This is a genomic window from Kribbella aluminosa (genome assembly GCF_017876295.1).
GTDB classification, from domain to species: Bacteria; Actinomycetota; Actinomycetes; order Propionibacteriales; family Kribbellaceae; genus Kribbella; species Kribbella aluminosa.
Genome location: NZ_JAGINT010000002.1, coordinates 1,816,193 through 1,872,690 on the forward strand (window position 1 = coordinate 1,816,193; position 56,498 = coordinate 1,872,690).

Below are 56,498 nucleotides of genomic sequence, written 5' to 3' on the forward strand. Positions count from 1 at the left end.
CTCGACCTGTGGTCGATCTCGTCGGCGAGCAAGCATCCCGAGGACGCGGCCAAGCTGATCGGGTTCCTGCTGAACGACGAGAAGGCGATCAAGGCGATCGGCATCCTGCTCGGCGTACCGCCGTCGAAGAAGGCGCGGGACCTGGTCGCCGCCGACGCCGGATCTGCCGGTGCCCGGGCGATCAAGTACGTCGAGGACATCCAGGCCTTGGTCGGCCCGTCGCCGAAGCCGTGGCCGAAGGGGTACGGCGAACTGCTCACCGGGTTCGGCCGGATCGCGGAGAACATCGGTTTCGGAAAGAGCGATCCGGCCAAGGGCGCGCAGGAGTTCGTCGACCTGGCCGGGAAGACCCTGGGCCAGTGATCGCTCGTCTCCGGCAGAGCATCCCGGCGTACCTGTTCCTGCTGCCCTGGCTGATCGGCATCATCGGGCTGACCATCGGCCCGATGCTGCTGTCGCTGTACTACTCGTTCACCGACTACGCGCTGCTCAACACCCCCGAGTGGCAGGGCCTGCACAACTACACGGCGCTCTTCCACGACTCGCGGTACCTGCAGTCGCTGAAGGTCACGTTCATCTACGTCGGGGTCTCGGTCCCGCTCGAGATGGCGTTCGCGCTCGCGGTCGCCGTACTCCTGAACCGCGGGCTCAAGGGTCTGGCCGTCTACCGCGCGCTGTACTACGTGCCGAGCCTGCTCGGCGGCAGCGTCGCGATCGCCCTGCTCTGGCAGCAGATCTTCGGCAGCGACGGCCTGCTCAACGACGTCCTCGGCCTGTTCGGGATCCACGGCCGCGGCTGGATCTCCGAGCCCGGTACGGCGTTGTGGACGCTGATCGTGCTCCGGGTCTGGCAGTTCGGCGCGCCGATGGTGATCTTCCTGGCCGGGTTGCGGCAGATCCCGGACGAGGTGCTGGAGGCCGCCGAGGTCGACGGTGCGGGCCGTTGGCAACGATTCTGGCGGGTCACGCTGCCACTGCTCTCGCCGGTGGTGTTCTTCAACCTGGTGCTGCAGATCATCGGCGCGTTCCAGGCGTTCACGCCGGCGTTCGTGATCAGTGGCGGCAAGGGCGGCCCGTCGGACTCGACGCTGTTCTACACGCTGTACCTGTACCAGCAGGCGTTCGGCAACTTCAAGATGGGGTACGCCGCCGCGATGGCCTGGGTGCTGCTGCTGATCGTCGCGGTCTTCACCGGACTGAACTTCGTCCTCGGTCGCGCCTGGGTGTTCTACGGAGACGAAGGGGTACGCCGATGAAACGCGTGCTGGCCCACGTCGGCCTGACCGCCGGCGCGCTGATCATGCTGTACCCGCTGCTCTGGATGATCAGCGCCTCACTGCGCAAGAACACCGACATCTTCGAGCATCCGGGCCTGATCCCGGAGCACCCGACGCTCGGGAACTACGCGCTCGGCTGGACCTCGACCGGGACGAGCTTCGGCGTGTACATGTTGAACTCGCTCATCATCTGCGCGGCGGTGGTGATCGGCAACCTGCTGACCTGCTCGCTGACCGCGTACGCGTTCGCGCGGATGACGTTCGTCGGGCGGAAAACGTTGTTCGGGCTGATGCTCGCGACGCTGATGCTGCCCGCCCACGTGACGCTGATCGCGCAGTACTCGATCTTCCGGAAGCTGGACTGGATCGACACGTTCTGGCCGATGATCGTGCCGAGCTTCCTGGCCACCGACGCGTTCTTCGTGTTCCTGATGGTGCAGTTCATCCGGTCGATCCCGGTCGAGCTGGACGACGCGGCCCGGATCGACGGCTGCGGCTACTGGGGCATCTACCGGCGGATCATCCTGCCGTTGCTCTCCCCGGCGCTGGTGACGACCGCGATCTTCTCGTTCATCTGGACCTGGAACAACTTCTTCAGCCAGCTGATCTACCTGTCCACCAGGACCAAGCTGACGGTACCGGTCGCGCTGCGCGGTTTCCTGGACGCGACCGGCAGCTCGGAGTGGGGCGCGCTGTTCGCGATGAGCGTCGTGACGCTGGTGCCGGTGGTCGCGGTGTTCGTGATCTTCCAGCGGCGGATCCTGGCCGGAATGGCTCATACGGGCCTCAAATGAGGCTGTACTTTTGGCCGGGCCTTCGGCGCCGGCGTGGTCATGGGGCCTTGGCTCCCGGTCTTCCCTCGTCGCTCCGGTCGCTGCGCTCCCTGCGCTCCTCAGTCCAGACCGGAGGCCCCATGACCTTGGGCCGCACGCTTCTCGGCACATGACATGCTTACCCTCATGAGGCCGCGCCTGACCGATGTCGCCGAGGCGGCCGGGGTGTCGATGAAGACGGTGTCGAACGTCGTCAACGGCGCCGAGCACGTCCGCGAGGAGACCCGGCAGAAGGTGCTCGCGGCAATCGACAAGCTCGGCTACCGGCCGAACATCGCGGCCCGCAACCTCGCCCAGGGCCGCAGCGGCGTGATCGCGTTCGCCGTACCGCACCTGGACCGGCCGTACTTCGCGTCGCTGGCGGCGCGGATGCTCGACGAGGCCGAGGCGTTCGGCTGGATCGTGCAGTTCCACCAGACCGGCGGGCGCCGGGAGACCGAGCTGGCGCTGCTGAACGACCGGCATCCGGCCCGGCTGGACGGGATCGTGATGAGCCCGCTCGGCCTCACGCCCGAGGACGTGCAGGAACGTGCTCCGGGGCTGCCGCTCGTACTGCTCGGGGAGAAGGCCGGCACCGAGCACCACGCCGACCACGTCGGGATCGACAACCGGGAAGCCGGCCGGGTGGCGACCGAGCACCTGCTGTCGCTGGGCCGGCGTCAGGTGATGGCGCTCGCGCCGGGCCCGCGGATGGACGACGAACGGATCAACGGCTACCGCGACGCGCTCGCCGCGGCCGGGCTGCCGGTCGACGAGGACATCGTGCTGCCGACCGGCGGGCTGCGCGGTCAGGACGCCGAGCAGACCCTCGGCAACTGGCTGGATTCGGGCCATCCGGCGCCGGACGCCGTGTTCACCGCCACCGACTGGCTCGCCATGGGCGCGATCCGGGCACTCGTACTGCGGGGGCTCCGGATCCCGCAGGACGTCGCCGTGGTCGGGTTCGACGACATCCCGTACGACCTCGCGACCCTCCCGACGCTGACCACGGTCGCCCCGGACCGGGTCGCGATCGCACGCCTTGCCCTGCAGGCGTTACGCGATCAGCGACCCGGTGCGGAACCCGTACGCTTGCAGGCCCCGTTCAGCCTGGTGGTCCGGGAGAGTACGACCGGGATCAGCTAGCCGGCCAGTTCAGCCCGCGAGGGTCAGCGAGACGGTCGCCTTGTTGAGCGTGGTGCCGAGCAGCTTGCTGTCCCGGGGCGAGCCGGCGGTCGAGATCTCGACGTCGTCGGCGTTCCGGCCGGAGGTCCCGACGTACCGGGTCGCGACCCAGCGGGTGGTGTTGCCGCTGCGGTAGGTGTAGACGACGGTGCTGACCCGCAGCGGGCCCAGGCCCGAGGCCGACTTCATCGTCACCGTCGAGGTGCCGACGATGTGCAGGCCACGGGTGCCCTTGAGCGACTTGATCTTCTGGTTCAGCGCGGTGATCGTGCCGTGGTTGCCGTCGTACGACGTGTTGAACCGGATCATCCGGTTGTGCGCGGTGTCGTCGAAGCGCGCCTGCCACGGGCCGAGCGCGACCGACTTCCAGGTCGCCGGCAGGACGGCGCTCGCGTGGTAGCCCTCGCTGGAGTGGTTGAAGTACCGGACCTTGTAGGTCACGGCGGAGCTGTTGCTCGCCGCAACGGTCTGCGTCGAGGCGTGGCTCGGCAGAGCGCCGCCCAGTGCCACCGCACCCGCACCCGCCAGCGCCACAGCTCCGGTCACGATCCGCTTCATCATCTTGGTGTCCCCCTAGTCGTTGCGCGGCCCCTTGTGAGCAGCGCACCCACTAAGACACCGCGACCCGGCGAAAGGTTGAGTGCGATTTCCGAGTAGTTGACCACGGACAGTGGCAACTACATACTGCTTGCACCGCCGTCGGCGGGCTGTGGGGGCAGCTGGGGATTCATGGGGACCAAGGGGGGCACGCTGTGCATGCCTGGAAGTTGATTCGCGCTGTGCTGATCACGGGAATCGTCGGTACGTCGCTTGCGGTACCGGCGTCGGCGATGGCCGACGATCCGCCGCCGACCAGCGCCGTCGATGTCAGTTCGACGACGCTCAACCCGGGGGACACACTGACCGTCACACAGACGGTCTACAACAAGATCGCGATCCCGATCGAGGGCGGCAAGGCGGCGCTGTACGCCGAGGGCGCCGACCTCACGGGCTCGCTCGACCTGGTCGGTTGTACCGGGGCAACGATCTGCTACGCCTACAACGGGCAGCACTTCCGCGCGGACGTCGGCGACGTACCGCCGGGCGAGAGCCGGACGGTGGTCTGGACGCTCCGGGTGAAGGACAGCCCGGTGCCGGGGCCGTTCGTACTGCGGCACCAGTTCCTCGGCGACAACTACGCGTTCGACGCATACACCGGGCCGACGATCACGATCACGCCGCAGGCGGCCGACGTCGCGGTGGCGCTGACCGCGTCCGTACGGAGCACGCTGACCGCGCGGATCACGTACACGGTCACGATCAAGAACAACGGGCCGGGCGACGCGTCCGGGATCCGGGTCGTGGCTACGTATCCAACGGGCCTGGTCTACGCGGGGTCGACCTGCACCCGCGTCGGTACGACGAGATCGGTCAACTGTGACGTCCCCTCGCTGGCGGCCGGAGCGAGTACGACGCGCACGCTGACCGCCGACAGCACCCTGCTCACGGTCGGCTCGTTGACCGCGACCGCGCAGCGGACGGCGAGCTCGCCGTCAGATCCGGTGCCGGCGAACGACAAGGCCACCCGCACCTGCACCGCGCTGACCGGCCTGATCGTGCACTGCTGACAACTCCACAACCGCACCACTCCGACCGCCGCCCGAGGGACCTGATCCCCCGGCCGGCGGTCGTCCCATGCCCCCAGCGACTTTGAGAAGCCACCAACCGTCTTCGCGCCGACGGAATGACTGGTGGGTTATCAAAGTGGTGCGGGGTCGGCGCTTGCGTCGAGGGGTGGCGGAGGTTTACGGTCCGGGTTAACGTTTAAGTGAGTGTTAGTGAGCACTTCTTCGAAACTTGGAGCAACTATGATCAGTCGGCGACGGTTTTTGCAGGTGACCGGGGCGGCGATCGGCGCCTCGACGCTGGCGGCCTGTGGAGACGGTGGCGCGTCGAGCGGGGGTGCGAAGGCCTCGAGCGAGCTCAAGCTGCCGACGTACAAGCCGTTCGAGGGGCTCCGCCCCGACCTGCCGGGGGCCGAGTCCGGCCTGGAGCCCGGGTTCCTGAAGTTCCCGGCGGACGCGGTCGCGAGTGTGAAGACGCCGCCGCTGAAGAACGCGGTGACCGCGCTCACCGAGACGTTCGCGACGCCGCCGCCCCCGATGGGCAGCAACCCGATGTGGCAGGCGCTGAACCAGGCGCTCGGCGCCGAGCTCAAGCTGACCATCGGCACCGACCCGGGCTACCCGGAGAAGTTCGCCACGCTGCTCGCCAGCGACTCGCTGCCGGACCTGATGTGGCTGCCGCCGAACCAGGGCATCCCGAACATCGGCCCGATGCTCGAGGCGAAGTTCCAGGATCTCACCAAGTACCTGTCCGGTGACGCCGTACTGGAGTACCCGAACCTGGCCGCGCTGAAGCCTGCCTCCTGGCGGACCGCCGTGGTGAACGGGAAGATCTGGGGCGCCCCGATCCCGTCGACGCCGTTCGGCCAGGTGATGATGGGCAACCCGAAGACCTGGGCGAAGGTCGGCGGGCTGCAGTGCTCGACCGCGGACGAGTTCTTTGCCAAGTGCAAGGAGCTGACCAACGGGACGAACTACGCGCTCGAGCCGGCCATCGTCAACATGCTGCACATGTTCGGCGAGTGGTTCGGTGCCCCGAACTCCTGGCGGGTGAACCAGGACCGCTCGCTGACCCACCTGTACGAGACCGACAACTACCGGGCCGCCGTCGAGTACGCCGCCAAGCTGTGGGCGGCGAAGGTGTTCTACCCGGACCTCAACCTGGCCGACGCGACGCCGAAGACCGTGAACGGGCAGATCGCCGCGCAGGTCGTGGTCGGCCCGCGGGCGACCGCGGACTTCCGCAACCTGGACCCGACGCTGTTCGTCGACACGATGATCCCGTTCGGCCACGACGGCAAGGCCAAGCCGACGTACGACATGGGCTACGGCACGGTCGGGTTCACGCCGTTCAAGAAGACCGACGAGGGCCGGATCCGCGAACTGCTGGCGCTGATGGACTACCTGTCGGCGCCGTTCGGCACCAAGGAGTACCTGGTGAAGAACTTCGGCGTCGCGGGGCAGCAGTACCAGCTGGACGCGAACAAGAACCCGGTGCTGACGAAGGCCGGGAACCAGCAGGCGCCGGGTCTGGTCAGTGCGCTGCAGATCATGAACGCGCCGGAGAGCGTGATCTTCAACCCGGCGTTCCCGGACGACACCCACAAGATCTACGCGACCGAGCAGAAGCTCCTCAAGTACGCGATGCGGAACCCGACGGCGGGCACGTACTCCGACACGTCGAGCAAGGTCGGCCCGAAGCTGACCGCGGCGTTCCGGGACACCATCGTCGATATCGTCACCGGCCGGCAGAAGATCGACGCGTACGACGCGGCGCTGAAGCGCTGGAAGTCCGGTGGCGGTGACAAGATGCGCGACGAGTTCGCGGCCGTGCTGCCGGCGAGCGTTCCGGTCACCGGGTCCTGATCGATGCTGAAATCGAACTCCTCGAAGCGGCAGGCCAAGAACGGCCTGCCGCTGAAGGCGAAATGGGCCCGGGACTGGCAGATGGTGCTGCTGATGATCCCCGGCGTGGTCTTCCTGCTGGCGTTCTTCTACCTGCCGGTGCTCGGCAACGTGGTCGCGTTCCAGGACTTCCAGCCGTACCTCGGCATCATGCACAGCGGGTGGAACGGCCTGCAGAACTTCGTCAACCTCTACGACAACCCGGACTTCTGGGACGCGTTGCGGAACACGTTGCTGCTGGCCGGCGTCCAGTTGCTGCTGTTCTTCCCGGTGCCGATCGGGCTGGCGCTGATCGTCGACTCGCTGGTCAGCAACCGTTTTCGGAAATGGTTCCAGACGATTGCCTACCTGCCGCACTTCCTGTCCTGGGTGCTGGTGGTGACGCTGTTTCAGCAGTCGCTGGGCGGCGCCGGGTTCGTCAACAACCTGCTCCGGCAGGCGGGCCTGGACCCGATCCCGTTCATGACCAACCCGGACACCTTCCCGCTGCTCGTCGTCGGGCAGCTGATCTGGAAGGACGCCGGCTGGGCGATGATCATCTTCCTCGCCGCGCTGACCACGGTTGACGTCTCGCTGTACGAGGCGGCCGCGGCAGACGGCGCCGGGCGCTGGCGGCGGATGTGGCACATCACGCTGCCGTCGCTGCGGACGGTCATCGTGCTGCTGCTGATCCTGCGGATCGGTGACATCCTCAGCGTCGGGTTCGAGCAGTTCATCCTGCAACGCGACTCGGTCGGCCCGGGCGCCGCCGAAGTACTGGACACGTTCACGTACTACGCCGGCGTGGTCGGCGGCGACTGGAGCAGCGGGGGCCGCGGCCGGCCTGGCGAAGGGCGTCATCGGCGCGTTGTTGCTGTGGGGCGCGAACACGTTGGCCCACCGCCTCGGCGAGCCGGGCATCTTCCAGAAACGAGGCGTTTCATGAGACCGGTCTGGAAGGAGAAGCCCTCTCCTGGCTACCAGGCGATCAAGGCGGTCATCCTGGGTGGCTTCGCGCTCCTCATCGTGGTCCCGATCCTGGTCGTGATCTCCACGTCGCTGGCGAGCGACCGCGACATCATCAACGCCGGCGGGTACGTGCTGTGGCCGTCGCACCCGACGTTCAAGGCGTACCAAACGCTCTTCAGTGGCGGGTTGATGGGTCGCGCGATCCTCGTCAGCGTGTTCGTTACGGTGGTCGGTACGGCGATCGCGCTGGCGGTGACGATCGCACTCGCCTACGGGACCTCACGGCCCGTGCTGTTCGGGCGGCCGGTGCTGCTGATGGTGCTGTTCACGTTGCTGTTCGCGCCAGGCATCATCCCGATGTTCCTGGTGGTGAAGCAGCTCGGGCTGCTGGACAGCCTGTGGTCGCTGATCCTCCCCGGGGCTCTCGGTGCGTTCAACTTCGTTGTGCTGCGCACCTTCTTCATGAACGTGCCAGGCGAGCTGCTGGAGAGCGCGCGGATCGACGGGGCCAGCGACTTCACGATCCTGCGGCAGATCATCATGCCGCTGTCGAAGGCCGTGATCGCGGTCGTCGGGTTGTTCTACGCGGTCGGGTTCTGGAACGCGTTCTTCAACGCGCTGCTGTACCTGAACGACACGTCGAAGTGGCCGGTGCAGGTGATCCTGCGGACGTACGTCCTGCAGGGCAAGTCGTTGTCGGCGGACCAGCTCGGCGTGACTCCGCTCCCGCAACCGCAGTCCCTCCAGATGGCCGTCGTGGTCGTCGCCCTGGTCCCGATCGCCATGGTGTACCCGTTCCTCCAACGGCACTTCACCAAGGGCGTGATCACGGGTGCGGTCAAGGGCTGATCTGACAGAATCACGACATGTCCTCACCTTTGGCTGAGCGGACGACGCTGCGGATGGTGGCGAAGGAGGCAGGCGTCTCGGTCGCGACCGTGTCGTACGTCCTGTCCGGGCGGCACCGCAGCCACACGATCAAGGACTCCACCGCGGACCGGGTCCGCGAGGCCGCGTCGCGGCTGGGCTACCGGCGCAACGACGCGGCCCGCGCGATCCGGACCGGCAAGTCGGACCTGGTTCTGCTGTCGCTCAGCTACCTCGCGGACCCGTGGTCGCAGGCGGTCGCGGCCACGGTCAGTACGGCGGTGAGCCCACTCGGCAAGACCGCGCTGATCGTCGCGGACGGCGACTGGCGCACCGTCCTGGCGAACCGGACGCCCGACGTGATCTTCATCGACAGCATCAAGCCGGACCCTTCGCAGGTCGAGGAGCTTGCCGCCTTCGCCGCACAGGGCGTGCAGATCGTCGCGTTCAGCGAAACGCTGGAACCGCAGGGTTTCGACGTGATCCGGTCCGGCGCCGAGCCGCGCTGCCACCTCGCGGTGCAGCACCTGCTCGAGCGGCACGACCGGATCGGTGCGTTGACCTCGCGGACGACGGGATTCGCCCGCTTCGACGCGTACCTGAACACTTTGCGCGCCGCCGGCAAGCCGATCCACAGCGACGACATCGAGGTCTTCGAGCAGCACCCGGAGGGCGCGTACCGGGCTGCGATGGCGCTGCTGTCCCGGCCGAACCGTCCGGCCGCGCTGTACTGCACGACCGACTTCGCCGCGATCGCCGCGGTCCGGGCCGCGCATCGGCTACGGATCGACGTACCGCGGGACCTGGCGATCATCGGGGTCGGCAACACTCCCGAAGGCGAGCACCTCGACCCGGCGCTGTCCACCGTCGGTCCGGTCGGCTTCAACGATGCGCTGGCACGGATCATCGTCGGGCGCCTGACCGACCGGGAAGGCGCTCCCGGCGAAGTGTTCGATTTCCCTTGGCAACTGATCGTCCGGGAGTCCTCTTGAGGCCGAACGTCGTACTGATCTGTGTCGACGAGTGGCGGGGCGACGCGCTGTCGTGCGCCGGTCACCCGTACGTCGAGACACCGCACCTGGACGAGCTGGCCCGGAACGGCGTCCGGTTCAGCCGCGGGTACTCCGCGACGCCGACATGCGTGCCGGCCCGGGTCGCGCTGTTCACCGGGCAGTCGCAGGAGCGGCACGGGCGGGTCGGATACACCGACGGCGTACCGTTCGACGTCGCGCATCCGGTGACGGTGCAGGGCGAGTTCAAGCGCGCCGGGTACCACACGCAGGCGATCGGGAAGATGCACGTCTGGCCGGAGCGATCGCGGCTCGGGTTCGACGACGTCGTACTGCATGACGGGTTCCTGCATCATTCGCGGCGGGCGCATCGCCAGCAGTTCGGGTTCTTCGACGACTACGTGCCGTGGTTGCGGCGGCAGCCCGGGGTCTCGCCGGACGCGGAGTACTTCGACCACGGGGTGAACTGCAACTCGGTGGTCGCGCGGCCCTGGGACAAGGCGGAGGAGCTGCACCCGACCTCGTGGGTGGGAACGCAGACGATCGAGTGGCTGTACCGGCGGGATCCCACGAAGCCGTTCTTCCTGTACCTGTCGTTCCATCGGCCGCACCCGCCGTACGACCCGCCGGCGTGGGCGTTCGACCGGTACGACGCGTTGCCGCCGTACCAGCGTGAGCTGGGGGACTGGGAGGGCGACTGGGACGAGTACCGGCGGGACGGGGACTATCAGGCGGCGATCGGTGACCTGCCGGATCGCGTGGTGCATCGGGCGCGGGCCGGGTACTACGGGCTGATGGCGCAGATCGACCTGCAGGTCAACCGGATCCGCGAGGCACTTGTCGACTTCGGGGTGTACGACGACACGATCATCGCGTTCACGTCCGACCACGGCGAGATGATGGGCGACCACCGGATGTTCCGGAAGTCGGTGCCGTACGAGGGGTCCGCGCAGGTGCCGTTCATCGTCGCGGATCGGGCGTCCGCCGGCGGTGCTGTGCGCGGCGGGGTCGTCGAACAGGTGGTGGAGCTGCGGGACGTGATGCCGACGCTGCTGGACCTGGCCGGGGTACCGGTGCCGCAGTCGGTGGACGGGGTGTCGCTGGCGCCGTTCCTGCGCGGGGAGACTGCTGAGGTGCGGGAGTGGTTGCACGGCGAGCACCTGCACTTCGACCAGTCTCTGCACTGGGTGACGGACGGGAAGATCAAGTACGTGTGGGGCTCGGAACGGGGCGTGGAGCAACTGTTCGACCTCGAGACGGATCCTGGCGAGCTGCACAACCTGGTCTCGTCCCGTCCGGAGTTGCTGGGGTTGTGGCGTTCTCGCCTGATCCAGGACCTGAGCGGCCGTGAGGAAGGTTTCGTGGCCGACGGCGAACTGGTCACCGGTCGCCCGGTGACGCCGATCCTCAACCACACAAGGGAAAGACTTGCTCAAGCCGCCGGGTGAAGGCTGGTCCCTCGTCGACACCGGCGAGTCCGACACCACCGTCTACCGCCGCGAGGACGTCTACGCCAAGTGCTGCGACCCGTCCGGCGTCGGTGAGCTGGCGGCCGAACGCGACCGCATCCACTGGCTGTCCGCAACGGAGTTGCCGGGAGCAACAGTCCTCGACTGGCTCGAGTCGCCAGAGTCGCCAGAGTCGCCAGATTCGCTCGAATCGCTCGAGTCGCCAGAGTCGCCAGAGCCCGACGATCCGCTGGCGCCGTCGGAGCGGCGTGCGGCGGGTGGCTTTGGCGGCATCGGGGCCTGTCTGCTCACCTCTGCTGTGCCTGGTGTGCCGGGCGATGCTCTCCCGCCGGCCTCGCACGAGCAGGCCATGCGGAGTCTGGGGCGGGCTCTGCGGGACCTGCATTCGTTGCGGGACTGTCCGTTCGAGCGGCCGTTGGGGGAAGTGATCGCCGCGGCGACGGACGTGGTACGGCGGGGTGCGGTGAATCCGCAGTTTCTGACGGACGAGTGGCGGAAGGTTTCACCGGACGAGCTGCTGCGGGAGGTGGTTGCTGAGCGCACCTATGTGGAGAGTGTGCTGGAGCCGGTGGTCTGTCACGGGGACGCCTGCCTGCCGAACGTGTTCTTCGATCCGGACACGCTCGACGTGACCGGGCTGATCGACCTCGGGCGGCTGGGGATCGCGGACCGGTACTCCGATCTCGCACTCACCACGATCCAGCTCCACGACGAGTGGTCGGCCGACCCGGCGCCGTTCCTCGCGGCGTACGGCGTACCGGACCCGGACCCGCGCCGCCTGCACTTCTTCCGCCTCCTCGACCCGCTGACCTGGGGCTAACACGACCGCCCGGGCGCCGGTGCGGGCAGATGTCGGTGGGATGAACAGGTAATGGTGCCGGAGCACCGGCTATTACCTGTCCAAAGCCACCAGTTCCTGTGCTGAGCCCGCAAACTACTTGCGGCCGAGCTTCCACCACTTCGGTTTGTTCATCTTGATCTCGTCCGGCTCCATCGGCGGCGGCACCGGCGGGCGGGACTCCTCGGTGAGGAAGTTGCCGGACTCGGTGTCGTACGGCGTGACGCCGAGCCTGCGGCTGATCTCCATCACGATCGGGATCGACCGCGGGCCGTCGTTCAGGTAGAAGGTGATGTCGCGGACCTCGACACCCTTGCCGATCGTCATCTCGACGTCGAAGTCCGAACTTCGCAACGCCAGCCAGGACGGCTTGCTGGCGTCGACGTCCGGCACCAGCTCCCGGACCGCGGCCACCACGTCGGTCGAGGTCCCGACCGACGGCGGCTCGTAGTCGACCGGTATGTCGTCAAGGCGCCGTACGCCTCCTGGTCCGCGCATCGCATAAACAGCCCAGCTCATGCCCCCAGCATGCCAGGTGATCAGCGCTTCCGGGCGGCGAGGATCGCGAACGTGAGGTACTGACCGTTGTCGGCCTCGAGCATCTCGACCACTCCGGAGCGGCGCTCGTCCCGGTACTCGGCGACCGCGCGGGACCACCGCAGCCAGTCGGACCACCCGTTCTCCTGGAGCCTGGCCGCGGTGACGTCGACCAGTTCGGTGACCTCCCACTGGAACCGCCACCAGCCCGCGGTATGCCAGCCCAGCGCCTCCCAACCCACCACCTTCCGAATGTGCTCCGGGATGCCTCCGAGCTCGCGAACCTCCTTCGTCATCGCCGGCGTCGCGACCCCCAGCTGTCCGCCCGGCTTGAGGAAGCTCGTGATGTAGGCGAGGTAGTGGTCCGCGGTACCGAAGTACTCCCAGGCGTCGATGCAGACGATCGCGTCGAAGTAGCTCTCGGCGAAGGGTAGCGTGTGCGCCTCGGCCTTGAGCGTGACGACGTCCGGCGACCCGATGGACGCCGCCGCCTCCGTTGGGTCCACCCATAGATCCGCGGCCCACACCTGTACGCCGAACTCCCGCGCGAGGAACACCGACGTGGCGCCCTTGCCGGAGCCGAGGTCGAGCACCCGCATCCCGGGCCGCAGGTCGAGGTCGCGGGCGAGATCCTCCAGCAACCACAGGGGATTCGGGCCCATGTCGCGGGCCAGCAGCCAGTCCGCGTCGTACCCGTTGGAGCGAGGACAGCTGTCGTGCCGCAGATCCATCAGCACAGCGTAGCGGGGTGAAATCGGGATGTGCCCGGGGTTTCCGTGCGGCACAGTGACTGCACGGGCTGAACTTGATCCGGTGATTCGCTCGTTCTATCGGGACCGGTACGTCGAGGACGATCGGCTGGTGGTCAACGGACACGGCCGGCTCGAGTTCGCGCGTACCCAGGAGTTGCTGCTGCCCCCGCGGCCGACGTACTGGATGTCGGCGGCTCGGGCGGCTTCACGGTCGCGTACTTCCACCACACCGACGAGCTCAGCACCGCCGGGCTCGCCGACGTCGACGTACTCGGAGTCGAGGGCCCGGCCGCCAGCATCCTGCAGAACGCGGCGCCGGACCGGATCGACGGCCTGCTCCCGTCAAGGGCGCCGGTGGGAAGAAGGTTGTCCGCGAGGCCGTCCTGTTCGCCCGGCTGGTCGAGTCCGATCCGCGGCTCCAGGCCGCCAGCCAGCACCTCGTCTACGGACGGGTAACCGACTGACTGCGTTCGGTAGCGGCGTCGCGAAACGGTGTCAATAGCTGCAACCCGGTTCTCCGGATGGCGGTCCAGGCCGTAATATCAGCCGGCGGTCGGCTCGGGGGTCTGTGCCGGCCATTCTGATGGGGATCGGCGGCAGCCGGTACTGGGGAGAAGCGGAAACCTATGGCGGACGAGTCGGCGCCCAAGCCCGGGCATTTCCTGCCCGGCGGCGACGGGGACCGGACCACGGCGGACAACCGGACGACACCGGACAACCGGGCGGCGGGCAACCCGGCTGCGGGCGACCCGACTGCGGGCAACCCGACGGCGGACAACCGGGCGGTGGGCAACCGGGCGGTGGGCGGATCGGCGCCGTTGGCGGCACCTACACCACGGCTCGGTAGGGACGACCGGCCGGCGCACCCGCAGCTCAGCGGCAGCCGGATCGACTCCCGGCGGACGACGCTGTCCGGCACCCGGCTCGGGCCGGCGGCCGCCGACGATCGCGCGGCCGCGGCGTACCGCGAGGTGTTCCACCCGGAGCCGATCCCGTTCGTGCCGAAGAAGCGCTCCAAGGGGCTGATCGCGCTGATCGTCGCCGCGGCCCTGCTGGTGCTCGGCGGCGGCGCGACGTTCGCGGTCAAGGTCCTCTCGAACTACGACGGTTTCGTCGCGAACCCGCTGGGTACGCCGTCCGCGACGCCGGGCGACGGTGCGAGCGGCGGCCCGACGACCACCGCGCCGGTCGGCAAGGGTACGCCGGACGCCGACGTCGTCGGCAAGAACGCGATCTACGGCGCCGGGAAACTGCCGGTGGTGAACTGCCCGGAGCCCGCGTTCCGCCCGACGTCCAAGGAGAACGTGCGCTCCTACTACCAGGCGCTGACCGCATGTATGGACAAGGCCTGGAAGCCACTCGTCACCAAGGCGGGCTTCGAGTTCCGGTCGCCGCGGCTGATCGTCTTCGACGACGGCGAGGAGACCGCGTGCGGCGTACAGCAGGATCTCGCGTCGTACTGCCAGGACGACCAGGGCGGCAGCGTGACGATGCCGTGGCAGAAGATCGTCGAGGACTACCCGACGCACCGGGCGGCGACCCGGGCACAGATGGCGCAGGCGTTCGGCTTCGTGTACGGCGTTCACGTCCAGAACCTGACCGGGATGGCCGACGCTACCGGCAACCTCGCGGACGCCGCGGCGAACAAGGCGGCCGAGCTGGAGCAGGACCGGCGCGCGTCGCTGCAGGCGTCCTGCTTCGGTGCGGTGTTCTTCGGCGCCGCGCGGGCGAGCTTCCCGCTGCGCGGCGAGCTGCTGCAGCAGTGGAACGACCAGGTCCGGCGTAGCGGCGACGAGTACAGCAAGGACAAGGTCCGCGACCACGGCTCCAGCAAGAGCTACACGCTGTGGATGAACCAGGGCTTCGCGACAACCAACCCCGCCGCCTGCAACACTTTCGGCGCAGCATCCGCCAAGGTCAGCTGAGCAAGATGGGAACGATCGATGCCTGACTCCGTCCCGAAGCCGGGCCATTTCAGTACCGGCGAGCCCGATCCCGGATCCCAGCCGCTGACCCTGAAGAGCGCGCAGCCCGTAGGCCTCGGGACGGCGCGCCCGGTCGCGTTCGACGACTCGTCCGTACGCCGGAAAGCCCGCCCGCTGCCGACCGAGCCCGGTACCGAGAGCGACTACACCGGCCCACCGACCGCACCGCTCACCGGCACCCCGTACACCCCGCTCACGGGTACCCGCCGCGCCGGCGGCCCCCGGTCCACCGGCTGGCACTCGAACCCGTCCCGCTCCGGCGCCCAGTTCACCGCCGAACCGCCCCCGCTCAAGCCACCACGCCAGCACTCGCGCCCGATCATCGCCGGGCTCTCGGTCGTGGTCGTCGTCATGCTCACCGGCGCGGCCATCGGCGGCTTCAAGCTCGTCGACTCGTACGGTTTCCAGCGTCCCCTGTCACAGCCCTCGATCAAGAAGTCCCAAGCTCCGCTCCCGGTCCCCCCGGACCCCACCGTGACGGTCACCGTCCAGGGCATCCCGGACATGGAGCGGCTGCAGAAGAACAAGATCTACACCTCCGGGAACGTCGTACCGGTGAGCTGCAAGGAACCGGCCATCAAACCGAACTCGCAGTCCTCGATCCTGCGCTACTACCAGGCGCTGCTGCCCTGCCTGAACAACGCCTGGGCACCGATCGTGAAGAAGGCCGGGTACGACTTCCGGTCGCCGAAGGTGAAGCTGCAGACCAGCCAGGTCACCACCGACGAGGACTGCACCGGCGAGTCGGACACGGCGTACTACTGCAGCTCCGACGAGAGCATCAACATCAGCTGGAAAGAGGACCTCAAGTACTACAAGAACGAGCCGCTGGCTGCGCGGGTGTGGATGCTCGACACGATGGCCCACGAGTACGGCCACCACGTCCAGCAGATGACCGAGATGATCACCGCGTCGTTCTCCCGCGAGGGCTGGACGAACTCGAAGGCGATGAAGCTCGAATGGGCCCGCCGCCGGGAGCTCCAGGCGACCTGCTTCGGCGCGGCCTTCCTCGGCGCGAACAAGACGTCCCTCGGCCTGTCCGGCAACAAGCTGAAGCTCTGGCAGTGGGAAGCTTCGCACTCGGGCGACGAGTACAACCCGAAGAAGGTCCGCGACCACGGCTCCCGCGCGAGCAACTGGGCCTGGTCCGACCCCGCCTTCACCTCCGCCAACCCCAAGGACTGCAACACCTTCACCGCCCCTGCCGCCAAGGTCAGTTGAGCCGTGCGCAAAGCGGCGTTGGTGGCGGTGCTCCTGGCGATGGTTGGCGGCTGCGCCGGCCCGCCCACAGCGTCGCCTTCGCCGTCGGGGTGGGTGACGGCGAGCTCCACGCCGCGGACAGCGCCTGCTACCCCGACGTACATGTCGTTGGAAGACACGTACCTGCTGCACAACCAGCTCTACACGGCGGGGCAGGTGCCCGCGACGCCCTGTTACTTGCCGGGCGGGCCGTTGAAGACGCGGAGCGACGTACAGCGGTCCGCGAACGCGATGCTGGTCTGCCTCCAATCCGCCTGGAAACCGGTCGTCGAGCACGCGGACGCCAGCTTCGCCCCGACGACCCTGTACGTCGTGACCGTGGGCGCGCGGACCGCCTGCGGCGGCTTCGACGCCGACTCCGACGCGTTCTACTGCACCGACAACTCCGACATCTACCTCGACTGGACCCAGCATCTCGAGGAAAGCCCCGACGACCGGCAGTACGCGTCGGCCGATCTCCTGTGGGTGATGGCGCACGAGTTCGGGCACCATCTCCAGCAGTTGGCCGGGATCTCGGCGTACTACGACGACCGCCTGGACCGGACCACGGGCGCGGCCCTCCCTCGAACAGACCCGCCGCCTCGAGCTCCAGGCCTCCTGCCTGGCTGCCGCATTCCTCGGGGCGAACCGGGACACGCTCGACCTGTACGACGACCGCATCGACGCCTACCAGGACGAGGCGTACTCCGGCGATGAAGACGCCCCGTCGTCGCCACGAGACCACGGATCGCGCAAGAGCAGCACGGCGTGGTCCAAGGCTGCCTTCACCGCCAAGTCCCCCTCCGCCTGCAACACCTGGTCCGCCCCCGCGAACCGGGTCAGCTGAGCTTGAGTTTGAAGCCTTCGTGGGTGTTGGCGAAGCCCAGGCTGGTGTAGAAGCGGTGGGCGTCGGTGCGGGACTTGTCCGAGGTGAGCTGGACGAGGGCGCAGCCGCGGGTGCGGGACTCCTCGACGGCCCACTGGATCAGGGTGGTGCCGAGGCCGGCGCCGCGGGCCGGGCGGGCTACCCGGACGGCTTCGATCAGGCCGCGGGAGGAGCCGCGGCGGGAGAGGCCGGGGATGATCGTGAGCTGCAGCGTGCCGATCACCTCGTCGTTGCGTTCGGCAACTACGAGGAGTTGGTTGGGGTCGGCATCGATCTGCTCGAACGCGGCCAGGTACGGCGTCAGGTCACCGGTCGACTCGCGGGTGGCGCCGAGCTGGTCGTCGGCGATCATCGTCACGATCGGGGCGACGTCGGCGGCGGTGGCGCGGCGAATCACAAGGTCGTTCATGCGGACAGGATCGCAAACACCTGAAACGGTTCAGTCGGCGGGGTAATGACCGAAGTGCCGCGACGGTGATTGCCTTACGCAAACACTTTTCGTTGCCCGCCTCGCCGGGGAGCACTGTTTGCCTCCGGCATCAGAGGGTACGAGTCATACTGGACACCACTGCATCCGCCCGTGCCGGGGTTGGGGCAGTCATGCGCCGACAGCGGATGCGGGCCAGTCCTGAAAGGTCATCCGATGTCAGCGTTAGCTATCAACTTCACCCAGCCGTTCGAAGATGCCTTCAGCAAACTGCTGTCGTTCATCCCGAACCTGCTGGGCGGCCTGGTCATCCTGGTGATCGGGTACTTCGTCGCCAAGGTGCTCGGCAAACTCGTCGGCAAACTACTCGGCCGGGTCGGTTTCGACAGCTGGATGGAACGGGCCGGCGTCTCCAGTGTGCTGCAACGGTCGGGTACGGGACTGACCGCGTCGGCGATGCTGGGCAAGGTCGTGTTCTGGTTCGTGTTCCTGATCAGCTTCACGATGTTCGCCTCCGCACTCGGCGTACCGGAGATCTCGAACTTCATGAGCGACATGCTCGCCTACATCCCGCGGATCTTCGCCGCGATCGTGATCGTCTGCCTGGCCGCGCTGTTCGCGAACTTCCTGGCCGCGATCATCCGCGGTGCCACCGGCAACGAGACCCTGGCCAAGGTGGCGCGGTACGCCGTCCTGGTGTACGCCGCATTCGCCGCCCTCACCCAGCTCGGTGTCGCGGTCCAGCTCACCGGCAACACGCTGCTGATCGTGCTCGCGGGTGCCGCACTCGCTCTCGGCCTCGCTTTCGGCCTCGGGGGCCGCGAGATGGCCGGCCGCGCACTGGGCAACCTGTTCTCCAAGGACAACCTCCAGAAGCCGGCCGCGGACCCGAACGCGACAGGCTCCAACGGTACGGCGACCTACCCGGCCCAGGGCGACTACCAGGGCAACTACGAGGGCGGCTACCAGCAGCAGCCCGAACAGCACCCCGCAGCCCACAGCACCGGCACCTGGTCCAACGGCACCCCCCAGAACGGCAACTGGCAACAGGGCCAGTAACTACAAGAGGTTCCTCAGGCGGGCGGCAATCCAAACCGGGTTGCCGCCCGTCGACTCGTGGCTGCGGTCAGTCAGTTCGGTCAGTAAGCAGATGGGCGTTGATGTCCTTGACCTGCTCTGCCAGTGACGGCATCTCGACCACCTCCACACCGGCCGCCCCCAGCAGTTCGGCGCCCTCGCAGTCGACGAAGATCGAGGGTTCGCGCCACGCAAGGACGACTCGAGGGATGCCGGCCGCGAGGATGCGCTCGGTGCAGGTCCGGGGGCGAGAGGCTCGTTTGCTGCACGGTTCGAGGCTTGTGTAGATGACAGCGTTGCGGAGGCGAGGATCCCGTGGTGGGAGCTTCGCGAGGGCGACCTCCTCGGCGTGGTCGTGGGGGTCGGTCTCCCGCGAGTAGCCGGTGGCCAGGATCTCTCCGTCGCCAACGATGATTGCACCGACGGAGAATGCTGTGGCCGACGGCGGGCAGGAGCGGGAGAGCTCGATCGCCCGCTCGAGCCAGTAGCGGTCGTCGGTGTCAGGCATCGTCGGCGTGTCCGGGAAGGTAGCGAAGAAGGACCACGTCACCGATTTGCTTCACCTCGGCGAGGTGCATGCGGTTGGCGGGGCTCTGCGGGAACGTGGCCTCGCCGACAAAGCGGGGCGCCGTGCTGTCACCCACGAAGAATGGCGCGACCACCAGGTGGATCTCGTCGGCAAGGCCGGCTGCCAGGAACTGGGTGTGGATCGTGCCGCCGCCCTCGATCATCAGTCGTCGCACGCCACGCCGCCCCAGATCGTCGAGAACGAAGCCGAGGTCGACCTTTTCGCCGGTGCCGACGACGTTGCTCACGGCCCCGACGGCAGCAGTTGCTGTGCCGACCGCAGACGTCGGGACGTAGACGACCTTGTCGACGTCGCCGGCGGAGAAGAACTTCGATGCCGGGTCGAAATCTCCGCCGGCGCTGATCGTCACCTTGATCGGGGACTCGGGCTGACCGGCGTCCACGCGACGCTTGCGGCGGTCGTCGGAACGAACGAGCAGCCGCGGGTTGTCACGGCGGATCGTGTTGGCCCCCACGAGGATCGCATCGACACCCGCCCTGACCTCGTCGACCCGATCGAAGTCCTCGTCGTTCGACAGCAGAAGGCGCTCATCGGTGTTGTCGTCGATGTAGCCGTCGATCGAGGCGGCCACCGACAACAGTACGTACGGGCGCTGGGTCACGAATGGTCTCCTTCATCGGTACCGACAAGGTCATCGATCATGTACACGAAATCATCTGTCATCCGCCGAATCGCGGCCTGCCCCACATCGGATCCGAGCGTCGAACAGCCGTACAGCGTCTCCCGGACGCTGCCCGGCATCCAGTCCGACAGCGCGGGGGTATGGCGCGACTGATGGTAGATCGCCTCGGCCGACCCACCGCTCGCGCCGAGCGGGAGGAGCCGCTTGCCCATCGACGCGGCGATGTCTGCTTCTGCCTGGGTCCCGCTCCCGCCGCCGATGACCACGACGTACTCGGCGTCGAAGACCACGTTTCGGCGTCCGAAGATCGCCACGGCGCCGCGCAGACCCGGCGGTTGGTAGTGATCCGCGATGTGCGTGATCACCTCGATGCCCACCCCGATCGGGCCGTGGTTGACCAACAGCCGCCGTACCATCACCAGCCGAGCCATCGACCGCACAGCGGCGTCTATGACAGGCGAGTTCGTTCCGGCGGATCTGCTCCCACAGATCGCGATGCGGGTGCTCGACGCATCCGATCCGTCAACTCGCGTCCGGGCCGGCTCGGCGACCGACGCCGTGCCTTTGGCCAGTTCCCGCTCGTCTCGGATCGACGAGACCAGGGTGTCGGCGGGTGCCAGGCCCATGAGCATCCGAGCGTCGTCGGGCACCTGAAGGCCCTCCGCGATACGGGTGAGCACGTTGATGTCCGAAACCTGGCCATGCCGCGTTCCACGGATCCAGTTGGACACGTCCGAGCGATCATGCTCGGTCAAGAGGGCCAGTTGTGTCTGCGTGCAGTCGGTGAAATCCGTCAGGTACCTTCGGAACAACTCAGCGACATCGCGCCGCGCCAACGCAACCTGTACGTCGCTGTTCCGCCAGAACGAGGACGGCACGCTGCCCGGATCGAACACCCGTCGACGAGTCACAATCCTCCCAAGACGCGGACCCAGAACTAAGCGTAGCGGTGTGCAACGATCGCGTGGAACGAGTCCACGGGCCGAATCAATTTCCTGCGGCCGCGCAGATCGCCACCATGGGATCGGCGGTGCTTCTCGATCGCGTCAAGCGCGAGAGTCGCAGCGCCCCACCGATCAGTGGGCGGACGTAATGATCCCTGCGTCTGTGTCCGCCCGCTGTTCCCACCGAGCGGAAGGAGCGGGTCGCGATGAGCGATTGGGTATTTGTGAAGAAGAGAACCGCAGCCGACGGCGAGGTGTGGAGATCAGCAGACGGGCTGCTCTACAAGCGAACCGGCGGGACCGATCTGCGGGTTGAGGCGGAGTTCGAACAGGTAGCCGCCGGAATGGGCTATCCCGTTCCCATGATCGTCGACAACGGCGTCGAGGACGGGCGGTACTTCGTCATCGAGCGAGCCATCGGCGACCTGTCGCTGCATGACGAGGCGCTCGCTGATGCGCGGTCCAGCGGCCGGGTCAGCGAGCGGGTCGTTCGTACGGCGGCCGTGGTCTCATCGCAGCTGCTGGAGGCTCAGGCGAGGCATCCGCTCCGCACGGTGTCATGGTTCGAGAAGGCGGCTTTTGCTGCGGATGTCTTCGAGGAGAACCCGGACTTCGACACACCCCGGGTCCACGAGGCTGTCGAACAGGCTCTCAATCGGATGACCGGACTTCCCATGGTGCACGGGCACCTGGACTACGGCTTGCCCAACATCCTCCGGGCCGGCGTCATCGACTGGCAGCACCATGGGCCGGTCCCGCTCGGCTATGACGTCTATCCCGCGCTCGACATCGTTGCTTTCAAAGGTGGCGGCAAGGGATACGGGATTACACCGGACCAGCGGACCTCCTACGCCGCCGCACTTGACGCGACCACTGCGACCCTTGTCGGGCAACGGGTCAGCGACTACCTGGGCGACTTCTTGCTCGTCAAGTGCTTCTTCTTCCTCGCGCTCATGCGTCCCAGCGATCCTGCGCGCCCTGACAAAAGTATCAAGTGGCAGTACCGCCGCGCCCTCTTCACGATGGGACTTGACCAGTATGAGTCGACCGGCACAATCGACACCGGTGCTTTCCCCACCCTGGAACGGTTCAGCACTGAGAACCGGTAGCCGAGTCCCGGCTGTCCGCGACCGGGACTACCTCATGGACCGTCATGGCGTTGTTTTCAAGGTCATCGGCGACAGTCACCCCGGCAGTCACTATCTGGGCTACGTCAAGTATCACCCAGACGATAAGGGGGACCGGTGGTTGTTCGGCCAGACCTATCGACAGAACAGCGTCGTGTCCAAGTCCTTCGGTATCCTTGCCGACCGACCGGAGTGCTACATCTACTCGGAGACGCTCGGATGCGTCATCACCGGTATTCCGCGTGACGATGTAGCGGTCCACTACTCGTGCCGTTATGCGCTTGCCGCCATACACGAGGAGCCGGGCGCTGTTGCAGACAACCAGACGGGCCAGGACCTCCTCGCGATCACGCAGTGGATCGCCGCGAACGGAGCGGAGGGTTTGCTCGGCGTCACAGGATCGTTCCTGGTCGGCTGTTTCAACGAGCGTTCAGACATCGACCTGGTCTGCTACGGACCCGAGGGGTACCAGGTCGCAGCTGATCTCTTCCAACAGACCGACCTGATCAGACCGTACGACGGGGGCGATCTCACCAGGCTGTACCTGCGGCGGGCGAAGTATCTGGAAGGCAGTTCCTTCGACGCTCTCATCAAGCAGGAATGCCGAAAGCTTCAAGGGCTGACGGTCGGCTCCGGCGCGCACATCAACTGCGAGCCTCTCCGCTCCGACCACGACAAGACGTTCGCCCGGATCGCGTCCAAGGAGATCGGCGAGATCTCGCTCCTCGCGAAGATCACGGACCACGCCGAAGGTCTCACCACACCGGCTGTCTACGGAATCAGGGTCAAGAACATCCTCAGCTCGACGATCGACGAGCCGGGGTCCTTCGCACGCAGCATCACTCACATGCGCTCGTACCTCGGTGCCTACACCGGCGCGTTCCGGTCTGGCGACACCGTCCACCTGTCCGGGAAGCTCGTCCATACTCAGGACGGCGAGCGCAGCGGCTTCGGCATCGAACTGACGCCCTGGACGGTCAGCAACTCCTACGTCGCAAACCTCGCCGGATAGGACTCGCTGGTGACCCTACTTGTCATTCGGCACGCCGAATCGGTCGAGAACGCTGCCAAGTACGACGGCTTCTACCGCGATCCCCGCCCGTACGGCGGAGCGGTCGCTCATGCCATCTCCCGCGAAGTCGTCGGTCTGACGCCGCGGGGATTCCGGCAAGCTCAGTGGCTGGCGGACGTGCTCACGCCGTTCCTGGGGCCGGATCCGCGGGTCTTCACTTCGACGTACCGACGGACGATCGACACTGCCGCGATCGCCGTGCCGGACCTACCTGAGGGTTGGCCGCAGCAGAGTGCCCTCCTCGACGAACAGCATTACGGCGACGCCACCTACATGTCCAAACGTGAGCTGTACGAGACCTATCCCGAGCTGGCACAGGACCGCCGTTACCGCAAACACGTCTGGACCGCGCCTGGCGGTGGAGAGTCGCTCGCCAAGGACGTACTCGACCGCGCAGCCCGGTTCGCCGCCCAGGCCCGTGCAGAACTTTGCGCTCGCCGAACGGTCCTTGCCTTCACCCACCAGACCGCTGCCGTGGCGCTCAAATGCCTCCTCGAAGAGCGACTGCTGCCGGAGATCCTCGCCGACGAGCGCAAGGGGAAGATGCCCAACGCCGCGATCCTCCACTACGAGTTGCGCGATGACCGATTCGTTCGTGTGGGAACCACTCTCTCGCCCATCTAGGAGCGCACGTGCGGCATTTGTTCGTCAACGGACCCGTCCAGAACGGGCCCTTCACGTTCGACGGCCATCCGGGCAAGGCCGTCGGCGTCCGCCTCGCCGCGGTTCTCAACGGCATCCTCGGCGTCCCGCCTGCACCGCACCTTTGGAACACCGTCACGCTGGCCGGCGATCTGCGTTACCGGCAGGCTGAGGGGACGAGCCGCTGCCGGAGCCAATTCGAAGCCGAGCTGATCGCTGACAAGTATGCGGAGAATCAGTCGCCGTCCGCGGGAATCATGACCGACGCGGACGGCGAAGTTGCCGACCTTGCACTGGAGATGATCGAGTGCAACCTCCGGGCCGGAGTCCTCAGGATCAGCCGCGAGACAGTCGCCACCTGCCGCCACTGCGGACACATGGTCGGCAGCGGAAGCCAGCCGTGCAAGGCGTGTGGCGGAACGGAATCTCGCGATCGAGCTGGTCTTCATCTTGTCGCAGAACCCAGGCCGGGCCGCCCTGTCCTCGACCGGTCGGATATCCACGCCCATCATCGCCAGTGGCCCAAACATCTACAACACACCGCCGGCGACGTCGCTCCGCGACTGATCCTGTCCAGGACCCGCGACCACGGAATCCAGCTGGCTCCTTTCGGCCTGACCGGGGTTGTCCTCGACCCGCGCGCTGGAATCCATGCGACGGTCCTCGCGGCGGCGAGGCGGCATCGGGCCGAGGTAGCCGTCATGACCATCACTCAGAACGCGGCCAACCATGTTGCGGCGCACGGTGTGCATTTCCGCAGGCACAACGGAATCCGCCTTCAGTACGCGCTCCACGGGCACCTGCCGTACGACCACCTCGCCGGAATTCAGCCGCTCTGTCGTGCGTATCGAGCCACGTCGGCGGTCTGGGATGCGTTCGTTCAGTGGTTTCTACCGCTTGTCGCGCTGCGGGCCAAGACCGGGACGAAGCCCGGTCAGCTTGCAGCCCTCTTCAAGCACTACATGCGCGCGTACCTGGCGCAACCCGCAGAGATCGCCGCAACCGCGGTTGAAGAGGTGAGGCGATCGATCTCGGCCGGTGGCACCGACTGGATCACGGACAAGCACGCGCTTGCGAACGTCATGGTCTCCCAAGCAGTTGGCCGCGCCGGGGATTCGGTGGCGAGGTAGCCGACGGGCGCCTGTCAGTCCTTGTCGGGGCCGGCTTTGCGGACCTCTTCTACCTTGGTCATGGCGGTGCGGAGGTCGGCGAGCCAGGTTTCGCTGTGCTGGGCGACGAGTTTGACGCACCAGCCGAGGGCGTCGCTGCGGGAGCGGGCCACGCCGGCGTCGACGAGGGTGTCGAGGACCTGGCGTTCGGGCTGGCGGAGGCGGGTCATCACGGGGGCGGACAGCGACGTGAAGACGGTCCTGGTGTCGCCGCAGCGGACGCCCCAGGCGACCTTGCGGCGGGCGGCGTGCTCGAGTTCGCGGGCGATCTCGATCCGGCGCTCGCGGGTGTCCTCGCGGAACTGCTTGATCCGGCCCTCCTCGGCGGCGGAGCGCTCGGCGGCGCTCACGTCCTGCTTCTGCTCGGGTGCGGGGATCCGGCCGACGATCAGGATCTCGTCCCGGTCGATCGACAGCTCGGTCTCACCCTCGAACCAGTCGCCCGGCAACCGCCCGGTCAGCCAGCCCCGCACCTTCTCCTGCTCGGTCTGCGTACTCATGTAATTATGATTACACCCTTACAGGGCGAGTTCAAGCGGTCAGTGGTACCGCACCGTGTACGCCGCATGCGCGTCGCCCTGCGACAGACCGACGTTCGACACCCCGATCACCAGCGTGTGCCGGGTGATGTCGTTCCGGTATGTCACGTACGTCGTACCGGCCGCACCCTCGGACGCGATCCGTGTCCAGTGCAGGCCGCCGGCCGCGGCCACCCGGTGCAGGTCCCGTACGGCGGCCGGCGTCGCGTAGTACGCCGTCCACCTGCTGTCGCCGCGGCCCCAGGCCCGGACCAGGTTGTCCGACCACTGCACCGCGTTCCACGCCTTCGGCTCGCCGCTGAACTTGGCGGTGTACGCCGCGTGCCAGCCGTTCCCGGCGCGCAGTCCGACGTTCTGGACGCCGATGGTGAGGTTCCCGCCGCGGGCGTCGTCGTGGTACGTCACGTAGATCGTCCCGGCCGCGCCCTCGGTACCGGTACGCCGCCAGTGGATCCCGCCCGGCGCCGCCTGCCCGAACAGGGTGCGGGCGGCGGCCGTCGAGGCGTAGCAGCCGGCGGCCGCCGTGTTGCCGCTGCCCCAGGCGCGGACGAGCCGGTCGGCGTACGTCGCCGCGGAAACACCGGCCACGGAACCCGCGCAACTGGTGGTTGAGGTTGCGGTTGTGATACCGGCGTTGGCCGGCGTTGCGCCTGTCAGGACGAGCGGTGCGGTCACCGCAAGAGCCGTCGTGGCGCCAAGCCCCATGATCCTTCGAATCATCATCGACCTCCCGAGTGGATGTGGTTCTGCTGAGTGGGACGCCACATCGCACCCGGGAGTTTGCGCCGCAACACGCTTGCAATGTCAAGCAGCGGGTGGTGGTGCGAACGCTGCGCGTAACCGCTCCTGAGCCGCCGCTCCGGCCGCGGTGTGATCAAGCCCGAGCAGCGCCGCACCGACCACCGGCGGTACGTCGACCACCCGCGGCAGCGCTTTCGGGGCGACGTCGGAGAGCAGTCGGGCGACCCGGTCGAGCAGCACCGGGTGCCGGGCCGTGAGGACGCCGCCGCCGAGTACGACGGTGACCGGTTCGGCGAGCAGGTCGAGCCGCCGCAACGCGCTGAACGCCATCGCGACGATCTCCTCGGCCTGCCGCTGAACGATGCCTAGGGCAACGGTATCGCCGGCCGCCGCGACCTGGAACAGCACCGGTGCCGCTTCGAGCTGCCGGTCCGGCGACAGCTCGCCGAAGTGGAAGGCCTCGATCACCGCGTTCAACGACGGCTTGCCGTAGTGCCTGGACAACGCAGTCACCAGTGCGGTCGCCGGGCCGCGTCCGTCCTCGGCGCGGGACGCCGACCAGAACGCCTCCTCGGCCAGCTGTGCGCCACCACCCCAGTCGCCGGTCACCTTCCCCAACGCCGTGAACCGCGCAGTACGGCCGTCCGGGAGCATCCCGGAGCAGTTGATCCCGGCGCCGCACACCACGGCGACACCACGCGGCTCGTCCACTCCGGACCGCAGCAGCGCGAACGTGTCGTTGGCGACGTACACGGACTCCGCCCAGCCGCGCTCCTCGAACACAGCGGTCAGTTGGTCGACCTCGATGGGCAGGTCCGCGTTCGCCAGGCACGCCGACAGTTGTTGCACCAGCGGTACGTCGCCAAGGCGCAGCCCGGCCGCTGCGGCCGCAGCCCGTACCAGTGGTTCAAGTTCGTCCACGGCGGCAGCAGGACCGATCTTCTGCGGCTCGAACCCGCCGCCACGCGCCGTACCGAGCACTGTGCCGTCTGCGGCGACCAGTGCGACGTCGGTCTTGCTGTTGCCGGCGTCGAAGGCGAGTACGCCGCCCGGGACTAGCGCGCCCACGGCAGGTACGCCTTGTTGTGCGCCAGCAGCTTCTCCGTGAGCTCCTGCGCGATAGAGATCTGCCCGACGAGTGGATGCGCCAGCAACGCCTGGAACACGCGGTCGGCTCCGCCGTGTACTGCTGCCTGCAGAGCAAGGTGTTCGTACGCCGTGACGTGTGCGACGAGTCCTGCGTACAGGGGCTCCAGCGTGGACACTGGCCGCGGCTTAGCGCCCTGGGCGTTGACCGTGGCCGGTACTTCGATCACGGCGTCGTCAGCGAGGAACGGGAACGTGCCGTTGTTCAGTGTGTTGACCACCTGTACGTCGCCGGTGTCGTTGAGCAAAGAGGACGCCAGTGCGACGGCTGCCTCCGAGTAGTACGCCCCGCCGCGCTTCTCGAGCAGTGCGGGCTTCTCGTCGAGCTGCGGGTCGGCGTACATGTCCAGCAGCTCCTTCTCGAGTGCAGCGACCTCTGCCGCACGGGAGGGCTTGTGGAGAAGCTCCTGCACCACCGCGTCGTGCTGGTAGTAGTAGCGCAGGTAGTACGACGGTACGACGCCCAGCTGCTGTACTAGGTCCGCCGGTAGCTGCAGGTCGTCTGAGACGTCGGTGAGGTGTTTCTCAAGAAGTTGAGGCAGCATGTCCTCGCCGTTGACGCGTACGGCGCGCTCCCAGGTGAGGTGGTTCAGCCCGACGTGGTCCAGCGACACCTCCTCCGGCGTGACCCCGAGGAGCGCAGCGAACCGACGTTGGAAGCCGATCGCCACATTGCACAGCCCCACGGCCTTGTGCCCGTGCGACAACAGCGCCCGTGTCACGATCCCCACCGGGTTGGTGAAGTCGATGATCCACGCGTCCGGGTTGGTACGGCGTACCCGCTCCGCGATGTCCAGCACGACAGGCACGGTGCGCAGTGCCTTGGCAAGCCCACCGGCGCCAGTGGTCTCTTGGCCGACACAGCCGCACTCCAGCGGCCACGTCTCGTCCTCGTTGCGCGCAGCCTGCCCACCGACGCGCAGTTGCAGCAGTACTGCGTCGGCGCCGTCGATGCCTGCGTCCAGGTCGGACGTGGTGATCACCCGGCCCGCATGCCCCTGTTTGGCGAAGATGCGCCGCGCCAGGCCACCGACCAGCTCCAGGCGGTCCGCCACCGGGTCCACCAGCACCAGCTCCGACACCGGCAACGAGTCCCGCAGCCGAGCGAATCCGTCGACCAACTCAGGCGTGTAGGTGGACCCGCCACCGACGACTGTGAGTTTCACATGTGGCTCCTAGGTGATGGGTGGACCCGCGGTGTCGAACACCTCGTCGCGGGTCGTGCTCAGTGCGGACTGCAGTGCTCCGGAGAGCACGGGGTCGGTGCTGATCGCGGTCATCAACAGCTGCGGCCGCGGTACGGCGAGCTCGGCGAGCTCGTCCTGGACCAGGGCGCGCAGGCGTTCGCCGCCGGCGGTGATGACGCCTCCGGCCAGCACGATCAGCTCTGGGTCGACGACCGCGACGATCGCGGCCAGACCGACCGCGAGCCGGTGCGCGAACTCGTTCAGTACGGCGTCGCCGGCGCCCTCGGTCTGCAGCGCGGCCGCGATCGCGGCCTCCGGCGTACGGGCCTTCAGGCCGTGTTCACGGGCGAGCTCGAGGACCGGTTCGCCACCGGCCAGTTCCTGGAAGCCGCCGGCGTTGTTGCGACCGACGTTGCGGACCAGCGGCGTACCGGGAAGCGGCAGGAACGCGACCTCGCCCGCGCCGCCGGTCGCGCCGCGGTGCAGGCGGCCGTTGATGACGACAGCGGCGCCGATGCCCTCCTCGCCCCAGAGCAGCACGAAGTTCTCGTGCTCCTGGGCATGACCGATCCGCTGCTCGGCGATCGCGGCCAGGTTGACGTCGTTCTCGACCTCCAGCGGTACTGCGATCGCCGCGGCCAGCTCCTCCAGGAGGTGCGGGGCGTGCCAGCCCGGGAGGTGGGTCGCGTACCGCAGCCGGCCGGTCGTCGGGTCGAAACCGCCCGGCGTACCGATCGAGACCCGGCGCAGCCGCTCCCGGCTCAGCCCGGCCTCGCCGGCGGCACCGTCGATCGCCTTGAGCACCCGGTCGACCGTGCCCTTGGCGCTGCGGCCCGGGGTGGCCAGCTCGTAGCTGCCCACCACGTTCCCGGTCAGGTCCGCGACCGCGGCCCGGATCCGCGTCGGCGTGACGTCCAGGCCCGCGACGTACGCGATCTCGCCGTTGATCTCGTACAGCTGCGCGTTCGGGCCGGGGCGGCCGGCGGTGGTACCGCTCGGGCGGACCAGCCGGGCCGCCTCCAGACGAGCCAGCAGCTGGGACGCGGTCGGCTTGGACAGTCCGGTCAGGTTGCCCAGCGTGGTGCGGGAGAGCGGGCCCTGGCTGAGCAGCAGGTCCAGGGCGGCGCGGTCGTTCATCGCGCGCAGCAGGCGCGGCGTTCCGGGTGTCGTTGCCATGAGCCAACCCTGCCTCCCTTCGCCGCCCGCGGGTACTCGCCGCGCTGAACTTTCCGAACTGTTAGGAAAGTTTCCTATTAACGCGAGACCGTACGGCGGACGGCGCCGGGTGTCAATCGGCGGGCGTGAGTTGGAGCGCGGCTAGGCCCAATACCGTTCAGTTAAGATCACAGTGGTGTAGTTTGGGGGCATGCCACGTGGTGGATGGAAGAAGCCGGAGACCGGGCGGCGTCTGTCGGATCTGGTCTCTGTCGGTGTGCTGACGCGGGTGTTCCCGCCGGCGCTGGTCGATGAGGTGATCGCCGAGGTCGGCCGGACCGAGCAGCGGCATCGTTCGCTGCCTGCGCGGGTGATGGCCTATTTCTCGATCGGGATGGCGCTGTATTCCGAGGGTTCCTACGAGGACGTGCTCGCGCAGTTGACCGATGGGCTGTCGTGGGTATCGGGCTGGACCGAGACCTTTAGCCCGCCGAGCAAGTCCGCGATCTTCCAGGCCCGGGCGCGGTTGGGTGCTGAGCCGTTGGCGGCGCTTTTCGAGCGGGTCGCCAGACCGGTCGGGACGGACACGACGCCGGGGGTGTGGCTGGCCGGGCGGCGTCTGGTCGCGATCGACGGGATGTGTCTGGACGTCGCTGACACGCGCGCCAATCACGAGCACTTCGGCCGTCCGGGGGTCGACAAGGGCGAGCGGGCGGCGTTCCCTCAGGCCCGGGTGGTCGCGTTGGCCGAGTGCGGCACCCACGCGGTCTTCGCAGCCGAGATCGGCACCTACCCCGAGTCCGAGGCCGCTTTGGCCGAACGGCTCCTGGACAGGCTGGTGCCGGGGATGGTGCTGACCGCCGACCGCGGCTTCTTCTCCTACGCCTTGTGGCGCAAGGCGATCGCGGCCGGCGCCGACCTGTTGTGGCGGATCCGCACCGATAAGTCCGGGCCCAAGCCGATCCACGTTGAGGATCTTCCCGACGGCTCCTGGCTGGCCCACCTGCGTCAGTCGCACACTGCCGCGGCGCGGCGCGAGGAGCCGATGCTGGTCCGGGTCATCGATTACACCATCGATGACGGCCGGGACAACCCCACCGCCTACAGGCTCTTCACCACCTTGACCGACCCCGACGAGGTGAGTGCGACCGATCTCGCCGCGGCGTATGCCCAGCGGTGGGAGATCGAGCTGACCTTCGATGAACTGAAGACCCATCAGCGCGGACCACGCACCGTGCTGCGCAGCAAGTCGCCCGACCTGGTCCTCCAAGAGATCTGGGGCCACCTGTGCTGTCACTACGCGATCCGCTCCCTGATGGCCGAGGCCGCAACCCATGCCGGGCACGATCCGGACCGGGTCAGTTTCGTTGCCGCGCTCAGGATCACCCGCCAGACCCTCGCCCACCCGGGCGCATTTTCCCCCTGACCAGCACGGCCGCGACAGCCCCGGCTGGCCGGACTTCCTGCGCCGCCTAATCCGCCGGCTCAACCCCACCCGACGACGACGCTCCGCGCCCCGCGTCATCAAACGCAAATACGTCAAATGGCACGTCAAACGCGCCCACCACATCAACTGGCCGCAACCACAACAACCACCGAACTACGCCGTGATGCCACACTAACTGAACGGTATTGCGGCTAGGCCTGATCGGCCAGGAGGGCGAACGACACCAGCCAATGCGTCGACATGAAGTCCCCGTCCGTCACTGTAGGCAGTACTGCGCCAACCTGACGATCAGCCCCAGCCCGGAGCACGTCAGCAACCTCCGGCACAGCAGGAGCGATCGTCCGCAACTGCCAAGCCCGCGACAACGCCAGCCCGCCCAGGTGCGCCAACTGCCCATCACCCGAGTCATCCGTCACCGGCACCTCCAGCAGATGCCGATGCGCATCAGCACCGAGTCCCGGGAGAAACGCAGCCAACCAGCTCGCGAACTCCGCATCCGGCAGCACTCGCCGCATCAGCTCAGCCTCGGACAGCGCAGGCGACAAGAAGTCAGTACCCGACGGCTCGAAGCGCGAGTCGTACGCCGTGTCCCCGCCGTACCACTGCAACGCCCGCGCCCGGACCGCCTGCACCACATCCGCCCGTCCCAGCTCGCCGTACGCCTCATGAAGCAGTGCAAGCGCAAACGCCGAGTTCAGATGTACGCCGTGCCGCACCGGGTACGCCTGCTTCGGCAGCCACGCAAGGACAAGCTCCGCGATCACGTCACCCAGCGGAGCAAGCGCCGCCGCCCACTGCGTGTCCCGGGCCGCAGCAACGAGCATGGCCGCCCACGCCCAGCCGTAAGGACGCTCGTACGCCGGTCGCTCCCGCAGGTACGCAACCTCGACAGCAATGGCCTCCGGCGTCAGCCGACGGTCCAGCAGGTCTACCGGGCGTTGGCCGACCTGGTCCGGTGCCAGGGTCAGCAGCCGGACCAGGGACCACTGCATGTGCGCGCTGGAGTGCCAGTCGTACGACCCGTGAAACGCCGGGTGCAGGCGATCCGGGGTCACGTCCACGTCGTCCGGCCCTTTCGACGCGTGCGCGGCGCCGTACGGGTACGGCGTGTCGAGGACCTCGCAGGCGATACCGGCCCAGGCCGCGGCGTACTTCATGGAACTCCTTAGAACGCGACGAGATACATGATGACGATGTTGCACGCCAGCAAGGGGATCGCGGTCGGGATCTGCGCCTTGATCGGCCCGTACTGGTCCTTCATCTGCAACAGCGCCGCCGGGACCAGGTTGAAGTTGGCGGCCATCGGCGTACACAAGGTCCCGCAGAACCCGGCCAGCATGCCGACCGCGAACACGATCGCCGGGGTGCCGTGGAACTGCTGCACCAGCAGCGGCCAGCCGACCGCGGCCGTCATTACCGGGAACGCCGCGAACGCGTTGCCCATGATGATCGTGAAGATCGCCATGCCGACGCAGTACAGGATGACCGCGGCGATCAGCGAGCCCTTCGGGATCAGGTGATCGGTGACGTGGCCGACGGCCTTGCCGACACCGGACGCGTTGAACAGCAGGCCGAGCGTGGCCAGCATCTGCGGCAGGATCGCCGTCCAGCCGATGTGCTCGAGCAGCCGCCGGCCCTCGTGCAGCGGTACGGCGGGGGACTTCGGCTTGAGCAGCACCATGCCGAGGATCAACGCCAGGATCGACGCGACGCCGAGCCCGATGATCGTGGCGGAACCGGACTGCAGCAGCAGCTTGCCGTCGCCGAGCTTCACCTTCGCCAGCCAGGCGCCGAAGATCGCAGCGACGACCGGGATGACCAGCGCCGGCAGGAACAGTTTGTTGCCGAACTTGTCGGCGAAGCGCACGCGCTCGGCCGGTGTCGTGGTCCGCTCCTCGCCCTTGCCCGGGAAGCCCGAGCCGGCCAGTACGGCCAGGCCGATGACCGCGATGCCGAGCAGCCAGGACGGCGCCTGCTTGTTCACGACGAACGTGCCGTAGCCGAACGAGACGCCGAGGACGCCCCAGAACGCGGCGCTGCCGATCCGCTTGGGATTGCTGCGGTCGTTGAAGGTCTGCAGTGCGATCAGCACGAAGAACAGCCCGCACAGCCAGTAGAACCACTCGACCTTGATCATCGCGCGGCCTCCTTCTCCGCCTTCTTGAGCTCGACCGCGAGCTTGTCCAGCTGACGGTCGAGCAGCAGTAGCCGGGTGCCGTGGATCAGCAGCGCGCAGACACCGGTCGGGATCGCCCAGAGCGCGATGTCGATCGCCTCCAGGTGCAGGCCGTACGTCGTGTCGACGAAGCCGGTGATCAGCAGGATCGAGCCGATCGCGACGAAGATGTCCTCCCCGAAGAACAGCCCGACGGTGTCGGCGCTGGCCGCGAAGGCCTTGATCTTCTCCTGGAGTTTCTCCGGGAGCTTGCCGTACCGGCGTTCCGCGGCGCCGGCGGCCATCGGGTGGATCAGCGGGCGGACCGCCTGCGCGGGACCGCCGATGCTGGTCAGGCCGAGGGCCGCGGTGCCCTGCCGGATCAGCAGGTAGATGGCCAGCAAGCGGCCCGTGGTGAGGACCTTGAGCTTGCTGATCAGCTTGCGGGCCTGGTGCTGCAGCCCGTAGCGCTCGATCAGCCCGATGACGGGCAGCGTGACGATGAAGACGGTGACGGAGCGGCTGCCGGCGAACCCGTCGCCGAACGCGTCCAGGATCTTGACCGGAGACAGGCCGCCGATCAGGCCGGCCACGATCCCGGCCGCGGTGACGACCAGCATCGAGTTGATCCGGAGCGCGAACCCGACGACCACCACCGCGATAGCGAGCAGAACCCACATGGTTCCTCCCGGGGACGGAACGGGTGTTGCTGAGGGAGATGTTCCGCTCACCCTAAAGATTGTTGAACGATCCTGCAATGGATCATTCGAACAAATTCTCCACCGGCTCGACCGTGACGATGCCCTCGGCCTTGGCCGCGAGGTCCGGATCGACGGTGATCAGCGCGTCCGCCTGCAGCCGGGTGACCGCGAGGTACTCCGCGTCCCGGAGCGTGTCCCAGTCCTGGTCGCGGGCGATCTTCCACGCCGTCCAGCGGGACACCCGGTCGCCGAGCGCGCGGATCTTCAGCTCGGTCATCCGGGTGTGCAGCTGCCGCGCGTCCTTCTCGGTACGGGTGCCGAGGCGTACGTCGCGGAGGAGCTGCTCCAGCGCCTCCGAACGGATCGCCGCAGGGGCGACCAGTTGGTGGTGTGCCGCGACGGCCAGCTCACTGTCGACAAGGTGCAGCAGGGTGGGTGCATCGATCACGTAGCGCGTCATGCACCTCAGAGTGCCCTAAGGGAGGCGCCAGTCCACGGGAGTGGCGCCTTGCTCGGCCAGCAGCGCGTTGACGCGGCTGAACGGGCGGGAGCCGAAGAAGCCGCGGTCTGCGGACATCGGGCTCGGGTGGGCGCTCTCGACGTACGGCGTACTGCCCAGCATCGGCTTGAGGGTCTGGGCGTCACGGCCCCAGAGGATCGCGACCAGCGGGCCGCCGCGGTTCACCAGCGCGTGGATCGCCTGCTCGGTGACGGACTCCCAGCCCTTGCCGCGGTGTGCGCCGGACTTCCCGGGCTGCACGGTGAGCACTCTGTTGAGCATGAGCACGCCCTGGTCGGCCCACGGCGTCAGGTCACCGTTGGACGGAGCCGCAACGCCGACGTCCGCCATCAGCTCGCGGTAGATGTTCTGCAGACTGCGCGGGATCCGCCGTACGTCGGGAGCCACCGAGAAGCTCAGCCCTACCGGGTGACCCGGCGTCGGGTACGGGTCCTGGCCGACGACGAGCACCTTCACCTGGGCCAGCGGACGGTGGAACGCACGCAGTACGTTCTCGCCGGCCGGTAGGTATGCCCGGCCTGCAGTGATCTCCCCGCGCAGGAACTCGCCCATCTGCGCCACAGTGCCTTCAACCGGAGCCAGTGCCTCAGCCCAGTCCGGCGCCACCAGATCCGCCAACGTCTTAGGACTCACCCGCCACAGTCTCGCAGTACTGCGGTTCGCATTGCACCCCGGGTTGTTGCCTGCTGTTCGCGTGTCGCTCGAATGCCGGTGCTGTCACGGACGGTACAAAGGTCGCGGCCCCGCAAAGGTATGAGCTTGCGGGGCCTTTGCTATGCGGACAGTCGGCGGAGGGCTGCGGCGTAGCGGGTGGCTGCGCAGTACTGGGCCTTACGGGTGACAGGGCCCGCAAGACGTGTGTACCAGCTGGCGGGGCGGCTGTATGCGCGGATGGCGACGTACACACCGTCTGCGGCGCGTGCGACGAGGAAGGACTCCTCGCCGGACTCCGGGTGGCCTTGCAGCGTCCCGTAGGCGAAGCCGATGCGGTCCGGTTCGTTGACGGTCCAGACCGACGCGACAGGGGACAGGAATGCCCAGCCGGCTTCGGAGTCGCTTGCTGAGGAGCCCTGGCCCCAGTAGCCCGAGGGAGTTGGTGCCGACTCGAGGTGGTGCGCCGGTGGTAGCCCTCCGGCGTCTCGTCGTACTGCGTGCACCCCACCTCGTCGTACGTGAACCGCAACCCCGCCAGGTCATCCAGCTTCATCAGGCCCCTCCCGTCGCATCGCCAGTACGCCACACGACGCAAAGCCAACCGCATTCGCCACGCCATGTGTGGCAACCATCCACCGCAACGATCGACGCCAGCACGATCGACACCACGCCACGGGGTAGCCACAGCGACACCGCGCCCGGAACGGCGAACGCGAACCACCAGCGGGTGCTGGTGGTTCGCGTCGGGTGCAGAGTGAGGCCGAGGGGTACGACGATGAGCATGCCCAGGCTCACCACCGCCTGGACGAGGAGGATCAACTGGTCTTCAGGCCGCTGGTCTTGTCCTGCTTGATGGCGTCGAAGAGCGCCGTGGCCTTGGTCGTGTCCCACTTCACCGCGACGCCCCGGCCGCAGCACAGCTGGTAGTTGTCGTTGCTGGTCGGAACAGTCAGCGTCACGCCGCCGCTACCGGAGATCGCCCGCATGCCGTTCGCGAACCGGACAAAGTCCAGCAGGCCCATGCCCTTGTCCACGGTCAGCGCGTCGACACCCTTGGTCGCGACGTTGTAGTACCGGATCGGGTTCAGGAACGTCCCCGGCGAGCTGGCCTTCTTCGCGATCGCGCCGACCATCTGCCGCTGCCGCTCGACCCGGCCGAAGTCGTTCTTGCCGTCCGCGTGCCGGGACCGCACGTACCCGAGCGCCGTCGGGCCGTCGAGCTGCTGGCAGCCGGCCGGCAGGTTGATGTGCGCAAGCTTGTCGTTCATTGCCTTCGGCAAGCACATGTTGATGCCGCCGATGCTGTCGATGACCGAGGCGAAGCCGCCGAAGCCGACCTCGACGTAGTGGTCGATCCGCAGCCCGGTGACGCTCTCGATGGTCTGGATCAGCAGCGCCGGGCTCTTGCCGAAGGCGGCGTTGATCTTCTGCCGGCCGTTGGTGCCGGGGATGTTGACCGCGCTGTCCCGCGGGATGCTGATCAGCACCGTCGGCCCGGACTTCGGGACGTGCATCAGCATGATCGAGTCGGTCCGCGGCGGCCCGGCGTTGCCGCCGGTGTGCAGCTTCGCGCGCTCGGCGCGGGTGAGGTTGTCCCGGGCGTCCGACCCGACCATCAGGTACGTCGTCCCCGGGGTCGCGGCCGGCCGGGCGCCGGTCGGCATCGCGTCGATCTTGCCGATCTGGCTCCACGCGTAGAGCGGGACCGCGATCAGCATCAGAACGAACAGCAGGACGATCAGTCCGACGGTCCGGAGCAACCAGTTGCGCCGCTTCTTGGGGCGGCGCGGCGGCGGGTTCGCGGTTCGCGGGTCGAGGCGCTGCGTTTCACTCATAGCCACGACCGTATCGGTGCCTGGCCCTGGAACACGTCACCCCAGTGAATGGTTTTACACGTCGGAAAGTCGATGGCGCCTCCTTCAAAGGGAGGAAATCCGCCCCGGGATCGAACCGGAGCGCCGGAAGCGGATCGGCGACATCCCCACTCTGGCAGTGAACAAACGACTGAAGTACGCCGGGTCCCCGCCCCCGCCGGCCGCGCGACCACGCTCGCCAGAGCCTCGTCCTCGGCAAGCAAAACCTTTGCACAGCTGAGTCTGGTGGTCAGGAGTCCAAGAGGTGGGTTCAGGTGTCCATTCTGTTCGGGGCTGGACGCTGCTGGAATGGACGGGTGCTGACGTCTAACGGATATGTGCTGGATGAGCGGCGGCTGGGTGAGCTGGTCGCGGTGCCGGAGGGAGACCGTGGGGATCGGGGGTTGCTCCGGGCGCGGCTGCAGCGGGACGGGTACCTGTACCTGACAGGGCTGCTGGATCCTGCCACGGTGTCGGCGTTCCGGGAGTACTACTTCGAGTTGACGGGTGCTGCCGCGGACAGGGCGTCGTACCGGAAGGTGCTGTTCGAGGAGATCGTGCCGGGGCCGGAGTACGCGGCCTTCTGTACGCAGCCGGCGCTGAAGGACTGGTTCGAGTGGTTCCTGGGCGGGGAGCCGTTCCTGCACCGGCGGAAGATCATCCGGCAGACGGCGCCGGGTGAGAACGGCATCGGTACGGCGACCCAGGCGCACTACGACCTCGTGTACCTGCGAGAGGGGAGCGACCACGTGCTGTCGGCGTGGATCCCGCTGGGCGACTGCCCGGTCAGCCGCGGCGGCCTGACGTACCTGGAGGGCAGTCACCACCGCGTGCTCGCCGAAGAGGCGGCCGGCCGGCTGAAACGACCGGCGGCGTCCATCACCGCGGACCTGCCCGCGCTGGCCACGGAGTACGACGCCAACTGGCTGGTCGCGAACTATCGGGCCGGGGACGTCGTCGTACACACCGCACACACTGTCCATGCGGCGCTCGACAACGTGTCCGACGACATGCGGCTGTCCACCGACATCCGGTACCAGCGTGCCGACGACGCCGTCGACACCCGCTGGCAGCAGCACTGGCACGACCGCGACGGCCTCTGACGGACATCTTCTCGCTAACGACAATCATTTCGGTTAAGGTGGGCGCGGAAGTGCGAACCGAGTCTGAGGAGAGTCGTGAACCGGAACGAACTGATCAGCGGCGTGGCGGAGAAAGCGGGTATCCCGCGGAACCAGGCCGAGAAGGTCCTCGACGCGCTCGGCGACGTGGTCACCGAGGCCGTCCAGCGCGGTGAGAAGGTGTCGCTGACCGGCCTGCTCAGTATCGAGCGGGTGCTGCGCGCGCCGCGGACCGGCCGGAACCCGCAGACCGGTGAGCCGCTGAACATCCCGGCCGGGTACTCCGTGCGGCTGTCCTGCGGGAGCCGGCTGAAGGCCGCCGCGCGCGCCGGACGCTGACCCGCCGGCTTGTCCACAAGCAGGCGATACCGGTCCCTGGCAGTTCGCGAAACGGGTATGTTCGCTGGCAGTAACTCCACTCGCGACAAGGGGCCAGGGATGACAGCAGGAATCGACGGGTCGGCCGCGGCGCGACCGCAGGACGATCTGTACCGGTTCGTGAACGGGGCGTGGCTGGCGGAGCACGAGATCCCGGCGGACAAGGCGATCCACGGCGCGTTCCACGCGCTCTGGGACACCGCCGAGCAGGATGTCCGCGCGATCGTCGAGAAGACCGTCGCGGCCGGGCATCCGGACGGCAGCGAGCCGCGGAAGATCGCCGACCTCTACACCAGCTTCATGGACACCGAGACGATCGAGCGGCTGGGCGCCGGGCCGATCGCCGACCAGCTCGCGCTGGTGCAGGCCGTCACCGACGCTGCCGGGCTGGTGGCGGTGCTCGGGCAGCTCGAGCTGCAGGCCGTGCCGGGGGTCTTCCACTACTGGGTCGACGCCGACGCCAAGCAGTCCGACCGGAACATCGTGCACCTGACCCAGGGCGGCCTCAGCCTGCCCGACGAGTCGTACTACCGCGAGGACGCCTTCGCCGAGATCCGGACGGCGTACGTCGCGCACGTGGCGAAGCTGCTCGAGCTGGCCGGCATCGCGGATCCGGCCGGGGCCGCGGAGCGGATCCTCGAGCTGGAGACCCGGATCGCCGGCGCGCACTGGGACCGGGTGAAGGAGCGGGACGTCCAGCTCACCTACAACAAGCTCGACCGGGCCGGGCTGGACGAGCTCACGCCGGGCTTCGACTGGGCGAGCTGGCTGGCCGGTGCCGGCGTACCGGAGGACGCGTTCGCCGAGGTCGTCGTCCGGGAACCGGACTTCCTGACCGCCGCGGCCGGCGCGCTGCGGGAGGTCGACGTCGACCGGTGGAAGGAGTGGCTGAGCTGGCGGATCGTGCACAGCGCCGCGCCGCTGCTGAGCCAGGCGTTCGTCGACGAGAACTTCGCCTTCTACGGCCGGACGCTGACCGGTGCGCCGGAGCTGCGGGACCGCTGGAAGCGTGGCGTCGGCGCGGTCGAGCAGGCGCTCGGTGAGGCGCTCGGCAAGCTGTACGTCGCGGAGCACTTCCCGCCGGACGCCAAGGCCCGGATGGTCGAGCTCGTGCAGAACCTGGTCGCCGCCTACCGGCAGCGGATCGAGGCGCTGGACTGGATGGGCCCGGAGACCCGGCAGCGGGCGCTCGAGAAGCTCGGCACGTTCGTGCCGAAGATCGGCTACCCGGACGAGTGGAAGGACTACTCGGCGCTCGAGATCGACCCGACCGACCTGTTCGGAAACGTCCGCCGTTCGGTCGCGGTGGAGACCGCACGGGACCTCGACAAGCTCGGCAAGCCGGTCGACCGGAACGAGTGGCGGATGACGCCGCAGACCGTGAACGCGTACTACAACCCGCGGATGAACGAGATCGTCTTCCCGGCCGGCATCCTGCAGCCGCCGTTCTTCGGGCTGGACGCCGACGACGCCACCAACTACGGCGCGATCGGCGCGGTGATCGGCCACGAGATCGGCCACGGCTTCGACGACCAGGGCTCGCGGTACGACGCCGACGGCAACCTGAACGACTGGTGGACCGACGAGGACCGCGCCGCCTTCGAGCAGCGCACCGACAAGCTCGTCGCGCAGTACGGCGTCCTCGAGCCGGCCGAGACCCCCGGCCAGAAGGTCAACGGCAAACTCACCCTCGGGGAGAACATCGGCGACCTGGGCGGCCTGTCGATCGCGTACGTCGCCTACCAGCTCTCCCTGGACGGCACCGAGCCGGACGAGGAGATCCAGGCCGGCGCCGAGCGCTTCTTCGCGGCCTGGGCCCACGCCTGGGCGACCAAGACCCGCCCCGAGGAGGCCGCCCGCCGCCTGACCATCGACCCGCACTCACCGCCGGAGTTCCGCTGCAACGCGGTGGTCAAGAACATCGACGTGTTCCACACCACCTACAAAACCACCGAGACCGACGCCATGTGGCTCGCTCCCGAAGACCGAGTCCGCATCTGGTGACCCCCACCCGCCGCATGCCGGCCGCCACGTGATCGTCCAGCGGTTTCAGCGGGCAATGCCGACGTCGCCTGGGAAGTGCGCTGAGACGTGTCCGCCGACCTCTTCCGGGGCTTGGCAACAACATTTGTCCCCGAAACTGGGTACAATCGTTGCAATGGCTGATTCGACCCTGGTGCGGCTCGGCTCCATCGCGGAACGTCGGTGGGGCCTGGTCACCACTGCCCAGGCCGAGGACGCGGGCGTTTCCCGCAAGCAGCTCTCCCGGATGGCGTCGGCTGGTGCGATCGAGCGTGTGGCACAGGGGGTGTACCGCATGGCGGGAGCGCCGCCGCAGGATCACGAGGCGATCTACGCGACCTGGCTGGCCCTTGGCGGAGCCGCGGCGCCCCGCACCACGGAAGGTGTGGCATCGATCGTGGCGGCCGGCGTCACGGCGGCGATCGTTCATGATGCCGGTGACTTCTTCCTGGACGGCTTCGACTTCATGGTGCCTGCACGCAAGGGCTCGCGCCTTCGTGGGGTGCGTCTGCGCGTCCGGCGGCTGACCCGTGACGAGGTGATCCCCGTCGATGGACTTCCCACCCTGACCGTCGAGCGAACGATCGCGGATCTGGTCGAGCTCGGGATCGACCTGTCTTTGGTCGCCGGCGCCGTCGGTGACACGGTGCGCGCCAACAAACTGGTGGCCCCCGACCGGCTCGCGTCCTACCTCGACCCCATCGCGGCGCGGCGCCGGGGCGACGGCAGATCCCTGGCAAACGACCTGTTCGAGCTGGCTGGCGTGAGCCCGGAAGGCTGGGACCATGACCGAGCATGAGGGCTACGCCGACTGGCGATCCCTGGAGTCGGCGATCAAAGACGCCGCGAAGCAGGCAGCCCAGCACGCAGGTCCCGGGATCAGTGCCGCCAGCGTCGACGCCAAGATCCGGCAGGCTCGCTTCGACCGGTTCCTGTCACGTGTCTTCGCCGAGGGCGAGCAGTCCGAGTGGCTGCTCAAGGACGGGATGAGCATGCTCGCTCGGGTGCCCCGTTCGCGCACAACCAAGGACATGGATCTGGCAGCGCAGCGGGCGACCAGTCTCGCGGAGGCTGAGACAGCACTGACCGAACTTGTCGACGTCGATCCCGAGGTGATCGAGCCCGCCAACCGGCTCCATCTGCGCCGGCCTCTGGTCACTCATCCCTACCGGCTCTACCCGGTTGCCGACCAGATCGCAGACAAGGTCTGCGGCAATGGACACCAACTATGCCGGCGGCAAGCGCAGCAGCCGCGTCAAGGACCTGGTCGACCTTGTCGTTCTGGCGCATACCCAGGCAGTGGACCTGCACGAGCTGCGGCTCGCGATCGCCGCCAAACAGCGCCTCAGCGCCATCGAGCCGTTCCGTCACTTCGGCATCCTGCCGACTGGACCCGGACCTACCCCGCGACCGCGAAAGGCGTCCCCCTCGCCGAGTCCTTCACGGCCACGACCGCGGCAGAACTCGCCGCTACGTTCGTCGACCCGGCGCTCGACAGGAACTCGAACGCGGCGACCTGGGATCCGCAACATCTCACCTGGGTGGAAGCCCTGAGCGGCGTAGCTCACGCGAGAGGCCGGAGCTCAGCTCAGGAACTGACGGATTTGGATTGCCGACAATAGTTCTTCGGTACTGAGTCAGCGCTTCAGGGCGGTTTGGGTGAAGATGTTGTCCGGGTCATAGGTGGCTCTGAGCTGGCGTAGCAGAGTGAGCTTTTCGGGCGAGTAGGCGCGGTGGACGGCGGCCGGGTCGTCGTCGGCGAGGGTGTTGACGTAGCTGCCGCTGGTGTAGGGCTCCAGAGCGGCGGCGTAGGCGCGGGCCGCGGCGATGCGGTCCGCGTCCTCCGCGGGATCGGTCCAGTCGTCGCCGGTGGTGAACTCTACGAGCGCGTCGCGATGGCTGTACGCCGTCGCGTCGTCCGGTACGTCGCCGATCGCGCCGCCGTTCAGCGTCATCCGTGCTCCGGGCAGGTCCCGGGACAGGAACGCGTCGATCGCGGCGTCCGGCAGCGAACGCAGGTAGTGCCCCTTGCAGTACCTGCGCAAGGCGTGGCGTTCGTCGTCGTCGGACTGGGTCTGCAGGTCGAGGTAGCTGACCTCGCGGACCCGCTGTCCGACCGGCCGGCCGATCGCCCGGTACGACGGGAGCAGCCGGCGCCCCTCATCGACGTCGCCCACCCACACATAGCCGATGCTTGCGATCGGACGCCCGTCCCGCCGGCCCACCCGCGCCACCGGAGTCGCCGCCCGCGGCGCTTCCGCGAACAGGTCCCGCCAACCGCGTAACGCCGTACCGCCGTCGTCCAGGTCGTAGAACAGGTCCACCGTCAACGTCTGCGTCCCCACCGGATGCAGGCGGAACTCGAACTCGGTGACCACCCCGAAGCTCCCGCCGCCACCGCGCAGAGCCCAGAACAGGTCCGGGTACGAGGTGTCGCTGACCCGCAGTACGGCGCCGTCCGCGGTGACCAGCTGGTACGACACGACGTTGTCGCAGGTCAGCCCGTACGCACGCGCCAGCCAGCCGATCCCACCGCCCAAGGTGAGCCCACCGACGCCGGTGTGCGAGACGTTGCCTGCCGTCGTGGCCAGGCCGTACCGCTGACTGGCCACGTCGAGTGCGCCCAGCAGCGCGCCACCGCCGACCCTGGCGCGGCGGCTGACGGGGTCGACCTGCACCGAGTTCAGAGCGGACAGATCGAGCAGCAGACCGCCCTCCACCACCGGGAGCCCGAGGAAGCTGTGCCCGCCGCAGCGGACCCCGATCTCCAGACCGGCCTCCCGGCCGTAGCGCAGCGCCGCCACCACGTCCGCCGTACTCGAGCACCGTGCGATCAAGGCCGGGCGCCGGTCCACCATCGCGTTCCACACCGCCCGGCCGGAGTCGTAGCCCGCATCCCCCGGCCGGGTCAGGAGCCCTTCGAAGGCCGCGATCGTCATCGCCGGGCCGCCGTCCGCGCCACTGCTGCGACCAGGGCCTGGATCGACGCCCGCCGGAACCAGACGATCCCGGCCGCCATCAGCAGATACCCGAGCGGAATCGCCGGGGACGCACCGATCGCGACGAGGTTCGTCAGCGTCGCCCCGACCAGCAGGAACGACAGACCGAGGGCGGCGGGACCGCACAACCGCGGCACCAGGAGGCCGATCGCGCCGGCCAGCTCCAGCACACCGACCACGTACCGCAACCACTGACCGGCTCCCACCGCGTCGAAGATGTCCACCATCACCGGGTCACCCGACAGTTTCGGCAGGCCCGCCATCACGAACATGGCCGCCAGCACCACCTGCACCATCCACAGTGCTGCTGTTCCGGGGCGGACCCTGCGTACCGTCGTCGTATTCATTGCTGCCTCCAAGAGTTGTTCTGGTACGACGACCTTCGCGCCGGCGGACCGCGGGTCACATCCGTGCCGACCACGGATCCACCACGGAAACCCCACCGATCGGTCATGATGGGGCGCGTGAACGAGGTGTCCGCACGCGAGGCCGAGGTGCTGGCCGCGCTGGCCCAGTACCGGTCGAACGCGCAGATCGCCCGCGCACTGCACATCTCGGTGCGGACGGTCGAGAGCCACGTGTCGTCGCTGCTACGCAAGTACGGCGCCACCAACCGCCGCGAGCTTGCCGACCTGGTCGCCCCGCAGCACGAGCCAGACACTGCGGCCGGCCAAGGCGCCCCAGGTAGTGCGGGCGGCCCGGGTAGTGGGGGCGGACCAGGTGGTGCAGGTGGTGTGAGCGGTGTGCAGGGCCCGGGTGGTGTCGGGAGGGGCGCTTCGGGGACGGCCGGGGTGGGCACGCTCGGCCTGGCCGTGCCGCTAGGGGTGCCGGTCGGCCGGACCACCTTCGTCGGGCGTGCCGCCGAGTTGACCGCGGTCCGCGAGGCGCTTGGGCGGTCCCGGCTGGTGACGCTGCTCGGGCCCGGGGGCATGGGGAAGACACGGCTGGCTGCTGTCGTGGCGGCTGAGGCCGGCGATGCGGACGCGCTCGTGGACCTGGCTGCCGGGGCGTTTGTGGATCTGGTTCCGGTGCGGGACGGGCTGGTGGTCAGGGCGGTCGCGACTGCGCTGGGATTGACGGAGCGGCCGCCGCAGAGTCTGGAGCAGGTTCTTGTCGAGCATCTGCAGCAGGGGCGGTCGTTGCTGGTGCTGGACAACTGCGAGCACCTGGTCGACGAGGTCGCTGTGCTGGCGGAACAGCTGCTCCGGGCGTGTCCCGGGGTGACGATTCTTGCCACCAGTCGGGAGCGGCTGGGCGTACCGGCGGAGACGACCGTACTGCTGCCGCCGCTGGACGCCGCGACCGAGCTGTTCGCGGAGCGGGCGCGGGCGGTCGACCCGGAGTTTGTGGCTTCGGACGAGGAGCTCGCGGAGATCTGCGCGCGGCTCGACGGTATGCCGCTCGCCATCGAGCTGGCTGCGGCGAGGATCGGGTCGCTCGGGGCCGACGGTTTGCGGGCGGCGCTCGACGATCGGCTCCGGCTGGTGGCGGGTGGGCGCGGCATGGACGCGCGGCATCGGTCGCTGGCGGCTGTCATCGGTTGGAGCCACGAGCTGCTGGACGAGCAGGAGCGGCTGCTGTTCCGGCGGCTGTCCATCTACGTCGGCGGCTTCGACCTGGACGCGGCCAGCGCGACCAGCCCGGAGCTGGGCCGCGGCGAGGTGGCGGATCTGCTGGGTCGGCTGACGGACAAGAGCCTCGCTGTACGCCGGGGATCGCGCTGGCGGCTGCTGGAGACGATCCGCGAGTTCGCCCGCGAGCAGTTGACCGCGGACGAGCTGGCAACCGCCCAGGACCGCTACCTGCACTGGGCCGCCGACACCGCCATCACCCTGGAAAGCCGCCTCGAAACCCCGCACTGGCAACAGCCCTACGACGAGGTATCCGCCGACCTCCACGCCGCCCTCGCATCAACACCCCCAGCAAGCGCCGACGCGGTGGTGGGGGCTGGGGCGCGGGCGGTGGGGCATGGGTTGGCGCGGGGGTTGGGGCATCTGGGGTTCGCTCGGCGGCAGTTTCGGGAGTCCGTCGGGTACTACCGGGCGGCGGCCGAGCGTGCTGCGGACCCGATCACCGCCGCGCTGGATCTGCGGTCGGCGGCCGATGCCACGTTGGCGATCTCGGACGCGGAGACCGGGGTACGGCTGCTGCTGGACGCCGCCGACCGGGCCGTTGCTGATGGCAACGTTCGGGCGACGATGCTCGCGCTGGCCGTGATCGCGGTCAACCGGTACCCGACCGGCTCGCTGTACGACGTACCCGCCGAGCGCAGCAAACACCTGCTGCAGCAGGCGATCGACTGCGCACGGCCCGGCGACGTACACGTGACCGCACTGCTCGCGACCGCCAAGGCGTGGGAGTACGGCGGCCGTCGCATCGGGGCCGACGCGGAGCTCGCCCAGGAGGCCGTCGACGCGGCTCGCCGCACGGGTGATCCGGTGCTGATCGCCGGCGCGCTGGACGCGTTGACCGTCGCCGCCGGGAACGCGGGCCGGCTGCGGGACGCACGCTCGTACGCCGTGGAACGGATGCGCCTGGTCGGCCCGCTGCCGCGGCACGAGCCGTACGCCGCGGCCGAGATCATCGACGCCTTCCACGTCGCTCCGACCACGGCGACCGCGGTCGGCGATCTGCGGGCCGCCGTCGCGGCGGTCGGCAGTCCGGACGACCCGGTCGGCGACCATCCGTACATCTCGCTGCCGCGACTGATCCGGGTGACCGCGCTGACCGGGCAGTTCGACGCCTGCGTGGCGCACGCTGACGCGCTGTGGGAGCGCTGGCAACGGGCGGGAGCACCGCCGATCGAGTGGATGGCGTCAGCGTTGTCGGCGGCCGCGATGGTGCACGGGCTCCGGGACGACGGGCTGTTCGAGGTCTGGCAGGCGCGTGCGCTCGAGGTCGCCCGGTGTACGGACCTGGAGGATGCTCCTTGGCTGGCGGCTCCGTACACGTTCGCCCGGGCGCGGGTCGCCGTACAGCTCGGTGCTGTCGAGCAGGCGCCGGACATCGTACGACGCGCGTTCGGGGACTTCGCCGAACGCTGGTGGGCGCCGTACGCGCGCTCCGCCGCCGCCGAACTCGCCGTACTCGCCGGCCTCCCGAACGCCCCCGACCTCCTCGCAGCCGCAACCCCGGACGCCACCGAGAACACCTGGGCCGCCGCCTGCCTAACCCGAGCAAACGCCCGAGCAACCGCCCGCGCAACCGCCCGAGCAACCGCGCGCGCAACCGCCCGAGCCGACGGTGACGTCGACGGCCCTGCTCGCCGCGGCCGACGGCTTCGAGCGCATCGGCGCGCACTTCGAACGCCTCAGCACCCTCGCACTACACCCCGACCACGCCACCGAGGCACGGATCGAACTCGCGGCCCTCCAAGTTCCGTAGTAGATCCGTGCTCACCACGGATGCCGCCGCGCACCTCTGAAGGCCAGGCTTGGGACAAGCGAACAAGCCTTGGAGGAATCATGGGAAACGTAGCGTCAGCAATGTCGATGTCCCTGGACGGTTTCGTGACCGGCCCGAACGACGGCCGTAAGCACCCGCTCGGCGAGGGCGGCGCCGTTCTGCACGACTGGCTCGGCAAGACCGCGACGGATGCGGACCGGGCGGTCCTCCAGGAGATGGTGGACGGCGCCGGAACAATCCTGATGGGACGGCGTTCGTACGACTCCTGTGTCGGTGAAGGCGGCTGGGGCGACGGCGGACCGGCCGGGGACGTCCCGTGCTTCGTGCTGACCCACGAGCCGCCCGCCGAGGCACCGAAGGTCTTCACGTTCGTCACCGACGGCATCGAGAGCGCGGTCGCGCAGGCGAAGGCGGCGGCCGGCGACCGTACGGTCGGCATTCACGGAGCCACCGCGGCGCAGCAGGCGCTGGCAGCCGGGCTGCTGGACGAGATCCAGGTGCACCTGGTGCCGGTCCTGCTCGGCGACGGCGTCCGCCTGTTCGACCTGCTCGGTGCGTCCCCGGTGAACCTGACCCGTGACCGCGTGGTCGAGGCCGGCAGTGGCGTCACGCATCTGCGCTTCCGGGTAGTCCGGTAGATGGTGGCGTTCGGCAACGAGTGTGAGCCGGTCGGCAAGCGCGACGCCGACCTCGCCGGGCTGGGCGCCCACGGATCCACCCCGGTCGCCATCCGCCTCAAGGCTTAGGAAGCCATCCAGGACTGGATGTCCTCGATGGTGCGGGGCATCGCCTCGGAGAGGTTCTCCGGGGTGCCGTCGGTGATCAGGATGTCGTCCTCGATCCGGATGCCGATACCGCGCAGGTCCTCGGGGACGGTCAGGTCGTCGGCCTGGAAGTACAGGCCGGGCTCGACGGTGAGCACGTACCCGGGCTGGACCGTGCCCTTGCGGTAGTTCTCGTCGCGGGCGGCCGAGCAGTCGTGGACGTCGAGACCGAGCATGTGGCTGACGCCGTGCAGCGTGTACCGCTGGTACAGGCGGCTCGCCGGGTCGAGCGCTTCCTCCGCCGAGACCGGCAGCAGCTCCATCGCGTCGAGGCCGTGGACGATGACCTCCATCGCGGCCTGGTGCCCGGCGCGGAACGCGGCACCCGGTGTGAGCGCGGCGATGCCGGCGTTCTGCGCGTCCAGGACCAGCTGGTACAGGTCGCGCTGGCGCGGGGTGAACTCGCCGTTCACCGGGAGTGTGCGGGTGATGTCGGCGGTGTACAGCTGGCGGTTCTCCACGCCCATGTCGAGCAGCATCAGCGTGCCGTCGCTCACCGGGCCGTCGTTCTCGATCCAGTGCAGCGTGGTCGCGTGCGGGCCGGCCGCGGCGATCGACGTGTAGCCGACGTCGTTCCCCTCGGCGCGGGCGCGGCGCCAGAACGTGCCCTCGATCCAGCGTTCGCCGTACTGCCGGACCTTGTCCATCTCGGCGAGCACGTCGGAGAAGCCGCGGTGCGTGATCGCGACCGCGTCCCGGAGCTGGTCGAGCTCGTACGCGTCCTTCACCAGCCGCAGCTCGGACAGCGTCGCGGCCAGCTCGTTGTCCTTCAGGTCGTCGGTCTGCGCACCGCTGAGCAGCGAGGCGATCGACTGGTCCTCGTCCCGCCGGACCCGGGTCGGTACGTCGCCCTTCAACGCGTCGGCCAGCTGGTCGACGTGCCGGGTCTCGATCCCGAACTCCTTGGCGGTCTCGGTCAGCGACGGACGCCGGCCGGCCCAGAGCTCGCCGTACATCCGGTCGCGCCAGAACTCCTCGCCCTGGGCGCGGTCGGCGCGCGGGCGGAAGTACAGCACCGGGTCGTGGCCGGTGGTGCCGTTCGGCTCCAGGACCAGGACCGCGTCGGAGGTCTGGTTGCCGGTCAGCCACACGTAGTCGGTGTGCGGGCGGAAGACGTAGTCGGTGTCGTTCGAGCGGACCTTGTAGGTGCCGGCCGGGATCACCAGCCGCTCGCCGGGGAACGCCTGCGACAGCGCGTCCCGGCGTTTCGCCGCCCACACACCGACGTCACCCAGTGACAGGTCGTGCCGCTCGGAGTCGGCCCAGCCGGAGTTCATGAACTCGCGCAGCTTGGGGCTCGGCTCGTTGTCGTGCGACGCGGTCTTCGGTGCGGCGTTCTCGGTCATCGGCGACCAGTCCTCATCTCGCTACGGGTGCAGTTGGTCCCCGCGCAGCGTTCCGCTGCCAGGTTGCGCCTCCGCGGGGTCGGAGCCGATGCGGGTGATCGCATTGTGCTCGTCCACGAAGACTACGCTCGGTTCGAAGACCTTCGCCTCGGCGGTGCCGAACATCCCGTAGGCGATCAGGATCACCAGATCACCGGGGTGGATCAGGTGCGCCGCGGCACCGTTGATCCCGACGATCCCGGACCCACGCGGCCCTTCGATCAGGTACGTCGACAGCCGGTGCCCGTTGGTGATGTCGACGATGTCGACCTTCTCACCCGGCAGCAGGCCGGCCGCGTCCATCAGCTCCGCGTCCAGCGTGCACGAGCCGACATAGTCCAGATCCGCCTGCGTGACCGTCGCCCGGTGCACCTTCGACTTCATCATCTCGCGCCACATGCAGGGGATGATCCCGGCGTAACCGTCGGCTGTCAGTGGTCGCAGTCACGTCGGGCCTTTTCGCCAGGACGGAATCTTGTGGCAGTCGGCAACTTTCCCGGTGGATGCGGTGTCTCAACCGGTGCGCTGCCGACGGGGGAGCGCCGGACGGAGGGGATCGAAAGATGAAGCGGAACGGCGTGTTGGCAGGGGTCGCCACGGGGGTCGCGGCGCTGGCGGCGGCGGGGGCTGTGTTGCTGGGGACGACACAGCCGAGCAGCGCCGCGCAGACCCAGCAGCCGGTCAGGTTGACGGCTGCTCAGAGCAGTACGGCGGTGACGTTCGTGAAGCGGTACTTCGAGCGCAAGCACCCGCACGGATACCTGTCCAACGCGGTACTCCCGAAGACCTGGCGTGAGGTGCACGTGGCCGCGCACCAGACCCGGTTCGACGACACCGCCAACAGCCGGATGATCCGGTTCAACACGTGGTGGGGACCGCAGACGCCGCAGTACGCGCTGAAGCAGAAGATCGCCGCGCTGAAGGGCACCCGCGGCCTGCACCTCGTCGGCACGTCGACGGTCGGCATGCCGTCCACCGCGGGCCAGGGCAGGCTGACGGTGAGCACGATCGTCTACACGTACAAGAGCGGCAGCACCACCCGCTGGGTCGCCACCCGGTACGTCGCTCAGAACGGCAGGACCCTGACCGACGCCGAGATCACCGTCGCGGGCCGTCCGGCCGACAGCAGGACCCTGGGCCTGGTCCTGAACAAGGCCACCCAGACGCTGGTGATCACTCCCTGATCACTGCGGCACTACATGGATGACGCCTGAACAGCCAGCTCTCGCAGACCTTCGTAGCGTCCCCGGAGCCCGGCGATGCGTGCCACGTCGTCGGCGGCCGGCGTCAGGTGGTCGCCGCCGGGCTCGGGTGACAGGCCGAGGGCTACGGCGGCTGCGCCGCGGGCGCCGACCTCGGGCTCTGCGCAGACTGTGGTGGGCCGGGCGAACGTCGCCGTGAGGCAGCGGCGCCACCACTCGGACGCGTCGATGCCGCCGCCGCCGAGGACGACCTCCAGTTTTTGGCCGAACAGCTCGTCGAGGACGCGGAGTCCGCGGTCGATCTCCAGCGACGCACCCTGCAGCGCGGCCGCGAGCAGGTCGGCGGAGCTGTCGTCGAACGAGAGCCCGAAGTACACCCCGGAACCACCCGGCACGTTCGCGGGCGGTCTGGTGCCGGCCATGAACGGGATCGCGATCGCGTGCGTCCCGCCGATCTCCACGCCGAGCGGTTCGGCGGACTTCAGCCGCAGTACGCCGGTCAGCCACGCGTGCAGGTTCCCGGCCGCGGAGAACGCCATCCCGGTGACCGCGCGCTTGTCGTCGACCCGGTACCGCCACAGCTCCCACGGCAGCTCGGGCGCGTACTCGATCGGGTGCACGACCCGTACGGCGGCCGACGTACCGACCGTCACCGCGGCCGTCCCCGCGTCGTACCCGCCGGTCCCGACGTTGGACGCGGCGCCGTCGCCGGTCGGCGGATGCACGGGTACGCCGACCAGCCCGGGCCAGCGGCGCTCGTACTCCTTGGACAACGTGCCCGTCCACCCCGTCGGCACGATCGCCGGCAGTTGGTCCGCGGTCACGCCCGCGACCGCCAGCGCCTCGTCGTCGTACGCACCGGTCGCCAGGTCCAGCGTCCCGGTCCCGGACGCGACCGACACCGACGTGACCCGCTCGCCGGTCAGCCGCTCGAGCACGAGATCGGGCAGACCGGCAAAGGCGGCAGGGGAGTCGGACGCGAGCAGCCACGGGATGCGGCGGGTCCAGTACAGCCGGTGCAGCCAGGTCCCGGTGCGGGCGTGGAACGCCTGCTCGTCGAACGACGTACCGAGGTCGAGGTCCACCGACCGCGTGTCCGCCCAGGTGATCACCGGTGTCCGCGCGGTGCCCTTGTTGTCCAGGGCAACGATCGAGTGCCACTGGGTGGACAGTACGAGCGAGCCGATGCCGTCCAGGTGCCCGTTCTGCTGGAGCTCGTCCAGGCAGCCGAACAGCCCCTCGACGTACTCGTGCAGGTCGAGCGTCGCGGAGCCGTCGTGCCCGTACGTCGGGGAGATCTTGTGCCGGGCCAGTGCACCCGGGATCGGCGACGCGTCGGCTTCGTGCAGCACCAGCGCCCGTGCGGACGACGTCCCGAGATCGAGAGCCAGGATCCGCGCGTCAGTCCTCGTCATGCAACGCCTTCAGGAAGTTCTGCGCCCAGACGTTCACGTCGTGCGCCGCGAGGTGCTTGCGCATCGCCTTCATCCGCCGGCCGAGCTGCCGTTCGTCGGTGTTCATCGCGTCGACAATCGTGTCCTTCATCCCGTTGATGTCGTGCGGGTTCACCAGGAACGCCTGCCGGAACTCGTCCGCCGCCCCGGCGAACTCGCTCAGTACCAGCGCACCGGTGTCGTCGTACCGCGTCGACACGTACTCCTTGGCCACCAGGTTCATGCCGTCCCGCAACGGCGTCACCACCGCAACGTCCGCCGCCCGGAACAGCGCCGCCATCTCGGTCCGGGAGTACGACGTGTGCAGGTAGTTGATCGCCGGCGTACCGATCCGGCCGTGCTCGCCGTTGATCCGGCCGACCAGCAGCTCGATCTCGTCGCGCAGCACCCGGTACTGCTCGACGCGCTCCCGGGACGGCGTCGCGACCTGGATGAAGACCGCGTTGTCGACCGAGATCCGCTTCTCGTCCAGCAGCTCGCCGAACGCGCGCAGCCGCTGCCGGATGCCCTTGGTGTAGTCGAGCCGGTCGACGCCGAGCAGGATGTGCGTCGGATTGCCGACCTCCTGGCGCATCTCGGCCGCCCGCGCGGTGGTCTCCGGCTGCCGCGCGATGTGCTCCAGCTCGTTGACGTCGATCGAGATCGGGAACGCCTTCGCACGCACGATCCGGTCGTCCGGCAGGTGGATCCGGTCGCCGCGGGTCCGCAGGCCCATCCGGTTCCGGGCCAGCCGGGCGAAGTTCGACGCGGCGCCCGGGCGCTGGAAACCGACCAGGTCGGCGCCCATCAGCCCGTCCAGGATCTGCCGCCGCCACGGCATCTGCGCGAACAACTCGGTCGGCGGGAACGGGATGTGCAGGAAGAACCCGATCCGCACGTCGGGCCGCAGCCGCCGGAGCATCGCCGGGACCAGCTGCAGCTGGTAGTCGTGCACCCAGACGTCGGCGTTGTCGTCGGCGGCGTCCGCGGCGGCCTCCGCGAACCGGCGGTTCACCGCGACGTACGACTCCCACCACTCGCGGTGGAACTCCGGCGCCACGATCACGTCGTGGTACAGCGGCCAGAGTGTCGCGTTGGAGAAACCCTCGTAGTACAGCTGGACGTCCTCGGCGCTCAGCATCACCGGGACCAGGTGCATGCCGTTGTCGTCGAACGGGTCCAGCTTCTCGTCGGCGCTGCCGGTCCAGCCGATCCACGCGCCGTGGTGCCCCTGCATCACCGGGGCCAGTGCGGTCACCAGCCCGCCCGGGCTCCGGCGCCACGCGGTGCTGCCGTCGGGCATCTCGATCCGGTCGACCGGCAGCCGGTTGGCCACCACTACGAAGGAACTCCTACCGTTCGGCATATTCGATTCATCCACTCAAATCGTCGTCGTCACCGGGGTAGCGGACCCCGATCTGTCTCCTGGTCTCGTCGAGCAGGTCGAGAATCTCGAGGGTGGCGGCGTGCGGGAGGGCCGGCACTTCGATCAGCCCCGCGCGCAGAGCCCGCATCACTGCGGCTGCTTCATAGTGGTACCCACGGCCATGCGTGGGTACGTCGATCCGCTCCGCTCCGGAAGCGGTCGTACGCACGTAGTACTCGGGGTGGTGGAACCGGCTCGGCAGCTGCAGGTTCCCTTCCGGGCCGCTGATCGCCGCGACCCACGGATTCTGCGAGCGCAGCCCGCAGGTCAGGGCGGCGACCGCGCCGGAGTCGTACCGCCAGGCCATCGCGACGTTCAGGTCGACGCCGTCGTCGTTGAGTGCGCCGACCGCCTTCACCTCCGCGGGGCGGCCCAACGCCATGTAGGCGAAGGTCATCGGGTAGATGCCGCCGTCCATCAGCGAGCCTCCCCCGAGCGCCGGGTCGAGCAGGCGAACCGGCAACGAAGCTTTGTGGAACGCGAAATCAGCAGTGACCTGCTGCGGCTCACCGATCACCCCGCTCCGCAGATCGTTGAAGAGCGCTTGAATGACGGGATCGGTACGCATCCACATCGCCTCGGCGAACAAGGTGTTGTGCTCGACCGCGACCGCGACCAGGTCCCGAGCCTGGGCGGCGGTGAGCGTCACCGGCTTCTCGCACAGTACGGCGATGCCGGCCTGCAACGCGGTCCGGGCGATCGGGTAGTGCTGCGGGTGCGGCGTACCGATGTAGATCACGTCGACTTCGCCGGAGTCGATCAGCCGGCGGTAGTCGTCGTACGCGTGCGGGATGCCGAACTCGGCGGCGAACTTGTCCGCGCTCTGCCGCGAACGGGACGCGACCGCGGTGACGACGGCGTCGTCCGCCAGCAACCCCAGGTCCTGGGTGAACTGGGTCGAAATGTTGCCGGTCGCAACGATTCCCCACCTGACGCGATCTATACCCACTGTCTGAACTCCGGGGTCGGGAACGGTCCGTCTGCTGCGATTCTCGCGGTTTCGAAGGCGTGAGCCAAGCGAATGAGCGTGACCTCACTCCGCGCCGTACCGCTGATGGTCAGCCCGACCGGGAGTCCGGAGACCAGACCGGACGGGACCGAGAGCAGCGGGTAGCCGGCCAGCGCGGCGTGCGACGAGGAGCTGCCCATCACGTGGTCACCGTTCACCAGGTCGATCGTCCAGGCCGGCTGGTACGACGGGCTCACCAGTGCGTCGAGCTGGTGGTCGCGGAGCAGGTTGTCGATACCGTCCCGGCCGGCGCGCAGCGCGGTCAGGCGAGCAGCGACGTATACGGGGGAGTCGAGACCGCCGGTCGCGGCAGCACGTTCGAACAGCTCCTGGCCGAACCACTGCAGCTCCTGGTCCGCATGCTCCTTGTTGAAGGCTATGAGGTCGTCCAGGTTGCGCGGGCCGCCAGGGGCACGCGTAGCGAGGTACGCGGCCATGTCGCCCTTCAGCTCGTGTGAGAGCACGTGGAGCTGGTCCTCGTCACCCCCTGGCGTCGGCAACGACAAGTGGTCGACCAGCGTCGCTCCGCACTGGCTGAGCAGGTCCAGCGCCCTCTCGGTGACCTGGTCGAGCCCCTTCGAGTAGCCCCACAGGGGACCACGCGGTACGCCGATACGCAGGTTGCCGAGGTCAGTGCCGCGACAGGCCTCGCTGTAGTCGAGCTGACCACTTGTCAGCACCGTGAGCAGCGCGGCGGTCTGCCTTACGGTCCGCGTCATCGGTCCGGCGGTGTCCTGCGAGTGGGAGATCGGGACGATGCCCTGCTGCGAGATGAGGCCGACCGTGGGCTTCAGGCCGACCACGCCGTTCAGGGCGGCCGGGCAGACGATCGACCCGCTGGTCTCGGTGCCGATCGCGTAGTCCGCGAGGCCCGCCGCGACCGCCGCGCCGGAGCCGGAGGAGGAGCCGCCGGGCGAGCGGTTCAACGCGTACGGGTTCCGGGTGAGGCCGCCGTACGCGCTCCAGCCGGAGGAGGACGCCGAGCCGCGGAAGTTCGCCCACTCGCTCAGGTTGGTCTTCGCCAGGATCACGCAGCCGGCCTCGCGCAACCGGCGTACCAGTGGAGCGTCCTGCGGCGGGGGCGGCTGCTCGGCCAGCGCCAGCGAACCGGCCGTGGTCGGCAGGTCCGCGGTGTCGATGTTGTCCTTGACCAGCACCGGTACGCCGTGCAGCGGGCCGCGGACCCGCCCGTCGTCACGTTCGGTGTCGAGTCGGGCGGCGTCGGTGAGCGCGGCGGGGTTCGGCGTGCAGATGGCGTTGACCGACGGGTCGACATCCCGAATCCGCCCCTGCAGCTCCTCCACCAGCGCCACGCTGGAGTCGGTTGAGCTCACGGGAAAGATCCTGCCAGAGTTGGGACCGTCCGGTTGCCTCGTCAGCGACACGCTTCGTGTCGGTCCTCGGTGAATGACATTGCTGTTGTTCAACACGTACAGTGGCACGCGGACGGACGATCACCGACCGCACAGGAGTCACCAGCAGATGGACAGCGCCAACGCCAGCTCTTCCGGCCCCGCCGAAGCTGCGCCGCCGGTCATCGCCGGGCTCTCCGAGAGGGACGGCCTGATCCTCGCCTTCGAGCGGCACTGGTGGAAGTACGCCGGTGCCAAGGAGCAGGCGATCCGGGACCAGTTCCAGATGTCCGCGACCCGGTACTACCAGGTCCTGAACGCGCTCATCGACCGGCCCGAGGCTCTCGCGCACGACCCGCTGCTGGTCAAGCGCCTGCGCCGGCTCCGCGCCGCCCGCCAGCGCGCCCGCTCCGCACGCCGACTGGGCATCGAGGTCTGACCATGTTCCGCCGCCTCAGGGCGTGCCTTACTGCCCCACGTCCGCGGGGCGAGCAGGGGCAGGTGCTCTCGTCGCTCGTCGCGGTCGCCGCCGTGGTCGCGATCGTGGCCGGGTTGCTGGTGCTGTTCGGCACCCGCGGGAACGACAGCAAGGCCGGCGAGAAGCCGGTCGCCGCGAGTACGACGTCCAAGAAGCCGTCGGCCGGGCCGTCGACGGTCGGGGCCAGCGTGCCGCGACCGTCCGAGAAGCCCACGCAACCTCCGGCGGCCACCGAGCCGACCAGTGCGCCGACCACCCCGCCGACCGTTCAGCAGACTCAGCCTTCGTCGACCGAGCCGCCGACAACCACTCAGCCGACCCAGCCGGTGACGATCCCGGCCGAGGAACGGCCGGCGATCGAGGTGTACAACAACACCCCGCGC

At 68.4% G+C, this 56,498-nt stretch carries 57 protein-coding genes (2 of these 57 running past the window's edge); 28 read left to right on the forward strand and 29 right to left on the reverse strand.

The genetic code is table 11. The annotated features are described in order from the left end of the window. From JOF29_RS30000 to JOF29_RS30015, 4 genes are all read left to right on the forward strand, one after another. On the forward strand, positions 1 to 363 hold the final stretch of the coding sequence (locus JOF29_RS30000) for an ABC transporter substrate-binding protein (protein ID WP_209697765.1). 897 nt of this gene lie to the left of the window's left edge; only the last 363 of its 1,260 coding nucleotides appear in the window; the start codon falls outside the window, past its left edge; the stop codon is at positions 361 to 363. Continuing rightward, a complete protein-coding gene (locus JOF29_RS30005) occupies positions 360 to 1,256 on the forward strand; it encodes a carbohydrate ABC transporter permease (protein ID WP_307863759.1) in 897 nt (298 codons plus the stop codon). Before JOF29_RS30000 ends, JOF29_RS30005 begins: the two co-directional genes overlap by 4 nt. Then, entirely contained in the window at positions 1,253 to 2,071 is an 819-nt protein-coding gene (locus JOF29_RS30010) for a carbohydrate ABC transporter permease (RefSeq protein ID WP_209697766.1), read from the forward strand. The genes JOF29_RS30005 and JOF29_RS30010 overlap by 4 nt, the downstream gene beginning before the upstream one ends. A gap of 165 nt (positions 2,072 to 2,236) precedes the next feature. Continuing rightward, positions 2,237 to 3,235 (forward strand): LacI family DNA-binding transcriptional regulator, encoded by a 999-nt coding sequence (locus JOF29_RS30015; protein WP_209697767.1) that lies wholly within the window; start codon positions 2,237 to 2,239, stop codon positions 3,233 to 3,235. A 9-nt stretch (positions 3,236 to 3,244) separates the two neighbouring features. Here the strand turns inward: JOF29_RS30015 and JOF29_RS30020 are convergent, their stop codons facing one another. After that, on the reverse strand, positions 3,245 to 3,835 hold the full coding sequence (locus JOF29_RS30020) for a hypothetical protein (protein ID WP_209697768.1): 591 nt from the start codon (positions 3,833 to 3,835) through the stop codon (positions 3,245 to 3,247). Between the two features lie 218 nt (positions 3,836 to 4,053). Between JOF29_RS30020 and JOF29_RS30025 the strand changes: the two genes are divergently transcribed. From JOF29_RS30025 to JOF29_RS30055, 6 genes are all read left to right on the forward strand, one after another. Then, positions 4,054 to 4,881, forward strand: a complete 828-nt coding sequence (locus JOF29_RS30025) for a DUF11 domain-containing protein (RefSeq protein WP_209697769.1) — start codon at positions 4,054 to 4,056, stop codon at positions 4,879 to 4,881. Between the two features lie 240 nt (positions 4,882 to 5,121). Then, entirely contained in the window at positions 5,122 to 6,744 is a 1,623-nt protein-coding gene (locus JOF29_RS30030; RefSeq protein ID WP_209697770.1) for a type 2 periplasmic-binding domain-containing protein, read from the forward strand. A gap of 3 nt (positions 6,745 to 6,747) precedes the next feature. Continuing rightward, a complete protein-coding gene (locus JOF29_RS43750; RefSeq protein ID WP_245359605.1) occupies positions 6,748 to 8,580 on the forward strand; it encodes an ABC transporter permease subunit in 1,833 nt (610 codons plus the stop codon). A 17-nt stretch (positions 8,581 to 8,597) separates the two neighbouring features. Beyond that, the gene (locus JOF29_RS30045; protein WP_209697772.1) at positions 8,598 to 9,590 is read left to right on the forward strand and encodes a LacI family DNA-binding transcriptional regulator; all 993 of its coding nucleotides are present in this window, start codon (positions 8,598 to 8,600) and stop codon (positions 9,588 to 9,590) included. Then, a complete protein-coding gene (locus JOF29_RS30050) occupies positions 9,587 to 11,056 on the forward strand; it encodes an arylsulfatase (RefSeq protein ID WP_245359607.1) in 1,470 nt (489 codons plus the stop codon). Before JOF29_RS30045 ends, JOF29_RS30050 begins: the two co-directional genes overlap by 4 nt. After that, positions 11,037 to 11,897, forward strand: coding sequence for an aminoglycoside 3'-phosphotransferase (locus JOF29_RS30055; protein ID WP_245359609.1), 861 nt, complete (start codon positions 11,037 to 11,039; stop codon positions 11,895 to 11,897). Before JOF29_RS30050 ends, JOF29_RS30055 begins: the two co-directional genes overlap by 20 nt. A 114-nt stretch (positions 11,898 to 12,011) precedes the next feature. On the opposite strand, the gene JOF29_RS30060 is transcribed toward JOF29_RS30055, so the two are convergent. The 3 genes from JOF29_RS30060 to JOF29_RS30070 form a co-directional block, all read right to left on the reverse strand. Beyond that, positions 12,012 to 12,434, reverse strand: a complete 423-nt coding sequence (locus JOF29_RS30060) for a hypothetical protein (RefSeq protein ID WP_209697774.1) — start codon at positions 12,432 to 12,434, stop codon at positions 12,012 to 12,014. Positions 12,435 to 12,454: 20 nt separating this feature from the next. Then, positions 12,455 to 13,183, reverse strand: coding sequence for an SAM-dependent methyltransferase (locus JOF29_RS30065; RefSeq protein ID WP_209697775.1), 729 nt, complete (start codon positions 13,181 to 13,183; stop codon positions 12,455 to 12,457). 134 nt (positions 13,184 to 13,317) lie between these two features. Then, on the reverse strand, positions 13,318 to 13,641 hold the full coding sequence (locus tag JOF29_RS30070) for a hypothetical protein (RefSeq protein WP_209697776.1): 324 nt from the start codon (positions 13,639 to 13,641) through the stop codon (positions 13,318 to 13,320). Between the two features lie 189 nt (positions 13,642 to 13,830). On the opposite strand from JOF29_RS30070, the gene JOF29_RS30075 reads away from it, so the two are divergent. From JOF29_RS30075 to JOF29_RS30085, 3 genes are all read left to right on the forward strand, one after another. After that, positions 13,831 to 15,129: a neutral zinc metallopeptidase gene (locus tag JOF29_RS30075; protein WP_209697777.1), complete on the forward strand. Its 1,299-nt coding sequence runs from the start codon at positions 13,831 to 13,833 to the stop codon at positions 15,127 to 15,129. A gap of 18 nt (positions 15,130 to 15,147) precedes the next feature. Next, positions 15,148 to 16,410, forward strand: a complete 1,263-nt coding sequence (locus tag JOF29_RS30080) for a neutral zinc metallopeptidase (RefSeq protein ID WP_209697778.1) — start codon at positions 15,148 to 15,150, stop codon at positions 16,408 to 16,410. Between the two features lie 141 nt (positions 16,411 to 16,551). Beyond that, positions 16,552 to 17,145 (forward strand): neutral zinc metallopeptidase, encoded by a 594-nt coding sequence (locus tag JOF29_RS30085; RefSeq protein ID WP_209697779.1) that lies wholly within the window; start codon positions 16,552 to 16,554, stop codon positions 17,143 to 17,145. 122 nt (positions 17,146 to 17,267) lie between these two features. Here JOF29_RS30085 and JOF29_RS30090 read toward each other — a convergent pair whose 3' ends face one another. Then, the gene (locus tag JOF29_RS30090) at positions 17,268 to 17,723 is read right to left on the reverse strand and encodes a GNAT family N-acetyltransferase (RefSeq protein ID WP_209697780.1); all 456 of its coding nucleotides are present in this window, start codon (positions 17,721 to 17,723) and stop codon (positions 17,268 to 17,270) included. 234 nt (positions 17,724 to 17,957) lie between these two features. Here JOF29_RS30090 and JOF29_RS30095 point away from each other — a divergent pair, with 234 nt between their 5' ends. Further along, entirely contained in the window at positions 17,958 to 18,800 is an 843-nt protein-coding gene (locus JOF29_RS30095; protein ID WP_209697781.1) for a mechanosensitive ion channel family protein, read from the forward strand. A 67-nt stretch (positions 18,801 to 18,867) separates the two neighbouring features. Here JOF29_RS30095 and JOF29_RS30100 read toward each other — a convergent pair whose 3' ends face one another. Genes JOF29_RS30100 through JOF29_RS30110 form a run of 3 tightly spaced genes read right to left on the reverse strand, consistent with a single transcriptional unit; the run spans position 18,868 to position 20,925 of the window. Beyond that, positions 18,868 to 19,326, reverse strand: a complete 459-nt coding sequence (locus JOF29_RS30100) for a deaminase (RefSeq protein ID WP_209697782.1) — start codon at positions 19,324 to 19,326, stop codon at positions 18,868 to 18,870. Beyond that, a complete protein-coding gene (locus JOF29_RS30105) occupies positions 19,319 to 19,978 on the reverse strand; it encodes a RibD family protein (RefSeq protein ID WP_307863760.1) in 660 nt (219 codons plus the stop codon). Before JOF29_RS30105 ends, JOF29_RS30100 begins: the two co-directional genes overlap by 8 nt. Positions 19,979 to 20,004: 26 nt before the next feature. Next, a complete protein-coding gene (locus JOF29_RS30110) occupies positions 20,005 to 20,925 on the reverse strand; it encodes a hypothetical protein (RefSeq protein WP_209697784.1) in 921 nt (306 codons plus the stop codon). Between the two features lie 254 nt (positions 20,926 to 21,179). Here JOF29_RS30110 and JOF29_RS30115 point away from each other — a divergent pair, with 254 nt between their 5' ends. From JOF29_RS30115 to JOF29_RS30130, 4 genes are all read left to right on the forward strand, one after another. Beyond that, positions 21,180 to 22,082, forward strand: a complete 903-nt coding sequence (locus JOF29_RS30115) for a phosphotransferase (protein ID WP_209697785.1) — start codon at positions 21,180 to 21,182, stop codon at positions 22,080 to 22,082. Between the two features lie 172 nt (positions 22,083 to 22,254). After that, the gene (locus JOF29_RS30120) at positions 22,255 to 23,112 is read left to right on the forward strand and encodes a hypothetical protein (RefSeq protein ID WP_209697786.1); all 858 of its coding nucleotides are present in this window, start codon (positions 22,255 to 22,257) and stop codon (positions 23,110 to 23,112) included. Positions 23,113 to 23,121: 9 nt separating this feature from the next. Then, a complete protein-coding gene (locus JOF29_RS30125) occupies positions 23,122 to 23,796 on the forward strand; it encodes a histidine phosphatase family protein (protein ID WP_209697787.1) in 675 nt (224 codons plus the stop codon). An 8-nt stretch (positions 23,797 to 23,804) separates the two neighbouring features. Then, positions 23,805 to 24,944: a hypothetical protein gene (locus JOF29_RS30130; protein WP_209697788.1), complete on the forward strand. Its 1,140-nt coding sequence runs from the start codon at positions 23,805 to 23,807 to the stop codon at positions 24,942 to 24,944. A gap of 14 nt (positions 24,945 to 24,958) precedes the next feature. Here the strand turns inward: JOF29_RS30130 and abmR are convergent, their stop codons facing one another. The 5 genes from abmR to JOF29_RS30155 all read right to left on the reverse strand — a co-directional run bounded on the left by abmR (position 24,959) and on the right by JOF29_RS30155 (position 29,772). Further along, positions 24,959 to 25,483, reverse strand: coding sequence for an ATP-binding transcription factor AbmR (gene abmR / locus JOF29_RS30135; protein WP_209697789.1), 525 nt, complete (start codon positions 25,481 to 25,483; stop codon positions 24,959 to 24,961). Positions 25,484 to 25,522: 39 nt separating this feature from the next. Continuing rightward, complete coding sequence (locus JOF29_RS30140; RefSeq protein ID WP_209697790.1) at positions 25,523 to 26,110, reverse strand: hypothetical protein; 588 nt, start codon at positions 26,108 to 26,110, stop codon at positions 25,523 to 25,525. Positions 26,111 to 26,326: 216 nt separating this feature from the next. Continuing rightward, on the reverse strand, positions 26,327 to 27,331 hold the full coding sequence (locus tag JOF29_RS30145; RefSeq protein ID WP_209697791.1) for an N-acetylglucosamine kinase: 1,005 nt from the start codon (positions 27,329 to 27,331) through the stop codon (positions 26,327 to 26,329). Next, positions 27,319 to 28,575 carry a 6-phospho-beta-glucosidase gene (locus JOF29_RS45620; protein WP_209697792.1) on the reverse strand — a complete coding sequence of 419 codons (1,257 nt, stop codon included), beginning with the start codon at positions 28,573 to 28,575 and terminating at the stop codon, positions 27,319 to 27,321. Before JOF29_RS45620 ends, JOF29_RS30145 begins: the two co-directional genes overlap by 13 nt. 9 nt (positions 28,576 to 28,584) lie before the next feature. Then, on the reverse strand, positions 28,585 to 29,772 hold the full coding sequence (locus JOF29_RS30155) for an ROK family transcriptional regulator (protein ID WP_209697793.1): 1,188 nt from the start codon (positions 29,770 to 29,772) through the stop codon (positions 28,585 to 28,587). Positions 29,773 to 29,962: 190 nt separating this feature from the next. On the opposite strand from JOF29_RS30155, the gene JOF29_RS30160 reads away from it, so the two are divergent. Continuing rightward, complete coding sequence (locus tag JOF29_RS30160) at positions 29,963 to 31,177, forward strand: IS4 family transposase (protein ID WP_209696954.1); 1,215 nt, start codon at positions 29,963 to 29,965, stop codon at positions 31,175 to 31,177. Positions 31,178 to 31,389: 212 nt separating this feature from the next. Here JOF29_RS30160 and JOF29_RS30165 read toward each other — a convergent pair whose 3' ends face one another. The 8 genes from JOF29_RS30165 to JOF29_RS30200 all read right to left on the reverse strand — a co-directional run bounded on the left by JOF29_RS30165 (position 31,390) and on the right by JOF29_RS30200 (position 37,063). Next, a complete protein-coding gene (locus JOF29_RS30165) occupies positions 31,390 to 32,355 on the reverse strand; it encodes a DUF2891 family protein (protein ID WP_209697794.1) in 966 nt (321 codons plus the stop codon). An 8-nt stretch (positions 32,356 to 32,363) separates the two neighbouring features. Further along, a complete protein-coding gene (locus JOF29_RS30170) occupies positions 32,364 to 33,335 on the reverse strand; it encodes a DUF979 domain-containing protein (RefSeq protein ID WP_209697795.1) in 972 nt (323 codons plus the stop codon). Further along, positions 33,332 to 34,033 carry a DUF969 domain-containing protein gene (locus JOF29_RS30175; RefSeq protein ID WP_209697796.1) on the reverse strand — a complete coding sequence of 234 codons (702 nt, stop codon included), beginning with the start codon at positions 34,031 to 34,033 and terminating at the stop codon, positions 33,332 to 33,334. Before JOF29_RS30175 ends, JOF29_RS30170 begins: the two co-directional genes overlap by 4 nt. A gap of 82 nt (positions 34,034 to 34,115) precedes the next feature. Further along, on the reverse strand, positions 34,116 to 34,514 hold the full coding sequence (locus tag JOF29_RS30180; protein ID WP_209697797.1) for a hypothetical protein: 399 nt from the start codon (positions 34,512 to 34,514) through the stop codon (positions 34,116 to 34,118). Between the two features lie 15 nt (positions 34,515 to 34,529). Next, positions 34,530 to 35,207, reverse strand: a complete 678-nt coding sequence (locus JOF29_RS30185; protein WP_209697798.1) for a uracil-DNA glycosylase — start codon at positions 35,205 to 35,207, stop codon at positions 34,530 to 34,532. Between the two features lie 140 nt (positions 35,208 to 35,347). Next, a complete protein-coding gene (locus tag JOF29_RS30190; RefSeq protein ID WP_209697799.1) occupies positions 35,348 to 35,731 on the reverse strand; it encodes a DUF1990 family protein in 384 nt (127 codons plus the stop codon). Positions 35,732 to 35,780: 49 nt separating this feature from the next. Further along, positions 35,781 to 36,047, reverse strand: a complete 267-nt coding sequence (locus tag JOF29_RS30195; RefSeq protein ID WP_209697800.1) for a YndJ family transporter — start codon at positions 36,045 to 36,047, stop codon at positions 35,781 to 35,783. After that, a complete protein-coding gene (locus tag JOF29_RS30200) occupies positions 36,044 to 37,063 on the reverse strand; it encodes an LCP family protein (protein ID WP_209697801.1) in 1,020 nt (339 codons plus the stop codon). The genes JOF29_RS30195 and JOF29_RS30200 overlap by 4 nt, the downstream gene beginning before the upstream one ends. A gap of 335 nt (positions 37,064 to 37,398) precedes the next feature. On the opposite strand from JOF29_RS30200, the gene JOF29_RS30205 reads away from it, so the two are divergent. The 5 genes from JOF29_RS30205 (at position 37,399) to JOF29_RS30225 (ending at position 42,224) form a co-directional block, all read left to right on the forward strand. Further along, positions 37,399 to 38,184, forward strand: a complete 786-nt coding sequence (locus JOF29_RS30205) for a phytanoyl-CoA dioxygenase family protein (protein WP_307863761.1) — start codon at positions 37,399 to 37,401, stop codon at positions 38,182 to 38,184. Between the two features lie 75 nt (positions 38,185 to 38,259). Next, positions 38,260 to 38,541 carry an HU family DNA-binding protein gene (locus JOF29_RS30210; RefSeq protein ID WP_209697802.1) on the forward strand — a complete coding sequence of 94 codons (282 nt, stop codon included), beginning with the start codon at positions 38,260 to 38,262 and terminating at the stop codon, positions 38,539 to 38,541. 99 nt (positions 38,542 to 38,640) lie between these two features. Further along, complete coding sequence (locus JOF29_RS30215) at positions 38,641 to 40,584, forward strand: M13 family metallopeptidase (protein ID WP_209697803.1); 1,944 nt, start codon at positions 38,641 to 38,643, stop codon at positions 40,582 to 40,584. A gap of 154 nt (positions 40,585 to 40,738) precedes the next feature. After that, positions 40,739 to 41,401, forward strand: coding sequence for a type IV toxin-antitoxin system AbiEi family antitoxin domain-containing protein (locus JOF29_RS30220; RefSeq protein ID WP_209697804.1), 663 nt, complete (start codon positions 40,739 to 40,741; stop codon positions 41,399 to 41,401). Further along, positions 41,388 to 42,224 (forward strand): hypothetical protein, encoded by an 837-nt coding sequence (locus JOF29_RS30225; RefSeq protein ID WP_245359613.1) that lies wholly within the window; start codon positions 41,388 to 41,390, stop codon positions 42,222 to 42,224. The genes JOF29_RS30220 and JOF29_RS30225 overlap by 14 nt, the downstream gene beginning before the upstream one ends. A gap of 15 nt (positions 42,225 to 42,239) precedes the next feature. Here the strand turns inward: JOF29_RS30225 and JOF29_RS30230 are convergent, their stop codons facing one another. Beyond that, the gene (locus tag JOF29_RS30230) at positions 42,240 to 43,541 is read right to left on the reverse strand and encodes an FAD-binding oxidoreductase (protein ID WP_209697805.1); all 1,302 of its coding nucleotides are present in this window, start codon (positions 43,539 to 43,541) and stop codon (positions 42,240 to 42,242) included. Beyond that, positions 43,538 to 43,948: a DoxX family protein gene (locus JOF29_RS30235; RefSeq protein WP_209697806.1), complete on the reverse strand. Its 411-nt coding sequence runs from the start codon at positions 43,946 to 43,948 to the stop codon at positions 43,538 to 43,540. Before JOF29_RS30235 ends, JOF29_RS30230 begins: the two co-directional genes overlap by 4 nt. Positions 43,949 to 44,065: 117 nt before the next feature. Between JOF29_RS30235 and JOF29_RS30240 the strand changes: the two genes are divergently transcribed. Next, entirely contained in the window at positions 44,066 to 47,644 is a 3,579-nt protein-coding gene (locus tag JOF29_RS30240; protein ID WP_209697807.1) for a LuxR C-terminal-related transcriptional regulator, read from the forward strand. 104 nt (positions 47,645 to 47,748) lie between these two features. On the opposite strand, the gene JOF29_RS30245 is transcribed toward JOF29_RS30240, so the two are convergent. Next, positions 47,749 to 49,176 carry an aminopeptidase P family protein gene (locus JOF29_RS30245; RefSeq protein WP_209697808.1) on the reverse strand — a complete coding sequence of 476 codons (1,428 nt, stop codon included), beginning with the start codon at positions 49,174 to 49,176 and terminating at the stop codon, positions 47,749 to 47,751. Positions 49,177 to 49,197: 21 nt separating this feature from the next. Continuing rightward, complete coding sequence (gene panD / locus JOF29_RS30250) at positions 49,198 to 49,614, reverse strand: aspartate 1-decarboxylase (protein WP_209697809.1); 417 nt, start codon at positions 49,612 to 49,614, stop codon at positions 49,198 to 49,200. A 164-nt stretch (positions 49,615 to 49,778) separates the two neighbouring features. Here panD and JOF29_RS30255 point away from each other — a divergent pair, with 164 nt between their 5' ends. Next, entirely contained in the window at positions 49,779 to 50,399 is a 621-nt protein-coding gene (locus JOF29_RS30255; RefSeq protein WP_209697810.1) for a hypothetical protein, read from the forward strand. A gap of 11 nt (positions 50,400 to 50,410) precedes the next feature. On the opposite strand, the gene JOF29_RS30260 is transcribed toward JOF29_RS30255, so the two are convergent. Genes JOF29_RS30260 through JOF29_RS30275 form a run of 4 tightly spaced genes read right to left on the reverse strand, consistent with a single transcriptional unit; the run spans position 50,411 to position 55,619 of the window. Then, positions 50,411 to 51,832, reverse strand: a complete 1,422-nt coding sequence (locus JOF29_RS30260; protein ID WP_209697811.1) for an FGGY family carbohydrate kinase — start codon at positions 51,830 to 51,832, stop codon at positions 50,411 to 50,413. Continuing rightward, on the reverse strand, positions 51,819 to 53,216 hold the full coding sequence (locus JOF29_RS30265) for an alpha,alpha-trehalose-phosphate synthase (UDP-forming) (RefSeq protein ID WP_209697812.1): 1,398 nt from the start codon (positions 53,214 to 53,216) through the stop codon (positions 51,819 to 51,821). Before JOF29_RS30265 ends, JOF29_RS30260 begins: the two co-directional genes overlap by 14 nt. Positions 53,217 to 53,223: 7 nt before the next feature. Then, entirely contained in the window at positions 53,224 to 54,225 is a 1,002-nt protein-coding gene (locus JOF29_RS30270) for a Gfo/Idh/MocA family protein (protein ID WP_209697813.1), read from the reverse strand. Further along, positions 54,216 to 55,619: an amidase gene (locus JOF29_RS30275; RefSeq protein WP_307863762.1), complete on the reverse strand. Its 1,404-nt coding sequence runs from the start codon at positions 55,617 to 55,619 to the stop codon at positions 54,216 to 54,218. Before JOF29_RS30275 ends, JOF29_RS30270 begins: the two co-directional genes overlap by 10 nt. A gap of 148 nt (positions 55,620 to 55,767) precedes the next feature. Between JOF29_RS30275 and JOF29_RS30280 the strand changes: the two genes are divergently transcribed. Continuing rightward, positions 55,768 to 56,076: a DUF3263 domain-containing protein gene (locus JOF29_RS30280; RefSeq protein WP_209697814.1), complete on the forward strand. Its 309-nt coding sequence runs from the start codon at positions 55,768 to 55,770 to the stop codon at positions 56,074 to 56,076. A gap of 62 nt (positions 56,077 to 56,138) precedes the next feature. Continuing rightward, positions 56,139 to 56,498 carry the 5' portion of a LytR C-terminal domain-containing protein gene (locus JOF29_RS30285; RefSeq protein ID WP_307863763.1) on the forward strand. The gene runs 237 nt beyond the window's last position, so only the first 360 of its 597 coding nucleotides appear in the window; it begins with the start codon at positions 56,139 to 56,141; the stop codon falls past the right edge of the window.

Coding starts and splice junctions, on each gene's coding strand:
- JOF29_RS30045 (WP_209697772.1), top strand. CDS start 8,598: ATGTCCTCACCTTTGGCTGAGCGGACGACGCTGCGGATGGTGGCGAAG.
- JOF29_RS30220 (WP_209697804.1), top strand. CDS start 40,739: ATGGCTGATTCGACCCTGGTGCGGCTCGGCTCCATCGCGGAACGTCGG.
- JOF29_RS30180 (WP_209697797.1), bottom strand. CDS start 34,514: ATGACGCGCTACGTGATCGATGCACCCACCCTGCTGCACCTTGTCGAC.
- JOF29_RS30225 (WP_245359613.1), top strand. CDS start 41,388: ATGACCGAGCATGAGGGCTACGCCGACTGGCGATCCCTGGAGTCGGCG.
- JOF29_RS30080 (WP_209697778.1), top strand. CDS start 15,148: ATGCCTGACTCCGTCCCGAAGCCGGGCCATTTCAGTACCGGCGAGCCC.
- JOF29_RS30085 (WP_209697779.1), top strand. CDS start 16,552: ATGTCGTTGGAAGACACGTACCTGCTGCACAACCAGCTCTACACGGCG.
- JOF29_RS30095 (WP_209697781.1), top strand. CDS start 17,958: ATGTCAGCGTTAGCTATCAACTTCACCCAGCCGTTCGAAGATGCCTTC.
- JOF29_RS30090 (WP_209697780.1), bottom strand. CDS start 17,723: ATGAACGACCTTGTGATTCGCCGCGCCACCGCCGCCGACGTCGCCCCG.
- JOF29_RS30020 (WP_209697768.1), bottom strand. CDS start 3,835: ATGATGAAGCGGATCGTGACCGGAGCTGTGGCGCTGGCGGGTGCGGGT.
- JOF29_RS30010 (WP_209697766.1), top strand. CDS start 1,253: ATGAAACGCGTGCTGGCCCACGTCGGCCTGACCGCCGGCGCGCTGATC.
- JOF29_RS43750 (WP_245359605.1), top strand. CDS start 6,748: ATGCTGAAATCGAACTCCTCGAAGCGGCAGGCCAAGAACGGCCTGCCG.
- JOF29_RS30015 (WP_209697767.1), top strand. CDS start 2,237: ATGAGGCCGCGCCTGACCGATGTCGCCGAGGCGGCCGGGGTGTCGATG.
- JOF29_RS30155 (WP_209697793.1), bottom strand. CDS start 29,772: ATGGCAACGACACCCGGAACGCCGCGCCTGCTGCGCGCGATGAACGAC.
- JOF29_RS30115 (WP_209697785.1), top strand. CDS start 21,180: ATGAGCGATTGGGTATTTGTGAAGAAGAGAACCGCAGCCGACGGCGAG.
- abmR (WP_209697789.1), bottom strand. CDS start 25,483: ATGAGTACGCAGACCGAGCAGGAGAAGGTGCGGGGCTGGCTGACCGGG.
- JOF29_RS30170 (WP_209697795.1), bottom strand. CDS start 33,335: ATGATCAAGGTCGAGTGGTTCTACTGGCTGTGCGGGCTGTTCTTCGTG.
- JOF29_RS30215 (WP_209697803.1), top strand. CDS start 38,641: ATGACAGCAGGAATCGACGGGTCGGCCGCGGCGCGACCGCAGGACGAT.
- JOF29_RS30075 (WP_209697777.1), top strand. CDS start 13,831: ATGGCGGACGAGTCGGCGCCCAAGCCCGGGCATTTCCTGCCCGGCGGC.
- panD (WP_209697809.1), bottom strand. CDS start 49,614: ATGTGGCGCGAGATGATGAAGTCGAAGGTGCACCGGGCGACGGTCACG.
- JOF29_RS30030 (WP_209697770.1), top strand. CDS start 5,122: ATGATCAGTCGGCGACGGTTTTTGCAGGTGACCGGGGCGGCGATCGGC.
- JOF29_RS30175 (WP_209697796.1), bottom strand. CDS start 34,033: ATGTGGGTTCTGCTCGCTATCGCGGTGGTGGTCGTCGGGTTCGCGCTC.
- JOF29_RS30100 (WP_209697782.1), bottom strand. CDS start 19,326: ATGCCTGACACCGACGACCGCTACTGGCTCGAGCGGGCGATCGAGCTC.
- JOF29_RS30230 (WP_209697805.1), bottom strand. CDS start 43,541: ATGACGATCGCGGCCTTCGAAGGGCTCCTGACCCGGCCGGGGGATGCG.
- JOF29_RS30235 (WP_209697806.1), bottom strand. CDS start 43,948: ATGAATACGACGACGGTACGCAGGGTCCGCCCCGGAACAGCAGCACTG.
- JOF29_RS30160 (WP_209696954.1), top strand. CDS start 29,963: ATGCCACGTGGTGGATGGAAGAAGCCGGAGACCGGGCGGCGTCTGTCG.
- JOF29_RS30255 (WP_209697810.1), top strand. CDS start 49,779: ATGAAGCGGAACGGCGTGTTGGCAGGGGTCGCCACGGGGGTCGCGGCG.
- JOF29_RS30245 (WP_209697808.1), bottom strand. CDS start 49,176: ATGACCGAGAACGCCGCACCGAAGACCGCGTCGCACGACAACGAGCCG.
- JOF29_RS30200 (WP_209697801.1), bottom strand. CDS start 37,063: ATGAGTGAAACGCAGCGCCTCGACCCGCGAACCGCGAACCCGCCGCCG.
- JOF29_RS30065 (WP_209697775.1), bottom strand. CDS start 13,183: ATGGATCTGCGGCACGACAGCTGTCCTCGCTCCAACGGGTACGACGCG.
- JOF29_RS30265 (WP_209697812.1), bottom strand. CDS start 53,216: ATGCCGAACGGTAGGAGTTCCTTCGTAGTGGTGGCCAACCGGCTGCCG.
- JOF29_RS30260 (WP_209697811.1), bottom strand. CDS start 51,832: ATGACGAGGACTGACGCGCGGATCCTGGCTCTCGATCTCGGGACGTCG.
- JOF29_RS30165 (WP_209697794.1), bottom strand. CDS start 32,355: ATGAAGTACGCCGCGGCCTGGGCCGGTATCGCCTGCGAGGTCCTCGAC.
- JOF29_RS30060 (WP_209697774.1), bottom strand. CDS start 12,434: ATGAGCTGGGCTGTTTATGCGATGCGCGGACCAGGAGGCGTACGGCGC.
- JOF29_RS30280 (WP_209697814.1), top strand. CDS start 55,768: ATGGACAGCGCCAACGCCAGCTCTTCCGGCCCCGCCGAAGCTGCGCCG.